Consider the following 57671-nt stretch of genomic DNA (forward strand, 5'->3'; position numbering starts at 1 on the left):
GGTCGCAGAACCAACTACCGGAGACCTCTTCAGTTGTCGATCACCGCCACGCCGGGACCTTCACCGGCCACCACGACTTATGAAACACGCCTTAGGACCGGCGCTGGTGAGCGGCGGCTCGGCGGGCGGCGGCTCCGCGGGCGGCGGCTCCGCGGGCAGCGTGGGTGTCTTGTTCGTTGCCTTTGGAGCTGATGTCGTCAACGAATCAGCGGCACCGGCGGCCACCGATGTCGTAGACGATTCAGCTCCAAAGGCAACGACCGGCACACCATCCACCAGCCCTGGGGCGGCTCCTCGCGCCGAGTCGACGTCGGATTCCGGCGGGGCATCCTGCCGAACCACGGTGACCTAGCATTGACGGGGATGAATTAAATACGAGGTGAGCGACCGGAGTCGGGGGATCATCGTGCCTGATCGTCGAAGTCGAGCAAACCGGTCGAAGGCCGCCGCGCTGGCCGCGTGCGCGCTGGCGGTGACCCTGGTCGCGGCGGGCGCGACCCCGGCGCACGCCGCCGCCGACGACACCGAACGGCCCACCGCCCCCGGCCCGATCACTGTCGCCGCCATCGACACCACCTGGGTCGAGCTGACCTGGGCTGCCTCGACCGACAACGTGGGGGTGGTCCGTTACCCGGTCTCCGCGCGGTTCGAGGACAACGGTCTGACCTGGTCGACCGACACCAACAGCATTCGGATCACCGGCCTGCGCCCGTCGCGCACGTACACCTTCTTCGTGTCGGCGCTGGACGCGGCCGGCAACGGCTCACCGTCGAACCCGAGCCTGCGGCTGACCATGCCACCGGGGGACGACCAACCGCCGGGCGCGCCGGGTCAACCGGTGGCGTCCGACGTCACCGCCACGGCGGTCCGGCTGCGCTGGGCGCACTCGGTGGAGAACGCCGCGCTCGAACGGTACGAGGTGTTCCGGGTGGACGCTGGCGGCGCTCTCACTCTGGTCCGCGACGTTTCCCAGTACCCGCCGTTAAATAGTGCCACGATCAACGGGTTGGCGCCGAACACCACGTACACCTTCGTGGTGCGGGCCCGCGACGAGGTCGGACTGCTGTCCGTGCTGTCCGCACCAGTCACCGTCACCACCCTGCCGCCGCCGCCGAGCTGCGCGGTCCGGTCGACCGTGGGGCAGTGGCCCGACGGCTTCGTGGCGCGTCTGGCGGTCACAACACCGGCCCGACGGCGATCGACGGGTGGACGATGAGGTGGCGGTTCTACGCCGGCCAGCAGCTGCGCAGCCTGTGGGGCGCGGAGGTGGTCGACCGCGACAGCAGCTACCTGCGGGTGCGCAACGGGCGCCACGACAAGCTGATCCCGCCCGGCGGCACCGTGTCGCTGGGGCTGGTCGCCACCGGCACGCAACTGCCGGAGGACATCACCCTGAACGGCGGCCTCTGCACGGTGGCAGACGAATAACGCTCGACTCCGGGGTCTGGCGTGCGCCGCGACATCTTGCGACGCTAACGCCTGTGTATGACTACGACCTGTTGGTGCTGGGCTCCGGGCCCAGCGGTCAGAAGGCCGCGATCGCCGCCGCCAAACTCGGCAGGCGGGTCGCCATCGTGGACCGCCGCGACATGATCGGTGGGGTGTGCATCAACACCGGCACCGTGCCCTCCAAGACCCTGCGCGAGGCCGTGCTCTACCTGACCGGCCTGAGTCAGCGCGACCTGTACGGCAGCAGCTACCGGGTCAAGGAGGACATCACCGTCAGCGACCTGGCGGCCCGGACCCAGCACGTCATCACCCGGCAGACCGACGTCATCCGCAACCAACTGTCCCGCAACCGGGTCGCGATGATCACCGGCACCGGGCGTTTCGCCGACGCGCACGCGATCTGGGTCGACGACGGCTCCGGCCGTGAGTCCAAGGTGACCTTCGACAAGAGCGTCATCGCCGCGGGCACCCGCCCGGCCCGCCCGGACAGCGTCGACTTCGACGACCGGACGATCGTGGACTCCGACGGCGTCATCAACCTCCAGGCCGTACCCCGCAGCATGGTCGTGGTCGGCGCCGGCGTGATCGGCATGGAGTACGCCTCGATGTTCGCCGCGCTCGGCACCAAGGTGACGGTGGTGGAACGCCGCGACCGGATGCTGGATTTCTGCGACGACGAGATCGTCGAGTCGCTCAAGTACCACCTGCGCGACCTGTCCGTGGCGTTCCGCTTCGGCGAGGAGGTCGCCGCCGTGGAGAAGCACCAGACGGCGGCGCTGTGCATCCTCAAGAGTGGCAAGAAGATCGTCGCCGACACGGTGATGTACTCGGCCGGCCGGCAGGGCCAGACCGACGACCTGGCGCTGGAGGCGGCCGGGTTGGAGGCGGACCGACGCGGCCGGATCACCGTCGACGCCAACTACCGCACCGCAGTGGAGAACATCTACGCCGTCGGCGACGTCATCGGTTTTCCCGCGCTCGCGTCCACCTCGATGGAGCAGGGTCGGTTGGCCGCGCAGCACGCCTGCGGCGAGCCGATCCGGGAGATGCACGGCCTGCAACCGATCGGCATCTACACGATTCCGGAGATCAGCTTCGTCGGGCAGACCGAGGCACAGCTCACCGAGAGCTCGACACCGTTCGAGGTGGGCATCGCCCGGTACCGCGAGTTGGCGCGGGGTCAGATCGTGGGCGACTCGTACGGCATGCTGAAGCTGCTCGTCTCCCCCGACGACGGTCGACTGCTCGGGGTGCACGTGTTCGGCACCGCCGCCACCGAGATAGTCCACATCGGTCAGGCGGTGATGGGCTGCGGGGGCACGATCAACTATCTCGTCGACGCGGTGTTCAACTACCCGACGCTGGCCGAGGCGTACAAGGTCGCCGCCCTGGACGCGTCCAACAAGATCCGCAACATCACCCGCATCGACGGCTAGCCTGCTGGTTGATCAAGAGGTTTCCGTCATCCGGTCTGGCGTGTCCTGACGGAAACCTCTTGATCACCGAGGGCAGGAGAGGGTGGGGCCGGTGCGGGGCCCTGCCCCCGCACCGGCCGGTGAGTGCGTCAGCCTGCGGAGCAGGTCGGGCTCAGGCTGCCGGCGGTGCCGTTGGCCTGGAACCCGAACTCGGTGGACTGCCCGGCGCCGACCTGACCGTTGTAGGCGACGTTGGTCCAGTTCGTCGTGCCGGTGTTACCACTGCGGTTGGCGCTCCAGGCGTTGGTGACTGTGGCACCGGACGGCAGTCCGATCGACACCGTCCACCCGTTGAGCGCCGACGAGCCCGCGGTCACCCGTACGTTCGCCACGAAGCCGCCGTTCCACTGGTTCACCGACACCGTGGCGGTGCAGCCACCCGTGCCCGGCGGCGGCGTGGTGGGCGGGTCGGTGGGCGGGTCGGTCGGCGGGTCCGTGGGCGTGGTGCCGTTGTTCAGCGCGGCGAGAACAGCGTCGTACGCGGGCTTCTTCGAGCCGTTGCTGTTGAACAGCAGCGGGGTCTGCGAAGACCGCCACGAGTCACTGTCGCGGATGCCCCACACCGTGATGCCGTTGCAGCGGGCAACGGCCAGGCAGTCCTCGACGACGCTGCGGTACGTGTTCGCCGAAGCGCCCTGGATGTCCAGCTCGGTGATCTGCACGTCCACACCGAGCGCCGCGAAGCTCGACAGGGTGGTGCGGTAGTTGCTCACGTACGGTGAGTCGTTGTTGAAGTGCGACTGGAACCCGACGCAGTCGATCGGCACGCCACGGGCCTTGAAGTCGCGCACCATGTTGTAGACGCCCTGGGTCTTGGCGTGCGTCCAGTTGTCGGTGTTGTAGTCGTTGTAGCAGAGCTTCGCGCCCGGGTCCGCGGCACGCGCCGCCCGGAACGCCGCCTCGATCCAGTCGTTGCCGGTGCGCTGGAGGTTGGAGTCGCGACGGCCTCCGGAACTGCCGTCGGCGAACGCCTCGTTCACTACGTCCCACGCCACGACCTGACCCCGGAAATGCGTGGCCACCTGCGTCACATGGTTGAGCATCGCCGACCGCAACGCAGTACCACTCATGCTCTGCATCCAGCCAGGCTGCTGCGAATGCCACGCCAGCGTGTGACCCCGCACGCTCATCCCACGGCTACGCGCGTGGTTGACGATCTGCTCCGCCGCCCCGTAACTGAACCGACCCTGCTGCGGCTCCGTCGCGTCGATCTTCATCTCGTTCTCAGGCGTCACCGAGTTGAACTCACGATTCAAAATCGTGGTGTACGCGCTGTCGGACAACCTGCTCGCGGCGACTGCCGTACCGAAGTAGCGACCCTTCTCGGCGGCGGACGCGCCGAGCGTCGTCCCGGCGGAGGCGGGTGCCGTCGCGAACAGCGCCATGCCGGCGGCGAGGGCACCCGCGCCGGCCAGCGCGACTGCGGCTCTGGAAGCCGCCTTCCATCTCGGACTTCTCATCGTGTGGCTCCTCTTGAGGTGGTGGGGTGGGAAGGGGAAATCAGGACACCGAACAGGCGGCACCGTTGAGCGCGAACGAGGTGGGCTTGCCGGTGCCGCCCTCGTGCGTGGCCTGGAAGCCGATCTCGACCGACGCGTTCGGGGCGATGGTGTTGTTGTAGGAGACGTTGCGGGCGGTCACCGCGCCGCTCACCGGGGCGTACTGGGCGTTCCAGCCGCTGGTGATGCGCTGCCCGCTGGGCAGCGTGAAGGTCAGCGCCCAGCCGTTCACGGCGGTGGCACCGGTGTTGGTGATGGTCACGCTCGCGGTGAAGCCGCTGTTCCAGGCGTTGACCGTGTAGCCGACCCGGCAGGCGCCCTCGGTCGGCGGCGGGGTGGTCGGGGGCGGAGTCGTCGGCGGCGGAGTGGTCGGGGGCGGAGTCGTCGGGGGCGGAGTCGTCGGCGGCGCGGTGCCGTCCAGCCCGAAGAAGCGGATCACCTGCGCGGCGTCGACCGGCAGATTGTGCGTGACGCCCTGCATGCTGATCGCCTCGACCGGCGCCATCGGGCCGCTGCTGCCGTAGCGGGTGCGAGTGTGACCGGACTGCGGGGCGTCGGTGTACGTCGGGGTCTGGCTCAGCCCGTGCACGTTGGTCCACTGCTTGACCTGCTCGCCGAAGTTCGGATAGCGCAGCGTCTCGTCGTTGGTGCCGTGCCAGATCTGCATCCGGGGTCGCTGGCCGGTGTAGCCGGGGTACGCCTCCCGGACCAGGTCACCCCACTGCTGCGCGGTCCGGATGAGTTGCCCGTTGGCGCACTGGCTGTTCCACTCCGAGGTGCCGCCGGTGGCGAAGCAGGCGAACGGCACCCCGGCGAACGAGGCGCCCGCCGCGAACACGTCCGGGTAGACGCCCAGCATGACGTTGGTCATCATCGCGCCGGACGAGGTGCCGGTGGCGAAGATCCGCGCGGGGTCGGCGGAGTAGCGCTGCCGCACGTAGTCCACCATCGACATGAGGCCGACCGGGTCGCTGCCGCCGCCACGGCGCAACGCCTGCGGTGAGTAGACGTCCCAGCACTTGCTGCTGCGGGTTGCCGACGGGTAGATCACGATGAACCCGTACCGGTCCGCGAGGGAGGCGTACTGGGTGCCCGAGTGGAACGCGGGGCCCGTCCCGGTGCAGTAGTGCATGGCCAGGAGGATCGCCGGTCGGGTCGCCACCCGGTCCGGGACGTACAGGTGCATCTGCAGGTTGGTGGGGTTGGTGCCGAAGTTGGTCACCTGCGTGAGCGTCGCCGCCGACGCGGGAGCGGCGAACGTCAACGCGGCGGCGGCCAGTGTCACGGCCGCCATGACGACGCCAAGCATTCTCGTCTTCAGTGTCATCGTCGCGATCCTTTGCGGAAAAAGGCGCGTGGAAGGGGACTTAAGTCGAGGACTGCCCTTCGCCCGACCTTGACCGCGGCTCGCGTGACCATGTCAGCTTCGATCGAGGACACTCGATTGTCAAGACTTCCGGAAACCTTTCGCCGCAACGGTTCTGGCGGTTACCTGCACGGCAATGGGGATCGACGGGCGTCTTCAGCGCCGACGGATGGCGATGAATTATCGGCACGTTTTCGGAACCTGCCAGGCCGCCGCCGGGCATACGGCACGACGACGGCCCGACCGGATGACCGGCCGCCCGCACCGCCGCTCAGTAGATGTCGCGCCCTCGCTCGTCCGGCATCCCGGACTTGCGGTAGAAGTACGTGTTGATCTGGTCGCGCCACTCGGTGGCGCAGCGCACCTGCTCGTCGAGGCGTTCGGCGACCCGCTCGTACACGCTCGGGTCGATCATCCCGGTCAACGTCTGCCACCTGCGTCGCATCGCCGTCGCCTCCTCGACCCCGGCGAAGTGGGTGTCGTAGATGTGCTGGATGACCGTCGAGCCGCTGTGCAGCACGTGCCCGTACGGCACGTGGTGGAAGAAGAGCAGCAGCTCGTCGGGGCAGGTCTCGGGTGACTCGTACACCTGCGCCCAGTACGGCGGGTACTGGCCGGCGAAGCCGGTGCCCGACGCTCGGCTGCGGTCCACGCCGACGCCGTCGCGGTCGGCGAAGTGGTACGTGCCCCACCGGGTGTACTCGTACCCGTCGACGCCGGGACCGTAGTGGTCGCCGGGGTTGACCATGAAACCGACACCCAGCGGGGCGGTGTAGCGCTCGTACGTACGCCACGAGTCGTCCATGATCTCGTGCAGGACCCGCCGCACCAGCTCCGCGTCGGCCGTCGCCGACGGCGGAAAGGTCAACGTGATCCACTCGTCGAGAATCGCCGTCGGGTCCCGCCGGGGGTCCCAGGCCAGCCGGCCAAACGCGTACAGGTTGGCCTGCGCCAACGGATGCCCGGTCCAGAAGACGTCGTCGCCGACGTTGGCGACGGCGACCATCCCGCCGCCCGCCGCCGACTCCCCCGTGACCACGTCGGCGATCGTCCGCCCGTCCGGCCCCCAGGGAGCGAAGCCGAGCACCTCACTCCACCACGGGCCGAGGTGGCAGACGTGCCGCTGTTGGCCCGTGTACTCCTGGGTGACCTGCAACTCCACCGCCAGCCGGGTCGCCGGCATCGCGGCGAACACCGGTGAGACCGGTTCGCGCGGCTGGAAGTCCACCGGGCCGAACTTCACCTGGACGACCACGTTGGTACGGAACCGCCCGTCGAGCGGGGCGAAGTGGTCGTACGCGGCCCGGGCCCGGTCGGTGGACCGGTCCCGCCAGTCCTGGTGGTGGTTGTAGACGAACGCCCGCCAGTGCACCACTCCCCCGTGCGGGGCGAGGGCCTCGGCCAGCAGGTTCGCCCCGTCGGCGTGGTCACGGCCGTACGCGAACGGGCCGGGTTGCCCCTCCGAGTCGGCCTTCACCAGGTAGCCGCCGAAGTCCGGGATCCGGTCGTACACCCGTCTGGTGGTGCCGGCCCACCAGACGCGTACGTTCTCGTCCAGGGGGTCGGCGGTCGGCAGGCCACCGAGGAGCACCGGTGCGGCGAAGCTGACCGACAGGTGCACCCGGATGCCGTACGGGCGCAGCGCGTCCGCGATCTCGGCCACGTCCCCGAGCCGTTCGGTGAGCAGCAGCGCCTCGGTACGGGCCACATTGACGTTGTTCACCGATATCGCGTTGATCCCACAGGAGGCCAGCAGCCGCCCGTACTCCCGCACCCGGGCCAGGTCGCCGCGCGGACGGCCGTCCTGCCAGAAGATCGAGCCGCCCGCGTACCCCCGTTCGACCTGGCCCATCACCGGGTGCACCGCCACGTTGTCCCAGTGGTTCACCATCCGACGGCGCAGCGCCGGCCGGTGCCACTCCGGGGGTCGGGCCGGGTCGAAGGCCGCCGCGCAGAGCCGGACCACGTGGAAGAGCCCGTACAGCAGGCCGGCGGGCGCGTCGGCCAGCACCGCTGTCACGTCGCCGGCGCGCGCCAACACGAAACCCTCGTCGCCGAGCGTTCCGCCGTCGCCCAGCTCGACCAGCGCCGCCTCTCCGGCGGCGCGGGCCGCCTCCACCGCCGGGTTGGGCAGCTCGGCGGCGTCGCGCAGGGCGAGCACCAGGTCGACGTCGACGTCCCAGGACGGGGAGTGCCACACCCGTCCGCCGTAACGGGCGCAGGCGCGCGAGACCTCGTTGAGGACGGTGTCGACGAGCAGCCCCTCGCCGTGCAGGAGGATACGACGCGCGCCGAGCGACCGGAACGCCTCCGGCGGCAGCCAGGCCGGGTGGACGCGCGGTTCGTCACCGTCCATCGGCTCCTCGACGAACATCAGCTGCTCCAACTCCACCGACTCTTCGGCGTTCACCGGTCCTCCTCCAGCACGACAACCCCGTACGCCGGCAGCCGCAGGACGCCGCCAGCCGCCGTACGGTCGCCGGTGAGCAGGTCGACGCCGCCGGTCCGGGCGGTCACCTCGACCGGCTCGGCGCGGTGGTTCAGCAGAAACAGCAGCCGCGACCCGTCCGCCGCGACCCGCACGGAGGATTCCAGGTCCGGCACGTCCGGGTAGGGCCCGAGCAGGTCGTGCCGGGCGAGCACCTGCCGAACCACCCAGGACACCCCGGACTGGTCCAGCCCGGCGGCCACGTACCACCCGTCGCCGGCGCCGAAGGAGTTACGGGTCACCGCGGGGGTGCCCGCGTAGAAGTCGGCCTGGTAGGTGCCGACGACCTGCGCGCCCTGCGGAATCACCAGCTCGAACAGCAGGCTCGCGTCGACGTCGACCTGATCCGCGCCGTCGCCGAGGCGGACCGTGTTGACCACCTCCGGGCCGCGGGCGTCCCACTCGTCGACCCGGACGCCCATGAGCTGACCGAGCGGGCCCGGCACGTCCATCAGGAACGCCTGGTCGTTCTCGTCCACCCGGCCCGACAGGTAGGTGGTCAGCACCGACCCACCGCGCGTCGCCACCGCCTCCAGCCGCTGCGGCAGGTCACCCTTGAGCAGGTGCAGGGCCGGGGCCACGACCACGTCGTAGCCGGACAGGTCGGCGGTCACCGCGACGACGTCCAGGTCGACACCGGCGTCCCAGAGGGCCCGGTGGTACGCGAGCACGACCTGCTGGTAGCGGACCAGCCGAGACGGGCCGTCGGAGATCTCCAACGCCCACCAGCTGTCCCAGTCGAACAGCAGAGCCACCCGGGCCGGGGTCCGCGCGCCCAGTGACGCCGGGCCGAGCCGTTCCAGTTCGGCGCCCAGTTCGGCGACCTCCCGGAACACCCGGGTGTCCGAGCGACCGGCGTGGCCGATGACGGCACCGTGGTACTTCTCGCTGGCCCCACGGGAGGCACGCAGCTGGAAGAAGAGGACCGCGTCGGCGCCGTGCGCCACGGCCTGCCAGCTCCACAGCCGCATCAGACCAGGGCGCTTCAACGGGTTGACGTCGCGGCACGCGGTGAAGCTCGGGGTCTGTTCCATCAGCCAGAACGGCTGGCCGTCCTTGAGCCCGCGCATCAGGTCGTGGGTCAGCGCCATCCGGGCCGCCGACGCGTCGTCGGGCGGGTAGTTGTCCCAGGAGACGAAGTCCAGATGAGGTGCCCAGCGGTGGTAGTCGATCGGGCGGTACATGCCCATGAAGTTCGTGGTCACCGGCAGTGCCGGGCTGGACTCCCGGATGGCCGCCTTCTCGTCGCGGAAGTTCGTCAGCATCGCATCGGAGGTGAACCGCAGGTAGTCCAGTGTGATGCCCGGGAACGCGGTGTGGTCCGGGCCGCGCCAGTGCTCGGTCAGCGCCGACGGCGGCTCGATCTCGTCCCAGTCGGTGAAGGTGTGCGACCAGAAGGTGGTGTACCAGGCCTCGTTCAGCTCGTCGAGGGTGCCGTAGCGGTGGCGCAGCCAGTTCCGGAAACCGGCCGCGCACAGGGCGCAGTAGCAGGCGCCGCCGTACTCGTTGCCGACGTGCCAGGCGAGCACCGCCGGGGTGTCGGCGTAGCGACGGGCGACCCGCCGGGCCAGCTCCGTCGAGAGCCGGCGGAAGATCGGCGAGCTGGGGCAGGAGTTGTGTCGCTGGCCGAAGCGGTGCTTGCGGCCCTCGAAGTCGGTCCGGGTCACCTCGGGGTACGCCTTCGCCAACCACGGCGGATGGGCTCCGGTGCCGGTGGCCAGGCAGATCCCGCGTCCCTCGGCACTGGCCCGCTCGACGATCCTGTCCAGCAGCGCGAAGTCGTAGGTGCCCTCGGCGGGCTGGGTGAGCGCCCAGTCGAACACCCCGAGGGTGACCAGGTCGATCCGTGCCGTGTCGAACAGGCGGTAGTCCTGCTTCCACACGTCCTCGGGCCACTGTTCCGGGTTGTAGTCGCCCCCGAAAGGCACCTTGGCGCTCAGGGGCAGGCTCATCTGGTGAACTCCTTCCGGATCAGGTGGATCATCGGGTCGCCGACGCGCAGGTACGCCAGCACCGCGATCGACGCCAGCAGCATCAGCACCGCTTCGGAGAAGGCCGCGGTGATTCCGGCCGCTGCGGCCAGCAGCAGGGCGTTGCCGACGGGAACACCCGGGGTACGCACGAGGAAGTGCACGGCCAGCCGGAGCACGTCGCGGGCGCGGAAGTCGAACAGCGAAGTGATCACCAGAGCGTTGGCCGCGCAGAGCGTCACGCCCACTCCGATCAGCACCAGCGGCACCGCCCACCAGCTCGACAGACCGACCGCGTCGCGGTAGGCGAGGTTAACGGCGAGCACGGTCAGCCACAGCAGCGTCGGCACCCAGACGCGCAGCACGCCGAGCACGTTGGCCCGGTAGCCGCGCCAGAACAGGGTCGCCGGGCGCAGGTCGGTCAGGTCGGTTCGCTGGTGGCGCAGGACGTAGAGGGCGGCGGAGATCGCCGGGCCGACCGGTACCAGCAGGAGCGCGGCCAGCGGCAGGTTGCTCGGATCGCGACCCAGCACCAGCAGCGGAAGCAGGGCGGGCACCGTGGTGAGCAGCAGGAGCAGCTCGACCACGAGCAGGATGTAGACGCGCGAGGTGATCCGCGACAGTGGCCCGTCGCCGAACTGTCGCCGGGTCTGAGTCGCGCCACTCACGCTCGCTCCCTCCGGTCGACTCAGCTGATCCGTGATCGCCGGGGTCCGGTCGGGTCGCGCCAGGGGCGACCCGGCCGGACTCCCGCCGATCAGCCGTTGTTCTTCTGGAACCGCTCGTACGCCTTGTTGACCAGGTCGATGTACTGGTCGGAGTTCTTGGCCTTCAGCTCGGCCACGTACGCGTCCCACTCGCTGAGCGGCCGCTGACCGAGGGCGAACTTCAGCGTGTTCTGGGTGACGAAGTCCTTCAGCGGCGTCTCCCAGAGCGACACCTGCTCGCGCTCCTCGTCGCTCAACGGGGCCGGCGGGGGCACCACCCTCGGCTTGCGGGCGTCCATCACCTTCTGGAACTCCAGTTCCTCCGGCGAGAAGAACCCGCGAACCAGGTCGGGAGTGCCGCCGTAGGCGAAGACGCCGTTGTGGAAGCCGAAGTCCTTCTGCAGGTGCTTGGGCGCCTTCGGGTTGAGCCCGAGGAAGTCGACCCCGGGGTTGAGTGTGCGCTTGCCGGACGCGTCCTTGGTGAAGGTCGTGCCCTCGACGCCCCAGCGGGCGAACTCCAGGCCTGCGTCCGAATACCACAACCAGTCGATGAACTGCATCATGGCCACGAAGTTCTTGCTCTCCCGAGCCTTCGTGGAGATCATGATGCCGTTCTCCAACCGGGGGAACGGGTTGATCTCGCCAGCCGGGCCGATCGGCAGCGGAATCTTGGCCATCTTGGCGTTCGGCAGGGTCTTGGCCAGGTCGGGGCGGTGGTTGTTGACCAGGGTCTGCGCGTTGCCGGTGACCACGAACGACTTGCCATTGGCGAGCTTCTGGCGGGCCTGGTCGTCGGTCTGGGTGAAGCTCTCCGGGTCGAGCAGGCCCTCGGCGACGAGCTTGTGCAGGTAGGTGACCATCTGCTTGTACTGCTCGGACGCGCCGGTGTAGCTGAACTTCTTCGCCGCCGGGTCCCAGGTCGCGTGCTGGTAGTCCCAGCCCGCCTGGGTGCCGTGGGCGGAGCCGAGGATGTTCAGCAGCGCGCCGGTCGGGTTGGGCTTGCTGAAGAGGTCGGAGTACGGGTAGACGTTCGGGTACTTGGCCTTCATCGCCTTGAGCACCGTGTACAGCTCGTCCCAGGTCTTCGGGACCGCCAGGTTGAGCTCCTGCATGATGTCGGTGCGCACCAGCACCGTGTAGTCCTGCGTGGGCTTCTCGTGAAGGCCGGGGAGCAGGTAGAACTTACCGTCGGACTGCCGCAGGTTGTCGATCTCCGGCTGGAGGTTCCACTTGGCGATCTTGTCCTTGAGGTTGGGCATCAGGTCCAGGTAGTCGCTCACCGGAAGGATCGCCCCGGAGGACACGAAGGCGTTCTCCTGCGGGTGGTACGTCTTCGGAATGATCAGCGGGGCGTCGCCGGCGCCGATCAGCAGGCTGCGCTTCTGCTCGTAGTCGCTCAGCGGCACGGCCACCGGTTCGATCTTGACGTTGGTCCGCTTGGTGAGCTCCGACCAGAACAGCCAGTCTTCCTTGAGCGGGTAGAACGTGTGGTTGTTGTAGAGGGTGGAGAACGAGAGCGCCTCGGTGGCCTTGAACTGGTCACCGATGCCGTAGTTGGCCATCGCGCCGGCCCGGTTCTCGGAGAGGTCGGTCGACTCTGCGGGGTCCTCGGAACAGGCTGTGGCAAGGGAGAGCGCAAGCAGACCCGCGGTGGCCAAGGCCAGGCGGCGCCCCGTCTTGTGGAGCATGGCTCGTCCTTTCGGTGGTGGGGTTTCGGTGGGGAAGCGGTGCGGCGCCGACGTCATCCCTTGACCGCGCCGAGCATCACGCCGCGGACGAAGTACCGCTGGACGAAGGGGTAGATCGCCAGGATCGGCAGGGTGGTGAGCACGATCGTCACGGCCTGGAGGGTGGCCGCGGCCTGGACCTTGTCGGCGTCGGCGGCGGAGGACTCGGCGCTCGTGGCGCCCGCGATGAGGTTGCGGAGGTACACGGTGACCGGCAGCAGATCCTGCCGGTCGATGTAGAGGAACGCGGTGAACCACGAGTTCCAGAAGGACACCGCGTAGAAGAGCAGCATCGTCGCGATGATCGCCTTCGACAGCGGCAGCACGATCCGCAGCAGGATGCCGTAGGTGTTCAGCCCGTCGACGGCCGCAGCCTCCTCCAACTCGCTCGGCAGACTCTCGAAGAACGCCTTCATGACCAGCAGGTTGAACACGCTGATGGCGTTGGGGATCACCACGGCCCAGATGGTGTTCTTCATGCCCAGGCTGGTGACCAGCACGTAGTTGGGAATCAGGCCACCCGAGAAGAACATGGTGAACAGCGCGACACCGATGAGAAACGGGCGACCCTTGAGCTGCGGCTTCGACAGGACGTACGCGTAACACGTGGTCAGCACTATCGAGATGAGCGTGGCGACCACCGTGTAGACCACTGTGTTGCGGTAGTTCGTCCAGAACATCGCGTCCGACGTCAGCAGCTTGTACGCGGTCAGGTCGAACCCGCGCGGGAAGAAGGTCACCTTGCCGGCGATGATGTACGCCTCTTCGCTGAGCGAGCGGGCCACGATGTTGAGGAACGGGTACAACGTCACGACCACGACGCCCAGCAGAACCACGGTGTTGACCACCCGGAAGATCCGGTAACCGCGGCTGTCCACCGGTCCGCGTGTCTTCGGGCCGTCGATCTTCGTACGGAGGGTCACCACAGGCTCGTCCCCACAGTGCGACGGGAGATGACGTTCGCCGACAGGACGAGGATCAGCCCGATCACCGCCTCGAAGAGGCCGATGGCAGCCGCGTAGCTGAAGTTGCTCGACTGGAAGCCCATCCGGAACAGGTAGGTGGAGATCACGTCGGCGGTCGGGTACGTCAACGGGTTGTAGAGCAGCAGGATCTTCTCGAACCCCACCGCCAGGAAGCTGCCGATGTTGAGGATCAGCAGGGTCACCATCGTCGGACGGATGCCGGGCATCGTGACGTGCCAGGTCTGTCGCAGCCGGCCGGCGCCGTCGATCCGGGCGGCTTCGTACAGGTCCTCGTCGATGGTGGTGAGGGCCGCGAGGTAGAGGATCGTGCCCCACCCGACGGTCTGCCAGACCTCGGACGAGACGTAGATGGTGCGGAACCACTCCGGTCTCTGCAGGAACGCCACCGGGTCGCCACCGAACAGGTTGACGATCTGGTTGGCGGTGCCCTCGATCGAGGTCAACTGCATGACCATCGCCGCCACGATCACGATCGACAGGAAGTGCGGCAGGTACGACACGGACTGGACGAACCGCTTGAAGCGGCGGGCCCGGACCTCGTTGAGCAGCAGCGCCAACACGATCGGCAGCGGGAAACAGAACAGCAGGGTCAACGTCCCGAGCACGAGGGTGTTGGTGAACACCTCCCAGAAGGTCGGGTCGGTGAGGAACATCCGGAAGTAGCGCAGCCCGACCCAGTACTCACCGAAGATGCTGCCGCCCGGCTTGAACCGACGGAACGCGATGATGTTGCCGATCATCGGCAGATACCGGAACACCAGGAAGAACAGCAGCGGCAGAATGGCGAGGGAGTAGAGCTGCCAGTCCCGGCGCAGTGCCTGCCGCCAACTGCGACGGCGTCGTGGCGAGCGCGGGGCAGGGCTCTGCGCCCGCTGCGGAGGGCTCGGCGGCGCCGGCGGCGGTGGCCGCAGGGTGGATGTCATCCGTGGCCTCCTATGCCGACTGTGCAACGGCCACGAGGGGCTCCACCCGCACCGAGGTGAGCAGTTCCCGCTCGAATCCGACCTGGCGTTCGGTGCCGACCAGTCGCAGCGGCAGGGCCGCCGCCACCTCGCCGCTGGATCGGCCGAACCGCAGCTCGACGTCGCCGGGCTCGACGATCCGTCTGCCGGTCAGCCCGGTGAACGACGCCGTGTCGGCAGGTACGCCGAACGTCACGTGCGCCACCTCGCCGGGCGCCAGCGGCAGCCGGGTGTAACCGATCAGCCGGACCACCGGACGGGTGGTCTGCGCGACCGGGTCGTGCAGGTAGAGCTGCACGACCTCGGCGCCGGCCCGCTCACCGGTGTTGGCGACGGTGATCCGCACCCGTACCTCGCCGTCGACCGGCCAGACAGTCGGATCTTCACGTGGTTCGACCACTGTGGCGTCGGACCACTCGAAGGTGGTGTAGCTCAGCCCGTGGCCGAACGGGTACGCCGGGGTCGGGTCGATCGAGGACACCTTGTTGCGCCGGCCGAGCGGTGGCGCGAGGTAGGTGCTCGGCAGCCCGCCGGCGTCGCGGGGCACGCTGACCGGCAACCGTCCGGAGGGGTTGACCGCGCCGGTGAGAACCTCGGCGAGTGCCTGCCCACCGAGCTGGCCGAGGAAGAACGCCTGCACCACGGCCGCCGCGTCGTCGAGCTCCGGGCCGAGCGCGTACGGGCGGCCGGTCATCAGGACCAGGACGACCGGGGTGCCGGTGGCGAGAACGGCGCGGACGAGGTCGGCCTGCACGCCGGGTAGCCGCAGGTCGACGGCGTCGCAGCCCTCACCGGAGGTGCCTCGGCCGAACATTCCCGCGCGGTCGCCGACGGCCAGCACGCACACGTCGGCGGCGGCGGCAGCGGCGACCGCGGCAGGGATGCCCGAGGTGTCGTCACCGGTGACGGTGCACCCCGGCTCGTGGGTGAGCATCGGAACGCGTCGGGCCAACTCGTCGCGCAGTGTGGGGATGGCCAGGCCGAGCCCGAACTCGCTGTGGTTGACGCCCACGTGGTTGGGGAACGAATAGCAGCCGAGCATGCCCATCGGGTCGTCGGCGACCGGGCCGATCAGGGCGACCCGGCTCGCCACGGCCAGCGGGAGGACGCCGGTGTTGCGCACCAGGACGACTGACTCCCGGGCCAGGCGAAGCGCGATGTCCTGGCTGGCCTCGTCGTCGAAGCGCAGGGACGCCACGTCGTCGGGAAGCTCCTGCCAGCCCTCGTCGAGCAGACCGAGCTCGATCTTCTGGATCAGCACCCGACGCAGCGCGCAGTCGATGAGCGCCTCGTCGACCTCGCCCCGGCGAGCCGCCTCGACCAACGGTTCGCCGAAGGCGTCCACCGTGGGCAGCTCGACGTCGATCCCGGCCCGCAGGGCGAGCCGGGCCGCGTCGGCGGCATCCTCGGCGACTCCGTGCAGGGTCTGCAGGAACCGTACGGCGAAGTAGTCGGCCACCACGGTGCCGGTGAAGCCCCACTCGTCCCGCAACAACCCGGTCAGCAGCCCACGGTCGGCCGCGACGGGCAGGCCGTCGATCTCGGCGTAGGAGTTCATCACCGAGCGGGCGCCGCCGAGACGCAGCGCCATCTCGAACGGCGGCAGGATGACGTCGGCCAGCTCGCGACGGCCCATCGGCACCGGCGCGAGGTTGCGTCCGCCTCGGGAGGCGGAGTAGCCGGCGAAGTGTTTCAGCGTGGCCACCACACCGGCCCGCTCCAGGCCCCGCACGTAGGCGGCACCTGTCGTCCCGACCAGGTAGGGGTCCTCGCCGATCGTCTCCTCGGTACGACCCCAGCGGTAGTCCCGGGTGACGTCCAGCACCGGGGCGAGGCCCTGGTGCACACCAGCGGCGCGCATCGACCGCCCGATCCGGTCGGCCATCGCCTCGACCAGTTCGGGATCGAAGGAGGCGCCCCAGCTCAGCGGAGTCGGGTAGACGGTGGCCCGCCACGCCGCGAACCCGGTGAGGCACTCCTCGTGCACCTGCGCCGGAATGCCGAACCGACTGGCGGCCACGATCTGCGCCTGCGAGGCCGCCAGTGACCGGGCGCCGAACACCGGGTCGACCGGGGCGGTGCCGAACGGACGGGTCAGCTGGCCCAACCCGTACTGGATGACGGTGCTCCACGGCGGCAACTCGCTGATCATGTCCGACTGGTGCGGTGCGACGCCCTCGCCGCTGGCGTCGGCGCCGACCCAGACCCCGACGAGCTGGGCGATCTTCTCTTCGAGGGACATCTTCGGCAGGAGCGCGTCGGCCCGCTCGGTCGGCGACAGCCGCTGATCACGCCACGGCGCGGCGCCGCCGTCGGAGAGCGACTGACTTGTCATGCCCTGACCCCTTAGCTCCGGCCACATCCCCGTGCCCTGGTGGAACCAGTTCCGTGGCGGACGTTTCTCACGATCCGAAACTTTCCGGAAACCTGCGTAACCTTTTCGGCAACCTAAGTGCCCCATCGATGACTGTCAAGTGTCCCAATCGGACTACCAGGGGATGTTTCCTGCACACGGTGAGCCCACGATCGGCGTTCCGTTGCCGAAGAGCCGCGCAATGCCCAGCGAATGCGCAGTCTGAGTGCGGCAACTACTGGCGTGAATGTCCCATCATGTTAAGGTCGCCCGAAACTTTCGGATGTTGTATGAGGCCGCGATGACAGAGCACCGCCCGCTCGACCCACCCGCCTCCACCACCATCGCGACCATCGCCAACGATGTCGGCGTCTCGGTCGCGACCGTGTCCAAGGTCCTCAACGGACGCGGCGATGTCGCCCCCGGCACCAGAGCCCGGGTGGAGGCGAGCCTCGACCGCCACCAGTACCAGCGCCGCGCCCGGCGACACGCGACCAGCGGCGGCCGGGTGGACCTCGTGTTCCACGAGTTCGACACGGGTTGGGCGATGGAGATCCTGCGGGGCGTCGAGGCGGTGACCTCCGCGGCCGGCATCGGGCTGTCGATCGCCCAGCTCGACGGCGCGCACCGCCCGCCGGCACGATGGCTGGAGGCGTTACTCGCCGACCGCCCCCTGGGCGTGGTGTTCGTCCTCTCCCACCTGGCCGAGGCTCAACAGCAGCACCTACGCCGGCAGGGCATTCCGTTCGTCGTCGTCGACACCGACAGCGCCACCTCGGCCTCGGTGCCGACCGTCGGGTCGAACAACTGGAACGGCGGCCTGCTCGCCGCCCGGCACCTGCTGGAACTGGGGCACCGACGGCTCGCCATCATCTCCGGACCACCCGACGTGCTGTGCAGTCGAGCCCGCGCGGCCGGCTTCCAGTCGGCCCACGACGAAGCCGGGATCGTGGTCGACCGCGAGCTGATCCGCTACGGCAGTTTCTCCGCCGGAGCGGGGCACGCCCACGGGCTGCAACTGCTCCAGCGGCCGGACCGACCCACGGCGATCTTCGCCGGATCGGACATCCAGGCCATGGGGGTGCTCCGGGCCGCCCGTCAGTGCGGCCTGCGAGTGCCCGAGGACCTCTCGGTGATCGGGTACGACAACCTGCCGGTCTCCGCCTGGACCGATCCGGCGCTCACCACGATCAACCAGCCGTTGCGCGACATGGCCGGCATCGCCACCCAGATGTTGCTCGACCTGACCAGGGGGAACGAGCCGGCGACCAGCCGGATCGACCTGGTGACCGAGTTGGTCGTCCGGGAGAGCACCGCGCCTCCCGCCCATCCGCACTGACCCCGGCCCCTGCGAGGACCCGTGCCCCACACCGCCTCCACCTTCGACGACCTCCAGCGGTACGCACCCCAGGTCGCCGAACCCGACGACTTCGACGAGTTCTGGCGGGACACGCTCACCGGGGCGGCAGCCGTACCGGTGCTCGTCGACGTCCGTCCCGAACCCACCGACCTGCGGCTGCTCGACTCCTGGGACGTCACGTTCGCCGGCTTCGGTGGTGACCCGGTCCGCGCCTGGTACACCCGTCCGGCCGGGGTCAGCGAACCGCTGCCTGCCGTGGTCGAGTACGCCGGCTACGGGCGCGGGCGCGGTCTGCCCCACGAACGCCCGACCTGGGCGGTGGCCGGGTACGCGCACCTGCTGATGGACAACCGGGGACAGGCGGGGCAGCACGGCGCCGGGGACACCCCCGACCCGCACGGCGCGCCCGGCGGGCCCTGGCCGGCCACCTGGGGGATCCTCGATCCGCGCACCTACCACTACCGCCGCCTGATAACCGACGCGGTGCGGGCGGTCGAGGCGGTCCGCGCGCTGCCGGGGGTCGAGGGTGACCGGGTCACCGTGGTCGGCAACAGCCAGGGTGGCGGCATCGCCCTGGCGGTGGCGGGTCTCGTCGAGGATCTCAGCGCGGTGCTGACCACCGCCCCGTTCCTGTGCGACATGCGCCGGGCCGTCGCGCTCACCGACCTCGCGCCGTACGGCGAGATCGCCCGGTACCTGGCGGTGCACCGGGAGGCCCAGGAGGCGGTGTGGCACACGCTGTCCTATGTCGACGGGGTGACCTTCGCGCGGCGGGCGACCGCGCCGGCGCACTTCGGCGTCGGCGGACGCGACACCGTCTGCCCACCGCGAACCGCCTTCGCCGCGTACAACCACTACGGCGCCGCGAACGGGAGGCCGGTTCCGCCCGAGCGGGAGATGCACGTCTACCCGTTCAACGGCCATGAGGGCGGCGAGGCCGTGCACGTGCGGCGTCAGCTGCGCTGGCTGGGCTCGGTCCTCCATCCAGCGCGGACCTGAGCGACTGATACATCGTCGGGTGCTGATGCGTTGCCGGTGTTAGCGATAACACGCTATGGTGCGTCAGGCGAGGTGCAGGGCACACCTCCCGCCACGGCTTCCCGGCCCGTCCCGCCAGATGCTCGACGGCCGGTGCCCGCCGTACACCGCCACGACCACCAGTGCAGACGTCCGGGTTGTTGGTCGTGCCGCGCACCCCACCTCCGCGTACCGCGTCATGACGCAGCCGTCTCCCCGGTGGCCGCTGATGTCGCGCACCCCCACCAGAGGAAGTCCCATGCGCAGTCCAACGCTCGTGCAACCCGTCCCTCTCGCACCGACCGGCAACGCACCGACGTCGAGGCCCGGACGAGCTCGTCGATGGTGGACGGCCCTGGCCGCCGTCGCCGCCATGGTCGCCGCCGTGCCGATCGCGAGCACTCCCGCCAGCGCGGAGTCCAACGGCGGCGTCCGCGTGATGCCGCTCGGCGACTCGATCACCGACGGATTCAACGTCCCCGGCGGTTACCGGATCGAGTTGTGGCAGCGGTTCACGTCCGGTGGTTACCGGATCGACTTCGTCGGCTCCCAGTTCAACGGGCCAGCCAGCCTCGGCGACCACGACCACCAGGGCCACTCCGGCTGGACGATCGCCCAGATCGACGCCAACGTGGTGAACTGGTTGCGGGCCACGAATCCGCGGACCGTGCTGCTGCACATCGGCACCAACGACATGTACGGCGACACGTCCGGGGCCCCGTCCCGGCTGGCCACTCTCGTCGACCGGATCACCAACACCTCCCCGAACGCGGACGTGTTCGTCGCGACGATCATCCCGAAGTCCGGTGCGGACAACCAGGTCCGGGGCTACAACGCCGCGATCCCCGGGATCGTGCAGAGCCGGGCCGCCGCCGGCAAACGCGTCCACCTGGTCGACATGTACCGCGCACTGACGCTCAGCGACCTGGCCGACGGTGTGCACCCGAACGCCACCGGCTACCGCAAGATGGCCGCCGCCTGGTACGACGCTCTCCGTACGGTGCCCGGCAGCATCGGGGGCGACACGCCTCCGACCACTCCCCCTCCGACCACGCCTCCGCCGACCACTCCCCCGCCGACCACGCCGCCGTCCGGTGACTGCCGCGTCTCGTACACGATCAACGCCTGGAACAGCGGTCTCACCGCGTCGGTCTCGGTGACCAACACCAGCAGCACGCCGGTGAACGGTTGGAGCCTGGCGTTCACGCTGCCCAGTGGGCAGAGCATCACCAGCGGGTGGAACGCCACCTACTCCCCGTCCAGCGGAGCGGTGACCGCCCGAAACGTCTCCTACAACGCGACGATCGCGCCGAACGCCTCGGTCGACATCGGCTTCCAGGCCACCCACACGGGTGGCACCGGTCGGCCGGCCACGTTCACCCTCAACGGCACCACCTGCACGCTTGTCTGACACCGACCGTCGCGGTGCCGGGTCACACCGGCTCGGCACCGCGCGGACGACCGCCGACGCGGGGTCGAGCGGTCACTGCTGCGCAGCGCCGTAGAGTCGGCTCACGGTCTCGGCCACGCAGACGGGCTTGCCGCCGCTGTCGCTCTCCACGGTGACCGTCACGACCAGCTGCACACCGCCGCTGACCGGCGACACGTCGGCGATGGTGGCGGCGGCCCGTACGGCGGCGCCGACCCGCAGCGGCGCGGGGAAACGCACCCGGTTCAGCCCGTAGTTGACGCCCATCGCCACCCCCTCGACCCGGTAGAGCCCGCCCGCCAACGCCGGCAACAGCGACAGGGTGAGGTACCCGTGGGCGATCGTCCCGCCGAACGGCCCCGCCGCGGCTCGGACCGGGTCGAGATGGATCCACTGGTGGTCGTCGGTGGCGTCGGCGAAGAGGTCGACGCGGCTCTGCTCGATGCGCTGCCACGGACCGGGCCCGAGGCTCTCGCCGGTCGCGGCGGCCAGCTCCTCGAACGAGGTGAACACTCTCATGCCGGATCTCCCTACAGGTGCTAGAAGGCGTTGACGCCGGTGAGCGCGCGTCCGATGAGGAGTTGCTGAATCTGGCTGGTGCCCTCGTAGAGCGTGGCCACCCGGGCGTCGCGCAGATACTTGCCGACCGGATACTCGTCGATGTAGCCGTACCCGCCGAAGACCTGGACCGCGTTGTTGGCCGCGCGGACGGCGGCCTCACTGGCGAAGAGCTTGGCCATCGAGGCCTCGGTGGCGAACGGCTGGTCACGGTCGATCAGGTCGGCCACCTGCCACACCAGCAGCCGGGCGGCGTCGGTGTCCACAGCGATGGCGGCGAGCAGTTGTTGGACGAGCTGGTGCCCGGCGATCGGCTTGCCGAACTGGGTGCGCTGCCCGGCGTAACCGACCGCCGCGTCGAGGCAGCCCTGCGCGATGCCGACGCACCCGGCGGCCACCGACATCCGGCCCTTGGCGAGGGTGGCCAGGGCCAGTCGGAATCCGGCGCCCTCCGCGCCGAGGCGGGCCGTGTCGGGCACGCGCACCTCGTCGAAGCCCAGCTCGCCGGTGGCCTGACCGCGCAGACCGAGCTTGCCGTGGATCTCCCGGCGGGTCAGCCCCGGGCTGTCGGTGGGCACCAGGAACGCGGTGATTCCTCGGTGCCCGGGGCCGCCGGTGCGGGCGAAGACCAGCGCGACGTCGGCGGTGGTGCCGTTGGTGATGAACATCTTCGTGCCGGTGAGCAACCAGTCGGTGCCGTCGCGGACCGCACGGGTGCGCAGTGCGGCCGCGTCCGAGCCGCTGTCCGGCTCGGTCAGCGCGAAGCAGCCGAGTGCGGTGCCGGCGCACAGCCCTGGTAACCACTCGGCCCGCTGCTCCGCGCTCCCGTGCGCGGCGATCGACTTCGCGACCAGGCCGAGGGAGACCGAGACGATGCCACGTACCGCCGAGTCTCCCCGGCCCAGTTCCTCCAGGACCAGGCAGTACGCGAGGTGGTCGCCGCCGGAACCGCCGTCGGCCTCGGCGATGGTCAGCCCCAGGAAGCCCAGGTCACCGAGCATGCCGACGATGGCGGGGTCGACCGATTCGCGGCGGTCCCAGGCGGCTGCGTGCGGTAGCAGCTCGCGGTCGGCGAACTCGGCGGCCAACTGGCGGACCGCCGCCTGCTCGGCGGAGAGGGTGAGGTCCATGACGCACAAACTAGCGGTGATAGTTAAACGCGTCCAGACCGGGCGTTCACCGGTCGGAGCTCAGACCGACGTGCCGTTCGGCCGTGAACGCGCGGGCCAGCTCGGTCCGCGATCGGATACCCAGCCGGTGGAACACGTTGCGCAGGTGGTGGTCGACCGTACGGGTGGAGAGGAACATCCGGGCGGCGATCTCCCGGTTGGTGGCGCCCTCGGCGACCAGTTCGGCGATCCGCAGTTGCTGGCCGGTCAGCAACCGTGCCGCGGGCAGGTCCGGCGGACCGATCGACTCCCCGGCCGCCCGCAGCTCCGTGGTGGCCTGCTCGGCCCAGCACTCCACCCCGAGCAGGCTGAACATCTCGCGGGCCTGGTGCAGGTGCGTGCGTGCGTCGCGAGGGCGTCGACTGCGGCGCAACTCCTGGCCGAAGAGCAGTTCGGTACGGGCCCGCTCGAACGTGCCGGCCTCGGTGGGGTGCAGGCGCAGCGCCGCCTCGAAGTCCCGTTCCGCGTCGGCGCCGCCCCGAGGGGCGAGCAGTGCGTGGCACCGCGCGGACAGGGCCCGGCGCAACGGGCTCGCGGTGCTGCTGGCCCACCTGTCGAACGCGGCGAGCGCGGCCGTCGCCGCCGGCCGGTGCGCCAGGTGCGCCGCCGCCTCCACCAGGTACGGGGTGGCCATCACCTGCACGAGGACCTGACCTCGGCGCGTGCCGAGCCGGGACAGCGACGCCAACCGGTCCGCCGCCTCGGCGTGCCGGCCGTCCACCAGGTCGAGCACCGCCAGGGCCCACGCGGCGAGCGCGTGCGGGCGGCTGCCCGGGGTCGGAGACTCGCCGATCTCACGGATCCGCCGCAGGCTGGTCTCCCGATCGGCCCGGATCGCGGCGAGGACGGCGAGCATGCCCAGGTGGACGTTGGCGCAGTTGACCTGCCCGGTGGCCCGGGCGACGCGCAGCCCGTCTCGGGAGGTTTCCGCCGCCGCCTCGTGTCGACCCAGCCAGTACTCAGCGACCGCCCGCAGCTCCAACGCCCGCGACAGCATGGACAACTCACCCCGTTCCCGGGACAGCTCGACCGCGCGTTCGGCGAGCCGGTGGGCCGCACCGTCCACGGCCACCAGCAGTCCGGCCGCCGCCGCGCAGCTGAGCGCGGTGGGGGTCAACGCCCAACCGGTCAGCCGGTCGCCCAGCACCACGGCGCGGCGCAGCGCGGGCCCGGCCCGCTCGTGGTCGCCCCGCAGGGTCGCCGCCACCCCGGCGATCAGACAGCCCATGACCTCCAGGGCCGGAGGGTCGCCCGGGCGTCGCAGCGCCAGCGCCCGCCGTCCGACCTCGGCGTAGCGGTACTGGTCGCCACTGAAGCAGACCGCCTCGCCGGCGCGTACCAGCCCGGTCAACGCCAGGGCACGGTCGGTGCCGGCCACCGCCGCGGTGGCGGCCAGCAGCGTGGCCGACGCACTCGAGGCGGTGCCGCAGCGCAGCTCCAACTCGCCGCGGAGCAGGTCGGCGCGGCCCCGAACGACCGGATCGACGCCCACCGCGCGGAGGCGGTCGAGCAGCAGCCGGGCCTCGTCGGGTTGTCCCCCGGCCCAGGCGTACCGGGCTGCGGCCAGCAGACGGCTCGCGGTCAGCCTCGGCTGATCGCTCAGTTCGGCGGCCCACCGCAGGGCCACCGAGGCGGCGGCCCAGCCGTCGGGTCCGCCGACCGCCGCCTGTTCCAACTCGGCGGCGAGGGCCGGATCGGCACCCGCGGTCGCGGCGGCGAGGTGCATCGCCCGGCGCAGCCGTTGCCCGTCCGCGACCAGCACCTCGGCGAGCAGTCGGTGCGCCGCGCGGCGCTCCGCGAGCGGCGCGCTGGCCGCGATCATCGTGCGCACCAGCGGCTGCGGGAAGGTGACGCCGCGTTGCTCGACGCGGACCAGGCCGGCGACCTCCGCCGGGGCGAGCGCCTCGACCTCGGCGCCCGCGGCCGCCACGGCCCGGATCAGGGTGCCCGGCTCGCCGTCCTCATCGAGCGCGGCGAGCAACAGCACCCGTCGGGTCTCCGGGGGCAGCCGGTCCAGCCGGGCACGGTACGCGCGACCCAGCGCCCCGTCCGCCGGTGGCGCGGCGGGCAGCGACTCCTCGCCCCGCCACTGCCCGGCGGTGAGGACCTCGGCGAGGTCCACCAGGGCCTGCGGGTTGCCGCCGCCGACCGTGGCCAACGCGGTCAGCACCGACGCGGCCGGCCGGTCGGGAAGCCGGTCGACGCTCTCGCGCCCGGCCAGTCGGTCGAGTCGATCAGTGAGGACGGCGCGACTCTCGTGCTCGGTCAGCGCGCGCAGTCGGTGTGCCGGTATCCCGTCGAGGTTGGCGGTGACGTCGGCGGTGAGCAGGACGGCGAGCGGCAGGTGCCGCAGTCGGCGGGCCACGAACGCCAGCACCTGCGCGGTCTGCGGGTCGCCTCGGTCGATGTCGTCCATCGTGGCGAGCAACGGCCGGTCCCGGGCGGCGGCGGTGAGCAGCCCGAGCACCGCCATCGACAGGGTCAACTGCCGGTCGGCCGGGCAGCTTTCCCCGGCCAGCGCGCGCCGCAGCAGTTGGCGCTGCTCATGAGGGAGCGCGGCGGCCCGGTCGAGCACCGGGTCGACCAGACGTTGCAGGCCGGCGTACGGCAGTGCGGCCTCCTCGGCGAGCCCGCTGCCGGCGAGCACTGTGCAGCCACCCTCGGCGTGTCGATGGGCGTAGCCGAGAAGCGCCGTCCGGCCCGATCCGGGCTCCCCGCGCAACAGCAGGGCACCGCCGGCGTTGGTCATGCCGTCGAGCAGGCTCCGGACAGCCCGGCACTCGTCGTCCCGGCCACGCAGCACGGTTAGTTGCACTCTTGATGCAGTAACCATGCCTGTCAGTGTTACCCATCGGAAACCGAATGGAAAGAGGGGGCGATATCGGGCCGGGCCGGAATCAGTCGGGCGCGACCTCGGCCAGCAGAGCGCCCACGGTCCGGGCCATCACCGCGCGGGCCTGGTCCACGCCGAGACCGAGCCCGTAGCGCAGCATCGACCAGGCCTGCCAGGTGCTCGCCGCGACCAGGGCGTTGAGCAACTGCTCCCGTCCCGCCCCGGCCTCGGCCAACTCGACGGCGAAGAGCTCCTCGACCTCGTCGCGGACCCGTTCGATGTGCTTGAGACGGTTGCGGTGCAGCTGTTCGGAGACCGGCTCACGCATCTGGGCGGCCCGCGCCGACGGCGCGATGAGCTGGAGCAGCCGAGCCCGCTGCCGGCAGTACGCGTCGACCCGCTTCGCCAACGGCAGCCCGGGTGAGATCGGCCGGTGGGCGGCGTCCTGCTGGCGGAGCACCTCCGCGCCGCTGGCCTCGAAGAGCGTCTCCATGTCCTTGAAGTTGGTCCAGAGGGTGCGCAGCGAGATGCCGGCCCGCTCGGAGATGCGCTCCCCGGTCGGGCGGAGGTCGCCCTCGGAGATGAGCGCGAGATGCGCCTCGACGATGGCGGCGCGGGTGCGCTCGGCGCGGGCGGTACGCCCGTCGACCCGACCGGCCACATCGACTGCGTCCATCCGCCCTCGCCCCCTCACCGCCACGGCGTCCCCCGACGCACCGCCGAGTCTAGACAGGCGTTGATCAGCAGCTCCGGACGCGCCGCCGACGCCGTCATCCGGCCCGGCCGGTCAGCGAGACGCCGCCGTCGCAGACGATGGTCTGCCCGGTGATCCAACTGGCGTCGTCGGAGGCCAGGAAGGCGACCGCGCCGGCCACGTCAGACGGCAGACCGAGGCGCCCGAGCGGGTACCGCGCGGCGACCTCGGCCTCCCGTCCGTCGTAGAGGGCGGCGGCGAAGCGGGTCTTCACCACGCCGGGAGCGACCGCGTTGACCCTGACCGTCGGCCCCAGCTCCACGGCGAGGCTGGCGGTGAGGTGGTTGAGCGCCGCCTTGCTGACCCCGTAGCAGGCGATGCCGGGCGACGGAGCGAGCCCGGCGATCGACGAGACGTTGACGACGCAGCCGCCGCGCTCGCTCATGCCGGCGGCGCAGACCTCCTGCACCCAGCCGAGCGCGGCGACCACGTTCACGTCGAGGATCTTGCGGGCCGCGGCCAGGTCCAGCTCGACCAGCGGGCCGTGCACCGGGTTGATGCCGGTGTTGTTGACCAGCAGATCCACCGGCCCGAACGCCGCGGTCACCGCACGCACCGCGGCGGCCCGATGCTCGGGATCGTCGGCCCGGCCCGGCACCGCGAGGCCGTGTGTCGGACCGCCGAGGGTGGCGACCGCCTCGGCCAGCCCCTCGGGGCGGCGGGCGGTCAGGCCCACCCGGGCGCCTTCGGCGACGAGGCGTTGGGCGATGGCCAGACCGATCCCGCGACTGGCGCCGGTGACGATGGCGACCCGGCCTGCAAGTCGGCCCGAATATGCATTCACGGTGCAGATAGTAGGAGCATCGATTGGTATCGGTCAACGCCTCCGACGGTCGGCCGGCAGGCCGCGCCGGCAGCACACGCACAGCCGTCCGACCGGGCATGGTCAGGCGGGACCACGCCCGGTCGGACGTCGGGGCTGCGGAGCCTCAGGAGACGGTCGGCACCCCGTTCGCCGGGGGCGCAGCCGGAGTGGCGGTGTACTCGTTGACCGCCCCGTCCGCCTCGTCCGTCTCGTACGCCGGCCCGAAGTAGCTCTGCACTCCCCCGCTCACCCGGCTCAACCGCTGGCCGCCGTACCCGGAGTGGTCAGTGGCGGAGAAGCGCAGCGGCACCAGCCCGGGGCCCTGGAAGCCGCCCTTCTGCACGGCGTCGAGGACCTTCTCCCGGGTGAGGTCCTTGCCGGCGGCGAGCAGCGTCTGCACGAAGAGGTAGCCGACCGACATCCCGTAGACGGTGTTGCCGTCGAACGGCGCGTCCCCGTTGTGCTCCTTGTTGACCTTCGTGAAGAGCTGGATCCACGGGTTGGCGGTGTCGTTCTGCATCGGCAGGTAGTTGGTGCCGACCATGCCCTCCAGCAGTGGCGCCGCCGCGCCGAGCTGCTTGGCCAGGGTCGGGTGGTCGGCGCCGACGTTGGAGACCAGCCACTGCGGCTTGAAGCCCAGCCGCGCCGCCGTGCCGACGGAGAGCGCGGTGAAGCCGGGCACTGTGGCGAGCACGACGACCTGGCAGCCGGCCGCCTTGAACGCGCCGATCTGCGGCGCCACGTTGGTGTTGCTGGTGACGTACGTCTGCTTGGCCGCCACGGCACCGGCGCCGAGCACCTTCTCCACGCCGGCCAGGCTGTCCCGGCCGAAGTCGTCGTCCTGCCCGAGGAAGCAGACCTTCTGACCGGCCAGGTTCGCCTTCGCGTAGTTGGCCAGGATCTTGCCCTCGACCGTGTAGTCCGGGTTGAACCCGAACGTGCCCGGATACTTGTCCGGTTGGTCCCAGCTGCGGCTGCCGGAGGCGACGAAGAGGTCGGGCACCCGGTTGCTCTTGAGGAAGTCGAGCACACCGGTGTGCGTCGGCGTGCCCAGACCATTGAGGATGGCGAAGACCTTGTCCTGGAGGACGAGCTGGCGGACCACCTGCTGGGTGTTTGCCGGGTTGTAGCCGTCGTCCATGATCTTGTACGTGATCTTGCGGCCGTGCACGCCACCGTTGGCGTTGACGTAGTCGAAGTACGCCTTCGTCGCCGGGGCGATCTTCGAGTAGCCGGCCGAGGCCGGCCCGGTCAACGGCATGTGGGTGCCGACGACGATCTCGGTGCCGGTGACGCCCGGCACCGACGCCCCGCCGGAGCCGGGGCCGTCGTCGCCGCTACAGCCGGCAGCGGTGATGAGCAGGGCAAGGGTGCTGGCGATCGCGAGGCCGCGATGCGCTTTACGGTGCATGGGAAACACCGACCTTTCTCGGTCCGGTTTTCTGGGGAACGGTGTGGTGGTGGGGCGCCCGGCCGAGGCCGGACCGAGGACAGCTCAGGAACGCCGGGTCGGCCGCCTGGCCAGCAACGCCCGGCCGAGACGCGACAGCAGACCCTGCACACCGCCGGGGGCGGCGATCATGACGACGATCAGGGTGAGTCCGAAGATCGCCAGGGGGAGATTGCCCTCCATCCGCTGCGCCACCGCGGGCGAGAGCGTGAGCATCCCGGTCAGCGAGTGGGTGAGATCGGGCAGGGCGACCAGCAGGACCGCCCCCCAGAGCGCGCCGGTCAGTCGACCCAGGCCACCGATCACCACGGCCATCAGCAGGAACAGCGACAGGGTCAGCGAGAACGCGCCGGGTGAGACGCTCTGCGCGAGCACCGCCAGCAGCGCGCCGCCGAGCCCGGCGGTGGCGGCGCTGACCACGAAGGCGAGAACCTGGGTGCGGGCCACGTGGATGCAGGCGAGGCGGGCCGCCACCTCGTCGTCGCGGACCGCCCGGAAGGTCCGCCCGTACCGGCTGCGGATCAGGTTCGCCAGCAGCAGCAACGCGAGCAGGGTGGCCGCGCCGGTGACCCAGAGCTGCCACCGCTCGTACGGGAAGTACGGGCCGAGCGACAGCGGCGGCGGCTCCACCGGCACCGACAGCCCCTGCTCGCCGTTGAACACGCCGTCGAAGGTGACCGCCAGCGCCGGCACCACCACGGCCACCGCGAGGGTGACCCCGGCCAGATAGGGGCCGCGCAGCCGGGCCGCTGCCACACCGACCACCGCACCGACCGCGACCGTGCTGACGATCGCCGCAGCCAACGACAGCGGCAACAGCCAGCCGCCGGTCATCCCCCGGTCGGCGAACGCGGTCTGGCACAGCGCCACCGTGTACGCCCCGGTGGCCATCAGCGCGCCGTGCCCGAGCGACAGTTGACCGTTGAGCCCGGTGAGGACGGTCAGCCCGGCGGTCGCGCACAGGTAGGCGGCCACAGTGGCGAGCTGGAAATTGCGGAACGGCTCGACGGAGTAGCTGACCGCCACCAGTAGCAACCCGGCGGCCAGCACCACCGCGAGGTGGCGCAGCAGGGTGGAGCCGCGCCGCCGGTCGACCGGCCGACCGCCCGGCTCGTCGAGCTGCTCTCTCGGCGGCACGGCCGCCTTCGTGGCGCTCACACCCGCCTCGCCGCGACCGGGGCGAACAGCCCACCGGGCCGGACCAGCAGCACCGCCAGCAGCAGGACCAGCACCGCGAGCGGGGTGAGGTCACTGCCGGCGTAGCCGCTCACATAGGAGAGCAGCAACCCCACCACCAGCCCACCGACCACCGCCCCCGGTGGACTGTCCAGCCCACCGACCACCGCCGCGGTGAACGCCGAGACGAACACCAGGTCCATCGCGTGCGGGTGCAGGCCCAGCTCGGTCGGCAGGACCAGCATCGCGGCCAGCGCGCCCACCCCGGAGGCGAGCGCCCAGCCGAGGGTCAGCATCCCACCGACGTTGACCCCGAGCAGCCGGGAGACCTCCGGAGCGAAGGCCGCCGCGCGCATCCGCAACCCCACCGGGGTACGCGCGAACATCCAGGCCAGACCACTGACCACCACGCCGATCGTGGCGAAGACGAACAGGTCGTACGGAGACAGCACGGCGACGCCGCCCACGGTGAGGGCGGACCGGCTGAACGGGGCCTCGGCGGGGCGGAACTCGCTGCCGTACACCATCCCCAGCACGGCCTGGATCAGCAGCACCAGCCCGAGCGCGACGATCACCGGGTTGAGCGGTGAGGCGTGATCGACGTGCCGCATCACCACCCGGTCCACCAGCGCGCCGAGCAGCAGGCCGGCGACGATCGCGACCACGAAGCCCAGCCAGTAGGAACCGGTGGCGGTACTGACGGTGTAGGCGACGTACGCGGCGGCGACGGCCATCGCCCCCTGGGCGAAGTTGACGACCCGCGCCGCCCGCCAGATGAGCACCAGGGCCAGCGCGAACGCGGCGTACACCGCGCCGCGGGACAGGCCGTCGACGGTGAGGAAGACGAAGCGGTCCAACAGTCCTCCCTCCGGGGGACGAGATGGTGGTCAGAAACCGAGGTAGGCGTGGCGCAGGTCGGCGTCGTCGCGGAGCCGCGCCGCCGGGGCGGCGATCACCACCCGACCGAGGGACATCACGACGCCCTGGTCGGCGACGGCGAGCGCGCTGCGCACGTTCTGCTCGACCAGCAGGACGGTCAGGCCGGTGCGGTCGCGCAGTTGGCGGAGCAGGGCCATGGTCCGGGCGACGACCCGTGGCGCCAGGCCGAGCGACGGCTCGTCCAGCAGCAGCAGGCGTGGTCGGCCGACCAGGGCCCGACCGAGCGCCAGCATCTGCCGCTCGCCGCCGGAGAGCTGGTGACCGAGGTGCCGGCGGCGTCGGGCGAGCGGCTCGAAGAGCTGGTAGACCTCGTCGAGGGCCCGCCCGGCGTCGGCCCGGTCGCGCCGCCACAGCCCGCCCAGCCGCAGGTTCTCGTCGACGGTCAGCTCGCTGATCACGCCCCGACCCTCCGGGACGTGCGCCATGCCGCGTCGGACGAGCTGCTCCACCGGCGTACCGCGAAGGTCCTCGCCGGCCAGCAGGACCTGGCCGGCGGCCGGGCGGATCATGCCGGAGAGCGCCCGCAGGAGAGTGGTCTTGCCGGCGCCGTTGGCGCCCACGACAGCGGCGATGGTGCCGGCCGGAACGGTGAGGTCGATGGCCCGCAACACGGGCGCGGCACCGTACCCGGCGACCAGCCCTCGCACGACGAGCAGGTCGGTGCCGCTCACACCGCACCGCCTTTCGTTCGCGACTGCAGGGCTCGCAAACCCGGCTCACTCCTCACGCTCACGGTGACACCTCTTCCTCGACGGTGGCACCGAGGTACGCGTCGGTGACCGCGGGGTCGTCGCGGATCTCGTCCGGGGTGCCGGCGGCGATGACCCGACCGAAGTCGAGCACCACGAGCTCGTCGCAGACGGCCATCACCAGGTCCATGTGGTGCTCGACCAGGAGCACGGCGCAGGGGTCGGTGTCCCGCCGGGGCAGTTGGCGGACCAGCTCCCCCAACTCGGCGATGTCGCCCGCCCCGAGGCCACCGGCCGGCTCGTCGAGCAGGAGCAGCCGGGGGCGGGCGGCGAGCGCGCGGGCCAGGGCGACCCGCTGGCGTACGGCGAAGGGCAGGGTGGTCGGCGCGGCCCCGGCGTGCTCGGCGATGCCCAGCTCGTCGAGGATGGCCAGGGCGTCCGCGCGCAGCCGGCGTTCGTCGCGGTCGCTGGCCGGCAGCCCGAGCAGTGCCGGGACGAAGCCGGCACGGGCGGTGTGCGAAGCGCCGGTCATCACGTTCTCCAGCACGCTTAGCCCGGCGAAGAGCCCGGTGCCCTGGAGGGTCCGGGCGATGCCGAGCCGGGTCAGCCGGTGCGGCCGTGGCCGCAGCGGCCGGCCGTCGAGGGTGAGTGAGCCCGTCTCCGGTGCGACGAAGCCGCAGATCACGTTGAACAGCGTGGTCTTGCCGGCGCCGTTGGGCCCGATGACGCCCACCACCCGGTTGGGTGGCACCCGCAGGGACACGTCGTCGAGGGCGGTGAGGCCGCCGAAACGGACGCCGATGTGGTGCAGTTCGAGGCCGCGCTCCATCACCCATCCCTCTGTCGTGGCGGGTGTTTATTTACACTCGCAGTGTACGTTTCTCGGGTTAGGCGTCAAGACCTTCAATGCCCCCTTCACGCACGTGGACGGGGCGGCCGCCAGCGGCGGCCGCCCCGTTACCGCCGTCAGGCGCTGGGACAGGTGTTGCGGTACTCCTGGATCTGCGAGCCGCTCGGGCCGGGGCAGAGGAACTGCTCGTAGCGGGTGTCGTCGTCGACGAACCGCTTCAACCAGGCCACCATCTGCCGCGCGGTCGGCGTGTTCGTGGTCTGCGGGAAGAAGTGGCTCGCCCCGTTCAGCTCCAGGTACGCCTTCTCGGCGGAGGACGGGATGCTGTTGTAGAACGGCACCGAGTGCGTCGCGACCGGCGCGACGCTGTCGCTCTCGCCGCCGATGATCAGCGTGGGCACCCGCAGCTCGGACCAGCTCTTGTCCGTGTTCCACGGCGCCAGCGGCACCGCGGCCTGCAACGACGGCCGCGACGAGGCCGCCTCCAGGCTGCCCCCGCCACCCATCGAGTGACCGGCCACCGCGAGTCGACTGCTGTCGATCCGGGTGCGCACCGAGCTGCGCTGGGTGAGGTAGTCCAGCGCGGCGAGCAGCTGACGCCCCCGACTGTCCGGCTGGTCCAGCCGGGTGTTCGTCTCGATGCCGATCACGACGAAGCCGTGCGAGGCGATGCGCGGTCCGAGCCAGCTGATGCTGGACCAGGCCGCTGTGTAGCCGGGCGAGATGGCGATGGCGCCGAAGGTGCCCTCGCTGGTGCTGGTCGGGTAGTAGATGACGCCGCCGCCGAAGCCGGTGACGCTCAGCGAGGACACGCTCTGTGACGCCGTGGCGAACGGTCCGCGACTGGCCTCCAGGATCGAGGTGGTCGGGGCGGGGCCGCGCTCGTACGGGCCGGCGGCCTGGGCGGCGCTGGACGACCCGGCCAGAGCGCCGCCGGCGGCCAGGACGGCGGCCAACGCGAGCCGGGTGGCACGGGCTGCGACGAAACGGGGACGGGTGGTGGTTGGTGAGGACACGTCGGGCACTCCCTAAAGTCGAGGGATATCGACGTGTGTCAGTTTTGGCTGCTCCGCCGATCCTGGCATCGGCGAAATCACCAGTCCCGGCGCGAAATGCCGAGATCAGTCGTGTTTCGACCCTCTGACCAGGGGTAGCAGGGCAGGCGCCGGCCCGCCCACGTGCCACGGAGAGGTTCATTCAGTGGATTCCAGCAAGCCCGCCGAGGCGGTCAAGAACGCCGTGAAGACCGCTTCAGGAAAGATCGCCGACGCCCTCAGCCCGGACATCCCCGGTGCGCCGGGTAGCGCGCCGCCGACCGTCGAGGAGCCGACGACGCCGCACGATCCGCTGCCGCCGAAGCCGGAACAGGGGGCACCGCAGACGCGCACGCCGACCGGCGCGGAGACCGGCGCGCCGACGACTGCGAACGGTCAGCAGGGGGCCCACCTCACGACCGCGAACGGGGCGCGGCTGCGCGACACCGACCACTCGCTCAAGGCCGGCCCGCGCGGCCCGGTGCTCCTCCAGGACCACCACCTACGCGAGAAGATCACGCACTTCGACCACGAGCGCATTCCGGAGCGTGTGGTGCACGCCCGCGGCGCCGGCGCGCACGGGGTGTTCACCGCGTACGGCACCGCCGAGGCGGTCACCCGTGCCGGCTTCCTCAAGAAGGGCCAGGAGACCGACGTCTTCGTCAGGTTCTCCACTGTGCTCGGTTCGCGGGGTTCGGCCGACACGGTCCGCGACACCCGTGGCTTCGCCACGAAGTTCTACACCGATGAGGGCACCTTCGACCTGGTCGGCAACAACATGCCGGTCTTCTTCATCCAGGACGCGATCAAGTTCCCGGACATCATCCACGCCGGCAAGCCGCACCCCGACCGGGAGATCCCGCAGGCGCAGAGCGCCCACGACACCTTCTGGGACTTCGTGTCGCTGCACACCGAGGCGCAGCACCACACCATCTGGAACATGTCCGACCGGGGCATTCCGCGTTCGTACCGGACGATGGAGGGCTTCGGCGTGCACACCTTCCGCCTCGTCAACGAGGCCGGGGAGACGGTGCTGGCCAAGTTCCACTGGAAGCCGAAGCTGGGCGTGCACTCGCTGACCTGGGAGGAGGCCCAGCTGCTCGGCGGCATCGACCCGGACTTCCACCGACGCGACCTCTACGACGCCATCGAGGCCGGCGCGTATCCCGAGTGGGAGCTGGGCATCCAGGTCTTCCCGGACACTCCCGAGGAGACCTTCGCCGACATCGACCTGCTCGACCCGACGAAGATCGTGCCGGAGGAACTGGCCGAGGTGCAGCCCATCGGGCGGCTGGTGCTCAACCGGACGCCGACGAACTTCTTCGCCGAGACCGAACAGGTCGCCTTCCACCTCGGTCACCTGCCCCCGGGCATCGACGTCACCAACGACCCGCTGTTGCAGGGCCGGCTCTTCTCGTACCTCGACACGCAGCTCACCCGGCTGGGCGGGCCGAACTTCACGCAGATCCCGATCAACCGTCCGCACACCGCCGTGAACGACATGCTGCGCGACGGCTTCCACCAGCACGCCGTGCACGCCGGCGTCGCACCGTACCGGCCGAACTCGCTCGACGGCGGCAACCCGTTCCCCGCCGGGGACGCCGAGCAGGCCTTCGTCGACGTGCCGGTCACCGTCGCGCAGGCACCGAAGGTGCGCGCGAATCCGGCCTCGTTCGACGACCACTACAGCCAGGTCCGCCTGTTCTGGCTGAGCATGTCGCCGGTCGAGAGGGAACACATCATCCGGGCGTACACCTTCGAGCTGGGCAAGTGCTACCACCAGGCGATCAAGGAGCGCCAGCTGCAGAGCCTCGCCAACATCGACCCGGTGCTGTGCGAGCAGGTCGCCACCGGCCTGGGCCTGCCCGCACCCCAGCCGACCGTCGCCCTCCCCGACGTCACGCCCAGCCCGGCGCTGTCGCAGGTCGGTCGGGAGTGGCCGAGTGACGGCCGGACCGTCGGGATCGTCGTCGACCCCGACGGCGACCTGGACGGCGTCGACGAGGTCCGCCGGGCGGTGTTCAGTGCCGGCATGGTGCCGCTGCTGATCGCCCCGCACGGCGGCATGGTGGGCGACCTGCCGGTGCAGCGCACCTTCGCCACCGGCCGGTCGGTCGAGTTCGACGCGGTCCTGCTGGCCGGAGCGCCGACACCCGCACCGGATGCCCTGCCCGCCCGCGACGCCAAGGCGGGCACGCCCGGCCCGGCAACCGTGGACCCCCGCGTGCTGCTGCTCGTCGAGGAGTGCTGGCGGCACGCCAAGGCGATCGGCGCCTGGGGCGCCGGCGTCACGGTGCTGGAGCAGGCCGGCGTCGCCGGCACCCCGGGCGTCGTGGCGGCAGGCTCGGGTGCCGAGGCGCTGACCGCGGTGCAGCAGTTGATGGCCGCGCACCGGGTCTGGGACCGATTCCCCGCAGCGGTCGCCTGACCCCACCACCGACGAGGGCCGTCCTCCGCACCACCGGGAGGACGGCCCTCGTCGTTTCCCACCACCGCAGGGGGCCGGCTCGTCCCCGCCGGCATCGGCGAGGCGGAATCAGCCGATGTCGGCCAACCGGGGCAGCACCTCGTCGCCGAGCCGCCGGGCGAACTCGACCGGGTCCCGATCCGGCGTCACCTGCACCTCGCTCACCCCGAGCGCCGCGTACTCGGACACCTCGGCGAGAAACGCGTCGGTGTCGTCCAGCGGCGCCTGGGAGGCGACCACCGTCTTCTCGATGGTGTCGTAGTCGCGGCCCTCGGCGGCGCAGTGCCCACGCAACACGTCCAGTTTGCGGGCGATGTCGTCGATGCCGCCGCGGCCGAACAGGTTGCAGGCGTCGGCGTACCGGGCCACCAGCAGCAGGGTCTTCTTCTCGCCGCCACCACCGATCATGATGGGCGGACGCGGACGGCTCAACGGCTGCGGCGAGTTGATGGTCTCGGCGAGCTGGTAGTGCCGCCCGTTGAACGGGCCGTCGTCGGCACTCCACATCTGAAGGCAGACACGCAGCGTCTCCTCCAACCGCTCGAACCGCTCGGCCACCGGGACGACCGGCACACCCAGCCCGAGCTGCTCCCGCTCGTACCAGGAGGCGCCGATGCCGAGGCGGGCCCGACCGCCGGAGAGTACGTCGAGGGTCGTCACGGTCTTGGCGAGCAACCCCGGGTAGCGGTACATCACGCCGGTGACCAGTACGCCCAGTGTCATCCGCTGGGTCATGGCCGCGACGTAGCCGAGCGTGGTGTACGCCTCCAGCATCGGCTCCTCGGCCGCGAACACCGCGTCCATCTGGAAGAAGTGGTCCATCACCGTGAACGACGCGACCCCGGCCTGCTCCGCGACTGTCGCCGCCTGCGCAAGGGTCGGCGCGATCGCCGCCGGGTCGGCCGGGATCGAGTAGTTCCAGTAGTGCAGTCCGAGCTTCATGGTCGGCACCTCCGCAACGAGCCTAGTGCCGTCCGACGTCCGCCGGGTGCGGCTCGGAACCGCCCACGGATCGGTCCTGCGCCGTCCATTGCCAGATCATGACAATTCGTGGATCACGTGCGGATATCCGGCTGGCAGCTTTCGGAGCGTGATCCCACAGCCCACCAGGTCCCGGCCCGCCGAACTGGAGCCCGACGCGACGCGCGTCCGGCCTCGCCACCGCCAACGGACCGGACCCGCCCCTGCCTCCGCGCCCGCCGCCGCCGGATCACACCGGGCGCAGTGGGCGGACGCGGCGAAGGGCGTCTGCATCGTCCTCGTCGTCCTGTGGCACGTCGTCGTGAAGGACTACCTCCAGATCGACTGGCACGTTGGCGTCCCCGTGCCGGGCTTCTGGGGAAGGCTGGGTGAGCAGTTCCTGCCACTGCGGATGCCGCTGTTCTTCACCATCTCGGGCGTCTTCGCGGCGAACGCCGCCCAGCGGCCGTGGCGGGTCGTCGCCCGCAGCCGGGTCGCCGGGTTCCTCTACCTGTACGCCGTCTGGCTGCTGATCCACACCGTGGTCCTCGCCGCCGCGCCGGAACTGCCGACCGACCGGGCCACCTCGGCGCTCGGCCTGCTGGAACAGCTCACCGTCACGCCGTCCAACCTCTGGTACCTGTACGCCCTGGCGCTGTACTTCACGATCGCCAAGGTGACCCGCCGGGTGCCCCGGGCGCTGGTCCTGGCCCCTGCCGCCGCGCTGTCGGCCGTCGCCGCCGCCGGCCTGCTCGACACCCCGGGCAACCGCGCCGGCCTCTACCAGAACCTGGTCTTCTTCCTCGCCGGGCTGTACCTGCGGCCGCAGATCCAGCGGTGGGCCGCCACCGCCAGCCGCCGCCGGCTGTTGCTGACCTCAGGTGGCTACGTTCTGGCGCTCGCCGCGATGGCGGTGACCGGCGCCCAGCAGTGGTTCGGCGTATGGCCGGCGGTCTCGGTGGTGGCAGTGATCTTCGGCATAACCGCAGCTGCCCGGCTGTCGCGGTGGTCGGCGCTCAGCGAACCGCTGGCTAGGCTCGGCCGCATCACCCTGCCGATCTACGTCATTCACATGCCGGTCCTGGCCCTGCTGCACCGGCTGTTGCTCGTACCGGTTTCCGGGCTGGGTGGGTCTGCTCAGGGCCTGATCGTACTCGGTTATCCGATTCTGCTGAGCGGCTTGGTGATCGGTCTGAGCCTGGCCGTTCACCGCGGGCTGCTGGCGATTCGCGCGGGCTGGCTGTTCGCGCTGCCCGGCAGGCGCACGGTGGAGGCGGCCGCATGAGCGCCCTCGCCGAAGCCCTGGTCGACCTGGACGCGATCGCCAGCAACGTGCGGACGATCGCGTCGGTCGCCGGCACCGGACTGATGGCCGTGGTGAAGGCCGACGGGTTCGGCCACGGGGCGGTGCAGGTGGCCCGGACCGCGCTGCGCGCCGGCGCCTCCTGGCTGGGCGTGACCTCGACGGCCGAGGCGCTGACCCTGCGCGAGGCGGGTGTGACAGCGCCCACGTTGAGCTGGCTGCACGGCCCGGATGACGACTTCGGTATGTTGATCAAGAGTGGCGTCGACATCGGCGTGTCCACGACCACGCACCTGCACGCCGTCGCCGACGCGGCCCGCCTGCTCGGCGCACCGGCGATGGTGCAGCTCAAGGCGGACACCGGGTTGTCCCGCAACGGGGCCGCCGGGAACGACTGGCCCGAGTTGGTCGCTTGGGCACGCAAGTACGAACGAGAGGGCGGGATCCGGGTGCGCGGGGTGTGGTCCCACCTCGCCGACGCCGACCTGCCGGGCGCCCCGGCGCTCACCCGTCAGGTGGCGATCTTCGAGGAGGCGCTGCGGACCGCACGGTCGGCCGGCCTGGACCCTGATCTCGTCCACCTGGCCAACTCGGCGGCCGCGCTCTCCGCACCGCGGGCCCGATTCGACCTCTGCCGGATCGGGATCGCCCTCTACGGCGTCGACCCGTTCGGCGTGAGCGGTCCGGGCAAGTTCGGGCTGCACCCCGCGATGACAGTGCGGACGAGCGTGGTCAACGTCAAGCAGGTGCCGGCCGGCACGGGCGTCTCCTACGGGCCCGACCACGTGACCGGCACACCGACCACGCTGGCGCTGCTGCCGCTCGGCTACGCCGACGGGCTGCCCCGGGCCGCGGGTGGCAGCGCCTCGGTATGGCTCGCCGGCCGGCGCTGCCCGATCGTCGGGCGCATCGCCATGGACCAGTGCGTGGTCGACGCCGGGGATCTTCCCGTGACGATCGGCGACCCGGTCGTGGTGTTCGGTCCGGCCGAGGGCGACCAGCACCCTCCGACGGTCGTCGAGTGGGCCCGCTGGGCCGACACCAACCCACACGAGATCTTGACCGGCATCGGGGCCCGGGTGGCCCGCGAGCACCTCCACGGAAGGGCACGGAACTCATGACAACCCGACTGGCAGTGCTGTACGGCGGGCAGAGCGGCGAGCACGACGTGTCCTGCCGTTCGGCGGCGAGCATCCTCGCCCACCTGGACCGTGAGCGGTACCAGGTCACCGAGGTGCTCATCGACCGCGACGGCGGGTGGCACGTCGGCGGTCGACCGACACCCCTGCCAGCGGCGTTGCGTGTCCTGCGCGCCCAGGACGTGGTGTTCCCGGCCCTGCACGGCCCGTACGGCGAGGACGGCACCGTGTCGTCGCTGCTGGAGTGGCTCGGCGTGCCGTACGTCGGCAACGGTGTCTTCGCCAGCGCCGCCGGCATGGACAAGGGGGTCACCAAGCGGCTCCTCGCGGCGGAGGGTCTGCGGGTCAGCCCGGGGGTGACCCTGCGTCCCGGTGAGGCCCTGTCGGCCGAGGACCAGCGTCGGCTGAAGCTGCCGGTCTTTGTCAAGCCGGCCCGTGCCGGGTCGAGCCTGGGCGTCGTCAGGGCGGACGACTGGGCGGGAGTTCCCGCCGCGCTGGAGCAGGCCCGCCAGGTCGACCCGAAGGTGCTCGTCGAGCAGGGGGCGCGGGGACGCGAGATCGACGTGGCCGTCCTCCAGCACCCGGACGGCCGGGTGCAGGCCGGTCCGCCGCTGGAGATCCGGGTGACCGGCGCCGGCTTCTTCGACTACGACGCGAAGTACGACGGCGGCGCGACCTTCCAGATTCCCGCCCCGCTCGACGCGGCGACCACCGAGGTGCTTCAGGACCGTGCGATTCGCGCCTTCCAGGCCCTCGACTGCCGTGGGCTGCTGCGGGTCGACTTCTTCCTGCCCACCGAGGGGTCACCCGAGCCCATCGTGAACGAGGTCAACACGTTCCCCGGTTTCACCGCCGCGTCCCAGTTCCCGCAGATCTGGCAGCAGGCCGGCATCGGCTTCGCCGCCCTGATCGACATCCTGATCGCCGGAGCGCTGGCCGACCAGGACCACGGCCACCACAGCGGGTTGCCCCGGCCGCAACGCGCGGTCGACCACCTGGTGTGAGTCGGCGCCCGGTCACCTGATCGGGCACGCCCGAGGCCCTCGGGCGCCGTCCGACCCGACGATGGTGACGGTGGTGTTGGTAGTCGCCGCGCTGACCTGCGCCGCGGCGGCGACCGTCGTGCAGACGATCTGGTCGACCGCCTGCTCTGACAACGCCCGCGCGGCGATGTCCGCCCGCACCCTGAGGTCACCGGTCCGACCGGTTCCCGCCGTCACCGTGACCGGGTCCAGGCCCGCCGGAACGTCGCTGGTGAAACCCTGGGTCCGTTCGTTCGCCTGGGGACCGGCCGCGAGCAGCGAGAGCGCGGCGGCGGGCGACGGGGCCGTGTTGACCGGGCGGAGGACCAGCACCAGTTCGCCCCGCGCGAGCAGGTAGAGCCAGGCACCCTGGGCGGGGCCGCTGACCGGCGGGCGACCGGTGATGACAGTGCTGGGTCGTACCCCGCAGCCCGCCGTGACCAGCGTCAGAAACAGTCCGCTGACGAGCAGCGCGCGGCCCGTCCGTCGGCCGGTCACCGGGCACCTCCGGTGTCGGCTGTTTCGCGGGGCAGGCGGAGGGTGAACACCGCGCCGCCGTGGGTGCCGTTGCCCGCGACGAGACTCCCCCGTCGCTCCCCGTGGCGGTGCAGGCGCGCGTTCTCCCAGGAGATGGCGAGACCGAGGCCGCTGCCCTCGGAGCGGGTTCGCGCGGTGTCGGCCTTGTAGAGGCGGTCGAAGACGTGTGGCAGCACCTCAGGGTCCAGTCCGGGCCCCCGGTCGGCCACTTCGATGGTGACCCAGTCCGGGTCGGCGACGAGTCGCACCGACACCGGCTCGGCGCCGTGCCGGAAGGCGTTGCCGACCAGGTTGGCGACGATGACGTCCAGTCGGCGGGGGTCGAGTCGGGCCACGATGCCCGGTGGCAACTCCGTTCGTACCCGGTCCAGCCAGCCGCGGATCCGCAGGGTCGCGCTGACCGCCGCGGCCACGTCCACGTCGTCCAGGGCGAGCCGCGCGGTGCCGGAGTCGAACCTGCTGATCTCGATGAGGTCGTTGACCAGTTGGGTGAGGTTCTGCGTCTCCTGGCTGACCAGCCGGGCGGCCCGGCCCGCGTCTCCGGGAAGGTGTTCCGCCTCCTCGTCGAGCACGTCGGTGACCGCCGTCATCGCGGCCAGCGGCGTCCGGAGTTCGTGCGAGACGTCGGCTACGAAGCGGCGGGCGTCGGATTCCAACCGCCGCAGCTCGTCGACCTGCCGCTCCAGCGTGCCGGCGGTGTCGTTGAAGGTCCGTGCCACATCCGCCAGTTCGTCGGCGCCCCGGACCGTCAACCGGGTGCTCAGGTCACCCTCACCGAGGCGGCGCGCCGCTCGGCTGAGGTCGCGGACGGGTCGCAGGACTCCGCGGGCGGACAGCAGGGCCAGCAGGACGGCGAGGACCAGTGACAACCCGCCGGTCAGCCATGCCCTGCTGGCGAGCCGGTCGATGCTCTGCTGTTCGGGCACGAGATTACGCACCGAGTAGACCTCCAGCCCGGACGGGCGGGACGTGCCGTCCGAGCGGTCGAGTGCCAACTGGGTACCGATGAGCAGTGCGGGTTCTCCGTCGAGTGAGACCCGCTGCCAGGCGATGCGACCGTCACGGACCTCCTGCCGCAGCTCGGGGGTGAGCGGGTCGGTGAGGTCGGGGCCGCCCTGCGCCCGCATGTCCCGGTAGACGACCACCGCGAAGCTCTCCCGGTCGCTGAGGCGCTGGGCCAGAAGTTCGAGGTCGTCCTGGGTCGGCGGCAGCTGGACGATCGGGTAGACCTTGGTGAGCTGGTCGGTCAGCGACATCACGGCGGCGTCCTGCGCCTGCTGCAGGACGACGGTCCGAGCCTGGAAGTAGCTGCCACCGGCCACCGCCACCGTCGTGGTCACGCCCAGCAGCGCGAACGCCAGGAGGAGCCGGACCCGTAGACCCGAGACCCACGCGCCGGCCCGGTGACACAGCGTCACAGCGGCCCGAACCGGTATCCGAAACCACGCACCGTCTGGATGAAGACCGGCGCCGACGAGTCGGCCTCGATCTTGGCGCGTACCCGCTGGACGCACGCGTCCACGAGTCGCGAGTCGCCGAGATACCCGTGCTCCCAGACGGCCTCCAGCAACTGCTGGCGGCTGAGCACCTGGCCCGGCGTGTGCGAGAGTTCGAGCAGCAGCCGCAGCTCCGTCGGCGCGAGGCTGACCGGCGTTCCGTCCTTGCTGACCACCAGCGCGGCCCGGTCGATGGTCAACTCACCGTGCTGTTCCAGGCCGGTCCGGTCGCCGCCACGCCGCGAGTCGCCACCGGTCCGTCGCAGCACCGCGCGGATGCGCGCCTCCAGCACCCGGGCCTGCACGGGCTTGACCACGTAGTCGTCGGCGCCGGCCTCCAGACCCGCGACCACGTCCATGTCGTCGTTGCGGGCCGTGAGCATGATGATCGGCAGGTCGCCGAGCTGCCGGATCCGGCGGCAGACCTCGAACCCGTCCATCCCGGGCAGCATGAGATCGAGGACCACGACATCGGACGGGGTCGTGCGCAGCCGCTCCAACCCCTGCTCACCGGTGCCCACCGCGTGCACGGTGTGGCCCTGTCGGGTGAGCGCCAACTGCAGTCCGTCGCGCACCGTCTGGTGGTCTTCGATCAACAGCACCTGGGACATGTCGGCAAGTATCCCATCATGAGATCTTTCGGGTTTCGGTCGTCGACGGTGGCTGCGGAGGGCTCCGCGGGGAGAGCGGCACCGCGAAACCCGTCGACCGCACCAGGAACACCACCGCCCCCACCAGCGCCATCGTCGACGCGGCCGCGACCACGATGGCGATCAACAAGCCGCGCTGCACCGAGGCGGCCAGACCGGGCACGACCACCAGCAGCGCCCAGACCAGCACGACCAGCCCGACCACCGCCTCGGCCAGCCTGCGCCAGAGGCTGCCACCGTCCGAACCGCCTGTCGTGTCGCGGTCGCCGGACCAGGTCGCCAACGCTGCCGAGGCCAGGCAGAACAGGGTCACCCCCAGCAGTACGCCACCGAGCACGTCGCTGAACCGGTGCCAGCCCGCGATCATCGTGGCGGCGGCGATCACCGAGACCCCGGCCGCGCCCGGCGCCGCCAGCCAGCGCCGGGCCCACCCGGGTAGAACCAGCATGAACGCCAGCAGCAGGGCGGTCGCCGCCGCGACATGGCCGCTGGGAAAGCTGTTGTGGGTGGTGGAGCTCAGGACCTCCAGATCCGGCCGGGGCAGCTCCGATTTCACCGCGCCGGCCAGCAGCACCGCGCAGACGACGATGCCCACACCGACGACACCCGCCACCAGCCGCCGGCGGAGCACACCCACCAGCAGCACCACACCGAGCAGGGCCGCGATGAGGGTCGGGCTGCCGACGGTGGCCAGCACGCTCTTGGCGGGGCCCACCAGCACGGTCTGCTGCTCGTAACCTCCGCCCCGCTCGGCGCGCGGCAGGAGAACCCCGTCCAGCCACTGCCCGGGGTACGTCCGCACGAAGACGGCGGCGGTGAGGGTCAGGGCAACCAGACCGGACAGCGCCGCCGCGAGCAGCCGAAGCCCCAGAGGCACCGCGGCGCGGGCGTGGGGAAGCGGTCGCGCCGGACCGGGCGTCGGCCGCCCGACGGAGTACAACGATCCGATGGACATGGCGACCATGCTCGCTTCGGCAGGTCCGTACCCCGTCCTCGAATTGTCTTGGTTCTGTCACAACCACCCCCACCGCTTCCGGAAAGCGGATCGTCGGCGGTGCGGCCGGGCGGACCTGGACGGCTGGATGGGATTCACATGCTTACATGCAACTATGTTTTACCCAGCCGAGATCAGCCACCACTAGGGTCAGGACGCCGATCGATGTTTCGGTCGGCGGTGCGAAAAATCCATCCGGAGTGAGTTGGGGAACCGGAAGGTGTTGGCAAATGCAGGGAACTCCAGCGGCCAGCCTGGTCATCGGCATCGCATCCTCGCCAGCCGAGCGGCGACATCTGGCCCGGCTGCTCGGCGGCAGTGACGCCTTCCTGATCGTCTCGACAGTCGACCAGGCACGAGACTTCCTCGGGGTGGTCGAGGCGCCTGCCGCCCCGGCTCCCCCCACCACCGCGGCGCTCGCCGAGGTGACGCCGAGCCCACAGCCACCGCCACCGGATCTGGCCGTCGACTCCGACCGCCGGGTGCTGCGCTGGCGCGACCAGGAGATCGACCTGACCCGGTTGGAGCACGACGTCCTGCTCTGCCTGGTGCACGCGCCCGGTCAGGTCTGGACCTACGAGCGCCTGCACCTCGAGGTCTGGGGCAACCGGCACCTCGGCCGGGGCTCCGACATCCACTCGGTGGTCCGCCGGGTGCGCGGCAAGCTCGCCAGTCTCAACGCCGCGGCGACGATCCACTCGGTACGCGGCGTCGGCTTCCGGCTCGCGCCCGTCTGATCACCCCGGGCACGGTCCGGCCCGCCTGGTCGGGGACCAGGCGGGCCGGACTTCTTCGGCTAGCGCTCAGGCGTCAGCACCTGATGGGTGCCAACCCGAAGTTCTCCACCGTCGGGGTGGCGGTGTCGATCCTGGTCTGACGGGTCTGCGGCTTCCAGCCGTCCTTGGCCACGATCATCGTGAGCGGGTTGTTGCGGCGGTCCACCCAGTAGGCGTACTTGCCCTCGGCGTCGGTGGCGAAGGTGTACGACGCCGCCCACGAGTCGACCTGCACGACCGCGCCGGTGAGCGGCGAGGTCGCACCCTGGCAGCTGGTGCCGGTGACCGTGCCCATGAGCTTGCCCCAGGTCTTCGGGGGGTTCGCGATCATGGTCACCGCGACCGGTGCCACCGAGTACGGGGTGTTCTCGGAGATCGCGACGGCGCCGGAGTAGGTGCCCGGCTGGTCCACGTTCGCCGTCAGACCGACGGTGACGGTGACCTTCGCACCCGGTGCGAGGGTGACCGCCGACTTGTCGATGGTCATCCAGCTGACGTCGGCCGCCGACTCGGAGCATCCCTCGAAGCCCGGGAGCACCTCGCTGTCCGGGGCCGCGTTGAAGCTGCCGGACGAGCCGCCGATCTTGTAGAAGCCGCACGCCGCGCCGCCGCGGTACCGCGCGGTGTTGGCGTTGGGCAGGTTGGACCACGAACCGGCGGCCGGGTCGAAGGCGAAGCCGGCGTTGCTGATGGCCCCGCCCTGCGAGCCGCCGACGACGAGGAGCTTGCCGCTGGCGACGGCGTACGAGCTGGCCCAGTTGTCGGCCGGCGCGTCGGCGACGGCGGTCCAGGTGTTGGCACCCGGGTCGAAGGCGTAGCTGGACTTCTGCGCGGCGGATCCGTCGTTGCCGCCGGTGCAGTAGAGGATGCCGTCGATCCCGCCGCAGGAGGCGAAGGCCACCGACTTCGGGTAGTTGGCCATCGTCTCCCACGTGTCACCGGTCGGGTCGTAGCGGACGACGCTGTTCGACATCGGCAGACAGGCCGCCGTCGTGCAGCCACCGACCGCGTACAGCTTGCCGTCGACGACGGCCTGACCGGCTGCGGCCCGCGGTGCCGGGTTGTCGGCCAGTTCCGTCCAGGTGTTGGCCCCCGGGTCGTACGACCAGGTGGCGGAGTCCGGGCCGGAGTCGCCCCAGCCACCGCTGGCGATGATCTTGCCGTTCACCACGCCCGCGGTCACCGCGTTACGGGCACCGGGAAGGTCGGCGATCGCCGTCCAGGTCTGGGCGGCCGGGTCGTAGGCGTAGTTCTTGGTGGTGGAGGACTCACCGTCGCCACCACCGATCGAATACACCTTGCCGTCCAGGTTCACCACCCGGTTGTCCATGATCGTGGCCGGGTAGTTGGCGATGTCGGTCCACGGCGCCGCCTGCGGGCCGGCCGCCGCGGCAGCCGCCTTGGCCTCCTTGCCGGACGCCTTGGCGGCGAACGACGTCGGTACGGTGACCCGCTGCTCCGGCGCGCCGCTGGACCCGAGCACCTGCTGCCGGGTGACCTTGGAGCCGTCCGCCCGCAGGAGTTCGAACCCGTTGTCCCGCTCACCGAACTTGACCTCGACCGGCGCGCCGCCGGTGTTCGTCACAGTGAACGACTTGCTGGTCTTGCCGTTGGGCATCTGGAGCGTCGCGCTCAACTGCATCGGCGTCACCGCCAGTCGACCGGCCGCGAGCTGGAAGTTCGCGGTGGTCGCCCAGTCGGCCTCGACGTCGACCTGCTTCGTCTGGCTGACGTAGTTGCCGGCGGTCGCCGTGAACGGGTGCTCGCCGGTGAGCGACGAGTAGATCCAGTAGAAGCCGTCAGCCAGCCCCGGGTCGTCCGGGGTCGCCACGGTGACGGCCTTCTCGGCGGGCCGGTCCTTGCTGGTGACGGTCGCGCCGTTGACGTAGCTGTCGTCGTTCTTGTCGCGGACGTTGCCGACGACCAGACCGCCGTCGACCGGCACGCAGAGGACCTGGCTGCCGATCAGGACGTTGTCGACCTCCCACCACCACTCGTACGAGGCGTCGTAGTAGTGGAACCGCACCTGCACCTGCGCCTTACCGGCCGCCTGCGGGATCGGGATCTCGGTCAGCTTCGGTCCCCGGACGTCCGTCTCCTGCCGGAGCACGTTGGTCCAGGTGGCACCGCCGTCGATGCTCAGGTCCACGTCGGCGGTGTCGTCGTTGAGCTGGTTGAAGTCCTGGTTGAACCGGATGACCGGAGCCGTGACGCTGGTCAGGTCGACCACCGGGCTGACCAGCGAGGTGTCCTGGCTGGTGCCCGCCCCGTACGCGTCGCTGTCGATCATCGCGAAGTTGCCGCTGCCGCCGGTCAGGTTGCCCCGGTCGCCGTCGTCGGTGAACTTCCAGACCTGACCGCTGCCCGCGTTGTCGACGACGGTCCAGCCGGCCGGCGTGGTCGTGGCGTCGAAGGTCTCGTACTCACCGTCGGAGCCGTTCGTGTACCCGGGGGCGGTGGTGCAGGCGTTGCTGTCCACCGGCACGGCGACGTTGGCGGTGACGTTGCCCGAGCCGACCACGACCTGCTTGGTGACGGTCTGGTAGCCCGGGTACTGCGGCTCGTACTTCAGGGTGTACGTCTGCCCGGCCGGAAGCTTGATGCTGTAGCGGCCGTTCGACGGGGTGGTGTGGTCGTAGACGCCGGACACCCCCGTGACGGTCACCTTGGCGTACAACGGCCAGCCGTGGCCGGATCCGTCGGTGACCGCTCCGGTGACGTTGACGCTCGGCACCGCCGTGAGGGCGACGTTGAGCGTCGTGGTCGCGCCCTTGGCGACCGTCGCGGTCCTGGTGGTGCTGCCGTACCCGAACGCCGCGACGGCGACCTGGTAGTCGCCGGCGGGAAGCTGGGTGGAGAACTTGCCGTCGGCACCGGTGGTCAGCTCACGCTCGGACGCGCCGGTGAGCGTCAGTGTCGCCCCGGCGATCGGGGCGCCGGAGGTCGCGTCGGTGACCGTGCCGGCCAGCGTGCCGATGTCACCGGTCGGGGCGGCGTTGAGCAGGGCGAGGGCGTCCAGTCGGCCTTCGCCGTAGACGTTGTTGTCGGCGGCGGTGCCGCCGCACTGGTCGTCGGCCTTGTCGATCGCGGCACCGTTGAGCAGCGCGCGGGTCGCGTTGACGTCGCCGACCAGCGACGGTGCCGCCGAGTACAGCAGCGCGATCGCGCCCGCGAGGTGCGGTGCGGCCATCGAGGTGCCGCTGATGGTGCCGTAGGCGCTGCCCGGGATGCTCGACCGGACGTTCACGCCCGGCGCGGAGATGTTGGGCTTGATCTCGCCGTTCTGACCGACGCCGCGGGCGGAGAAGCCGGCGACGTTGTTGTTGACGTCGTACGCGCCGGTCGAGTAGTTGCTGGCGAGGCTGCCCGGCGAGCCACTGGTCTCGCAGGCCGGCCCGCTGTTGCCGTTGGACCAGGTGCCGAAGATCCCGGAAGCGGTCCAGGCGTCCGTCACGTCCTCCATGAACGGCTCGTTGGACGGGTCCCGGGTGCCCCACGAGTTGTTGATGATGTTCGGGCGCTTGCTCGCGTCCGCGTTCTGACCGTTGAGGTCCAGCGGTTCGAGCATCCACTGACCAGAATTGATCAGAGCGGCGTCACTGGGGCAGCAACCGTTCGCCGCGATCCACTTGACCCCGGGGGCGACACCGATCTGGTTCGCGCCGTCGGAGCCGGCCATGGTGCCCATGGTGTGCGTACCGTGGCCGTCGCCGTCACAGGGGGCGGTGGCGCAGGCCCCGGTCGCGTTGGCGGCGTTGAACCAGTTGTAGTTGTGGTCGAACGTCCCGTCGCCGTTGTTGCCGCGGTAGGAGTTCACCAGCGCCGGGTGGTTGAACTGCACCCCGGTGTCGATGTTCGCGATGGTGATGCCCTCGCCCTTGACGCCGTACTGGGACCAGACGTCGTCGGCGTTGATGTTGGCGATGCCCCACTCCAGGGCGTTCACCGTCTTCTCGTCGGTGCCCTTGGTCGTCTCCGGCACCTTGTACGAGACCGGGGCGTAGAGGCCCTCGACCTCCGAGTGCCCGGCGAACTTCTGCGCCATCGCCAGCGAACCGCTGTTCACCTTGATGGCGTTGGTGGCCCAGAAGGTCTGGTACTTGGTGCCCGAGCTGTCGAGGTCGGCCCGGATCTTGCCCTGGCTCGCGGCGGCCGTCTTGCGCAGCGCGTCCGCCACCGCCGTTCCACGCTTCGACCAGTCCTTGATGGCGCTGGCCTTGCTCAGGTCGGCCCGGTCCTTGAACCGGATCCAGAAGTCCCCTTCACTCTTGGCCTGGAGCTGCTTCGCGAGCTCCGGTCGGATCTTGTCCCCGGTCTGGGCGCCCGCCCCCATCGCACCGCCCGGCGCGGCCTGCGCGCCTGAGCTGATCGTCGCCAAGCATGTCGCGGCGAGGATCGTCGCCGCGCCGGCGCTCACCAGTGATCTGGCCGCGCGCCGCCATTGTGGACGTCTGAACATCGGTGCTGCCTCCCTCAGAACGACCCAGGGTGTAATGGGCCATGGTGGACCTCCCCCATGCACCGCGCGGGTCACGCCGGTTGCCCGAGTGGACACTATGATCGAGAAGAACGGACGATCAAGAACTTGCCGTGAGCAACTTGTCGCTAAGAGTTGCCCTGGCTGGCGGCGTGCTTGCCAATCATTGTCAGAACCATGACGAGAGTTGGGCAGGGATGCCCATCGATCCCGGGCGGTGCGGTGGCCGAGGACGACGAGGCAACGGTGAACAGGGGTTATTCGGCCGACGAGCCGTTCCCACTGCTCATCGCGGTGACCCCGTCGCCGGCCGAGCGCATCCGGCTCGCGGAGCTTCTCGACGGCATCGCACCGCTGCTGCTGGTCGCCGACCTCGACGAGCTACGCCGGCTGATCGCCGCCCCGCAGCAGGCAGCCGCCCCGTCCGAACCGACCCCGGTCGCCGCCCTGGTGATCGACTCGGCCCGCTCCAGCGCCCGCTGCGGGGACCGTGAGATCGACCTCACCCGCCTGGAACACGACCTGCTGACCTGCCTGATCACCGAGCCGGCCCGGGTCTGGAGCTACGCCGAGCTGCACCGGTCGGTCTGGGGTGACGAGGGACGCGAACGCAAGGCGGACGTACAGTCGCTGGTCAAGCGGCTGCGGCGCAAGCTGCACGACCTGGGCACCAAAGCCACCATCGACGTGGTGCGCGGTGTGGGGCTGCGGCTGACCGATCACCAGCAGGCGCGGGTCGAACGGGCCTGACCAGGACGTCGGGTCAGATCAGCCCGGCCCGGGCCCACAGCAGACGCCCCGGCCCAGCGACCAGGCCAACGTCCGCCAGGTTGGCGTGCACCCGCGCCGCGGACCAGCGGAGGGTGGCACGCCAGTGCGGGTTGGCGCGGGCAGCGGCCCGACCGACCGCCGGCGGAATGCCCACCGCCGCGTACACGTCGGGATGGACCAGGCGGTTGGCGATCGTGTGGGCTGCGCGACCGACCAACAGTCGGGCGCACGCCATGCCCACCGGACCGGTGGCCGCGACCGCGGCGGCCAGTTCCTCGCGGGCGAACCGGACGTGTCGTGCCTCCTCCACCACGTGGATGCGGGACACCATCCGGATGAGCGGCTGGAGTGACTCGTCCGCCATGATCTCGCGCTGGAACGCGTCGAGGATCTCCTCCGCGATGAGGATCGCGGCGTACATCCGAGGGCCGCTGGCGGTGGCCTTGAGGAACCGCCCGAGGTGGTGGTCGACGGTGCTCGCGCGGTAGACCGGACAACCCATCGCCTCGATCAGCCGGCCGAACATGATGGAGTGTCGGCACTCGTCGGCGACCTCGGTCAACGTGTACTGGGCCTGCCGGCTGGTCGGGTCGGCGCGGTAGTACTCCCGGATCAGCATCTGCATGAGGATCGTCTCGAACCACAGCCCGGCGCTGGCCGCGCTGGCCACCTCGTGCCTGGTCAGCTCGACGCGCTGCTCGTCGCTGAGCTGGTCCCACAGCGGGGTGCCGTAGAGGCTGCTGCGCTGTGGCGGAAGCCAGTAGGCGCCGGGCGTGTGCGGGGCGTCCCAGTCGATCTCGACGGTGGGGTCGTAGCTGGTCCGCAGTGAGGACGTGAGCAGGCGCTCGGCGACTGCCGCACGCCCGGTTTCCGCCGCCTCCATGGCTCCTCCATATTGACGTGACGGCCAGTAACTGTTACGAGTAGTAGCATGCAACCGCCGCTCACCGGTGTCAATGCGTCCGACCCGCCTGCGACGCCCCCCGACGGCAGCCCGAAAGCGAAGGGCAACGGCCGCCGGGACCGCTGGGCAGACCATCGTGAGCAACGACGGCAGCAACTGGTCGGTGCCGCCGTGCAGGCGCTGCTGCGGCACGGGCCGGAGGTCGACATGGAACAGGTGGCCGCCGCCGCGGGCGTCAGCAAACCGGTCCTGTACCGCTACTTCGCCGACAAGTCGCAGCTCTGGGTCGCTGTCAGCGAGGTGGTGGCGGCCCGGGTGGTCGACGCCATCGCGCCCGCCGTCGAACAGGTCCGCGAGGAACGTGACCTGGTCGAAGCGACGATCGACGCCTACCTGGGCGTGATCGAGTCGGAGCCGAGGCTCTACCGGTTCCTCATGCACCAGTCCGGCGACCCCGGCATCCACCAGGTGATCGCCGGCACCAGCCGACAGGTGGCCGCCGGGCTCGCCCGGGTGATCGGCGACCGGCTACGCACGCTGGGCCTGGACGCCGGTCCCGCCGAGCCCTGGGCGTACGGCCTGGTGGGTTTCGTGCAGGCGGTCGGCGACTGGTGGACCACGCACGGCCAGCCGATCAGCCGAGCCGCCCTCACCGACTACCTGACCGCCCTGCTGTGGAGCGGCATCGAGGGGGTACGGGCCAGCGCCGACCTGCCGCACGAGCTGACCCGCGCCCACGAGCGGATCGTGCCGTGAGCTACCACGGCCCGGCCGGTGTCGAGGGCACCACGGTACGGGTACACCTCAGCGGGCGGTGGGAGCCGGTCGACGGCCGCTTCCACTGGGGCGGACGGATCGAGCCCGAGCCACGGGTGGCCCTTCTGCTGCGCTCCGGCCGGCGCGACGTCGAGGTGCGCATCGCCGACCGCGTCCGGGCGGCCCGACTGGCCGAGGTCGATCCGTGGGGCGGCGTACGAATCACCGGCGTGGGCGATCCGCCCTGGCCGCCGCCGGTGGCCGACCCGACAGCGCCCGAGCTCACGGAGGAGTGAATGGAGACAGACGTTGCCATCATCGGCGCCGGCTTCGGTGGCCTGGGCGCCGCCATCCGCCTCCAGCGGGCCGGTTTCACCGATTTTCTCGTCTTCGACCGGGGTGAGGACGTCGGCGGAACCTGGCGTGACAACAGCTACCCGGGCTGCGCCTGCGATGTCCCGTCGCACCTCTACTCGTTCTCCTTCGCTCCCAACCCCGGCTGGTCGAACACGTTCTCCAGCCAGCCGGAGATCTGGGACTACCTGCGCGGCTGCGTCGACCGCTTCGGCATTCGTCCGAGGTTGCGGTTGCGCCACGAGGTACTGGAGGCGAGGTGGGACGACCAACGCCAACGCTGGCTGCTGCGCACCTCGGGTGGCGACCACAGCGCCCGGGTCCTGATCTGTGCCGCCGGCCCGCTCAGCGACCCGGCCGTCCCCGACCTGCCCGGAATCGAGGAGTTCGCCGGCACCGTGTTCCACTCCGCCCGTTGGCGGCACGACCACGACCTGACCGGCCGTCGCGTCGCCGTGATCGGCACCGGCGCCTCGGCCATCCAGTTCGTGCCACAGATCCAGCCGACGGTCGAGAAGCTGACGCTCTTCCAGCGCACTCCCGCCTGGATCATGCCGAGGTTGTCGCGCCGGATCAGCGGGGTCGAGCAGGCCGCGTTCCGCACCGTGCCCGGTGCGCAGCGGGCCGCCCGGGCAGGGCTCTATCTGCTACGCGAGAGCATGGGCCTGGGCTTCCTGCACCCGGCGGTCAACCGCCTCGTCTCGCGCCGGTCCCTGCGTGAGCTGCGGCGTCAGGTTCCCGATCCGATCCTTCGGGACAAGCTCACCCCCCGCTACGCGATGGGCTGCAAGCGAGTGTTGATCTCCAACGACTACTGGCCGTCGCTCACCCGGCCGAACGTCGACGTGGTCACCGCCGGCATCGCCCGGATGGTGCCGGACGGTCTCGTCACCGACGACGACGTCCACCACTCGGCGGACACCATCATCCTCGGGACCGGCTTCCACGTCACCGACTCCCCCGTCGTACGGCGCATCCACGGCCGGGGCGGGCACAGCCTGGGCGACGCGTGGACCCCCAGCATGCACGCCTACCGGGGCACGGCCATCGCCGGCTTCCCCAACCTGTTCTTCCTGCTCGGCCCGAACACCGGCCTCGGGCACACCTCGGTGGTGCTGATGATCGAGGCGCAGCTGCGTCTGGTGCTCGCGGCCCTGCGTCACATGCGGGCCAGGGGCATCCAGGCCATCGAGCCCACCGCGCAGGCGCAACGACGCTGGACCGAGCGGGTCGACCAGAAGATGGCCGGCACCGTCTGGCAGACCGGGTGTTCGAGCTGGTACCTCGACGCCACCGGCCGCAACACCACCATCTGGCCGGGCTTCGCCACCAGTTTCCGGATGAGGCTGCGCCGGTTCCGCCCGGCCGACTACCACATCGCCTCGACCGGCAGCACCCCCAACGAACCGGAGCGGGAGCACGCCGATGCGGTATGACCTGGCAGGCAAGGTCCTGTTCATCACCGGCGCGGCGCGCGGCATCGGGGCGCGACTGGCCCGCGAGGCCGTCGGCCGTGGAGCCCGCGTCGCCCTCGTCGGTCTGGAGGGCGAGCTGCTCCAACAGCTCAGCGCCGACCTCGACGCGCACTGGTACGAGTGTGACGTCACCGATCAGGCGGCGTTGGACGCCGCGGTGGCTTCCACGGTGGATCGCTTCGGTGGCATCGACGTCGTCGTGGCCAACGCGGGCATCGCGAACCTCGGCACCGTCGCCGTCGGACCGGTGGACGCGCTGGTCCGTACCGTCGAGGTGAACCTCTGCGGCGCGATCCGCACGGTCAGCGCGGCGCTGCCGCACGTCACCGCCGCCCGTGGCCACGTCCTGATCGTCTCGTCGGCCGCCGCCTTCACCGCGATGCCCGGGATGGCCGCCTACTGCGCGTCCAAGGCGGGCGTGGAGCAGTTCGCGAACGTGCTGCGCCTGGAGACCCGCCCGCGCGGCGTCACCGTCGGCACGGCGCATCCGATCTGGATCGACACCGACCTGGTCCGCGACATCCGTGACGACCTGGCGTCGTTCCGCGCCACGCTGCGCCGGCTGCCGTGGCCGTTGTCCACCGTCGTACCCGTCGAGCAGTGCGTCGAGGCCCTGCTCCACGGCATCGAGCGCCGCAGGCGCAAGGTGTACGTGCCACGGTCGCTCGCCCTGGTGCAGGCGCTGCGGCCGGTGGTGTTGAGCGGCCTGTCGGACGCGTTGATCACCCGGTTCGGCGGTCGGACAATGGTCGACCAGATGGAAGACGAGGTGCGCCAGCTCGGGCGTTCGTTCGGCAGGACGTCGGTGGGAGAGCGGTCGTGAGCATTCACTTCCGGCGTGCGGGCAGCGGAGAGCCGCTCGTGCTCATCCACGGCATCGGTCACCGCCATCAGGCGTGGGAGCCGGTGTTCGACCGGCTCACCGCCCACCACGAGGTGATCGCGCTCGACCTGCCCGGCTTCGGGAACTCTCCGGTGCCCGACACCGGCATGCCCGCCGACATGGCCGCCACCGTGGCCGGGGTCCTGCCGGCGCTGACCGAGTGGGGGCTGGAGCGTCCGCACGTCGCCGGCTACAGCCTCGGTGGGGCGATCGCCCTGGAGCTTGCCGCCACCGGGGCCGTCGCCTCGGCCACCGCCTTCTCCCCCGCCGGCTTCTTCACCCCGGCGGAGCGCCGCCGGGCGCTGGCCATCCTCCGGATGCTGCGGGCCAACTCGTACCTGCCCACCACGATCATGCGGGTCGCACTGCGCTCGGCGTACCTTCGGGCGTTGTGCTTCGCGCCGCTGATGGCCCGCCCGACGCTGCTGGATGTCGAGCGCGCGATGGGCGACGCGCTCGCCCTGCGACGCGGGGTCGGCTTCAACGCGGTGGCCCGAGCCGCCCGCGACTATCGCCTCGACTGCCGTCGGCTGTCCGACGCGACGGTGCCGGTGACCATCGGCTGGGGCGACTGCGACCGGATATTCGGCGTCCACCAGGCCGAGCGGGCCCGCGCGGGCCTGCCGGCGGCACGGGTGGTGACGCTGCCCCGTTGCGGGCACGTGCCGATGAGCGACGACCCGGATCTGGTCGCCGCGCTCATCCTGGAGACCACCGGCGCCGCGCGACCGGACCCGTCGGTCTCTGTCTAACGCCGCAGGTCAGGAAGATCAGGGGCGGGCCGACGCCTCCGTGTCTGCGTTTTGCGGTAACGACAGGCTGTGAACTCGCTGACACGTAACGTGAGGATGCAGCCGTAGGAGGTGTGGACGATGCCCATGCTGTCGGTATTCGATCCTCGGCACACTGTCGCTCCCCCGGGATACAGCCGCTGGCTCATCCCGACCGCGGCACTGGCCGTGCACGTGTGCATCGGCCAGGTCTACGCGACAAGTGTCTACAAGAACTCCCTCATCGCGCACTTCGACGTCAACCAGACGGCGATCGGGGCGATCTTCAGCATCGCCATCGTCATGCTGGGCTCGTCGGCGGCGGTCGGTGGACGTTGGGTGGAGCGGAACGGGCCGCGCCGGGCGATGTTCGTCTCGGCGTGCTTCTGGGCCACCGGGTTCCTGGTCGGCGCGCTCGGCATCGCGACGCAGCAGCTGTGGCTGCTCTATCTCGGGTACGGCGTCATCGGCGGTATCGGGCTCGGCATCGGTTACATCTCGCCCGTCTCCACGCTGATCAAGTGGTTCCCGGACCGCCCCGGCCTCGCCACCGGGCTGGCCATCATGGGGTTCGGCGGCGGCGCCCTGGTCGCCGGCCCGCTCGCGCGCCAACTGCTGTCCCTCTACGACTCCGGCTACAACCCCAACAACCCGGCCGCCGTGGCGTCTGGCCACGCCCTCGTGGCACTCTTCGTCACGTTCGGCATCGGCTATTTCGTGATCATGATGTTCGGCCCGTTCAACGTCCGGGTTCCGGCACCGGACTGGCGGCCCGCCGGGTTCGACCCCGCGAGCGTCGCCGCCCGGCCCCTGGTGACCACGGCGAGCGTGTCCGTGTCGAACGCCGTGCGTACCCGGTCGTTCTGGTTGCTGTGGATCGTGCTGTTCTGCAACGTCACCGCGGGCATCGGCATCCTGGAGCAGGCAAGCCCGATGATCCAGGACTTCTTCCGGGACAACGGGACCGCGACCACCGTCTCGGTGACGGCGGCGGCCGGTTTCGTGGGGGTGCTGTCGCTGTTCAACATGGCGGGGCGGTTCGTCTGGTCGACAACGTCCGACCTCATCGGCCGCAAGCCCATCTACATGGTCTACCTCGGCGTCGGCATGGTGCTGTACCTGCTGCTCGCCGTCGCGGGCCACTCCGCGACCGCGGTCTTCGTGCTGATCGCCGCCGCGATCATCTCCTTCTACGGCGGTGGCTTCGCCACCATGCCCGCCTACCTGCGTGACCTGTTCGGCACCTTCCAGGTCGGGGCCATCCATGGCCGGATCCTCACCGCCTGGTCGGCAGCGGGGGTCGCCGGCCCGCTGATCGTCAACGGGATCCTCGACACGCAGGGCAAGCCCGGCACGCTCACCGCGGCGGCGTACCGGCCCGCGCTGTTCACCATGGTCGGCATCCTCGCCATCGGATTCATCGCAAACCTGCTGGTGCGGTCGGTGCCCGAACGGTTCCACGAACCGGACCGAGGACCGACCTCGCCCGTGGCGAAGGCCACCGTCACCGAGCCGGTCGCGCTCGGGCGGGACAGCCAACCGCCCGCGCCGCCGCGCGTCGGTAACCAGACCGGGCGGCTCTGGTTGTCGTGGCTGCTGGTCGCGGTGCTCCTCGGGTACGGCATCATCCAGACCGCGATCACCGCCGCGAAGCTGTTCACCGGCTGACGCGGGCGGCCCGTCGTGGGCCGGACCTCCTGCAATCGCTACGGAAAGGCGCCCCGTTCAAGGGACGCCTTTTCCGTTGCGCCGATCCGCTCAGGGCCGGGTCGCCGACCGCTTCTCGGCGAGCCGCTCCCGTTGCGGCACGACCGTGTACTTCGGATCGCGGGCCGACGCCCGTCCCGCCTCGAAGACGCCGAACCGGGTGGCGACCGAAGATGCCACGAGGGCGGCGCCGGAGACCGCCGCCAGCACCCGGCTGCGTCGGCTGAACAGCGCGGCGACGGTGCCCACGCCGAGCAGCACGTCACCCGCACGGACCAGTCGACCGCTGCGACCCTGCCGGTAGGGCTCACCGGTCAGGCCCAACCGCTCCATCCGGCGACCGCCGAGGTACTTGATGGTCGCCGCGACGACGGCGAGTCGCCGCAGCGGAGCGGTCTGGGCGGCGGGCGCCGCGATGAGGCCGACCCCGGTGGCGGCGGCGAGCGCGCTGCCACCGAAGACGAACGGCAGATAGGGGTACGCCTCGTGCCAGGCAGGTACGGCGGTGTCGGCGAGCAGCACCCCGGTGTACGTGGCCAGCGCCGGGGCGGCGGCAGCCGCGGCCAGCCCGGCGATGTCGCCGACGGGTGGCGCCAGCCGGCGGGCGAGGCCGAGAACACCGTGCTCGGGGAGCCGCGGCGCCAGCTCGGCGACCGCGGCCACACCGGCGGCCGGGCCGAACGCGGCGAGGATCCAGGTGCCGACCGACATCGGCGAGGTCACCTTGACCACCCGGAGCATGTGATGGAACCGGGTCGGCTGGCCGAGGTCGTGGACCAGCAGGTACGTACTGGTGGCGATACCGCCGAGGGCCGTCCAACGGCCCACAGTGCGCAGCCCCGGTCGTCCGGTCAGTTGGGCGGCCCCGCCGATGAGTGCGCCTCCGGCGGCGAGACCTCCGGTGAACAGGTAGCCGGCGATGTCGTACTTCCACACCGGCGGCTTCAACACCGGCCGGCCGTAGTAGGAGGCGAAGGTGGCCGGCGGCACCGTGAGCTGCTCACCGCCGCGGGTCATGACCGCCTGCCCAGGAACGCGACAACAGTGGCGGCGGTCATCGCGAGGGCGGCCAGGCCGGCGTGCTTCCACATGGCCGGCAGGTCGCGGGTGGTCACGATCGGGTCGGGTGGCAGCCCGTACACCTCAGGCTCGTCCAACAGGAGGAAGAACGCCCCGTCACCACCG

47 protein-coding genes (1 of these 47 running past the window's edge) are annotated in these 57671 nt (G+C 70.8%); 18 read left to right on the top strand and 29 right to left on the bottom strand.

Features of this window, described 5'->3' with window-relative positions; all coding sequences use genetic code 11:
- The first annotated feature begins 406 nt into the window (after positions 1–406).
- Genes ACIBEF_RS27290 through sthA form a run of 3 tightly spaced genes read left to right on the top strand, consistent with a single transcriptional unit; the run spans position 407 to position 2885 of the window.
- Entirely contained in the window at positions 407–1216 is an 810-nt protein-coding gene (locus ACIBEF_RS27290) for a fibronectin type III domain-containing protein (RefSeq protein WP_396796023.1), read from the top strand.
- A complete protein-coding gene (locus ACIBEF_RS27295; RefSeq protein WP_396796024.1) occupies positions 1213–1428 on the top strand; it encodes a cellulose binding domain-containing protein in 216 nt (71 codons plus the stop codon). The genes ACIBEF_RS27290 and ACIBEF_RS27295 overlap by 4 nt, the downstream gene beginning before the upstream one ends.
- 53 nt (positions 1429–1481) lie before the next feature.
- Entirely contained in the window at positions 1482–2885 is a 1404-nt protein-coding gene (gene sthA, locus ACIBEF_RS27300; RefSeq protein WP_396796025.1) for a Si-specific NAD(P)(+) transhydrogenase, read from the top strand.
- A 128-nt stretch (positions 2886–3013) separates the two neighbouring features.
- Here the strand turns inward: sthA and ACIBEF_RS27305 are convergent, their stop codons facing one another.
- From ACIBEF_RS27305 to ACIBEF_RS27345, 9 genes are all read right to left on the bottom strand, one after another.
- On the bottom strand, positions 3014–4384 hold the full coding sequence (locus ACIBEF_RS27305) for an endo-1,4-beta-xylanase (RefSeq protein WP_396796026.1): 1371 nt from the start codon (positions 4382–4384) through the stop codon (positions 3014–3016).
- Between the two features lie 40 nt (positions 4385–4424).
- Entirely contained in the window at positions 4425–5750 is a 1326-nt protein-coding gene (locus tag ACIBEF_RS27310) for a PHB depolymerase family esterase (protein WP_396796028.1), read from the bottom strand.
- A gap of 310 nt (positions 5751–6060) precedes the next feature.
- The gene (locus ACIBEF_RS27315; protein ID WP_396796030.1) at positions 6061–8199 is read right to left on the bottom strand and encodes an alpha-glucuronidase; all 2139 of its coding nucleotides are present in this window, start codon (positions 8197–8199) and stop codon (positions 6061–6063) included.
- Positions 8196–10229, bottom strand: coding sequence for a beta-galactosidase (locus tag ACIBEF_RS27320; RefSeq protein ID WP_396796031.1), 2034 nt, complete (start codon positions 10227–10229; stop codon positions 8196–8198). The genes ACIBEF_RS27315 and ACIBEF_RS27320 overlap by 4 nt, the downstream gene beginning before the upstream one ends.
- Positions 10226–10915 (bottom strand): DUF624 domain-containing protein, encoded by a 690-nt coding sequence (locus ACIBEF_RS27325; protein WP_396796032.1) that lies wholly within the window; start codon positions 10913–10915, stop codon positions 10226–10228. The genes ACIBEF_RS27320 and ACIBEF_RS27325 overlap by 4 nt, the downstream gene beginning before the upstream one ends.
- Before the next feature lie 89 nt (positions 10916–11004).
- Positions 11005–12642, bottom strand: coding sequence for an extracellular solute-binding protein (locus ACIBEF_RS27330; protein ID WP_396796033.1), 1638 nt, complete (start codon positions 12640–12642; stop codon positions 11005–11007).
- Positions 12643–12695: 53 nt separating this feature from the next.
- Positions 12696–13604 (bottom strand): carbohydrate ABC transporter permease, encoded by a 909-nt coding sequence (locus ACIBEF_RS27335; RefSeq protein WP_396796034.1) that lies wholly within the window; start codon positions 13602–13604, stop codon positions 12696–12698.
- On the bottom strand, positions 13601–14590 hold the full coding sequence (locus tag ACIBEF_RS27340; RefSeq protein WP_396796036.1) for an ABC transporter permease: 990 nt from the start codon (positions 14588–14590) through the stop codon (positions 13601–13603). The genes ACIBEF_RS27335 and ACIBEF_RS27340 overlap by 4 nt, the downstream gene beginning before the upstream one ends.
- 10 nt (positions 14591–14600) lie before the next feature.
- Positions 14601–16964, bottom strand: coding sequence for a glycoside hydrolase family 3 N-terminal domain-containing protein (locus ACIBEF_RS27345; RefSeq protein ID WP_396796037.1), 2364 nt, complete (start codon positions 16962–16964; stop codon positions 14601–14603).
- A 319-nt stretch (positions 16965–17283) separates the two neighbouring features.
- Here ACIBEF_RS27345 and ACIBEF_RS27350 point away from each other — a divergent pair, with 319 nt between their 5' ends.
- From ACIBEF_RS27350 to ACIBEF_RS27360, 3 genes are all read left to right on the top strand, one after another.
- The gene (locus ACIBEF_RS27350; protein ID WP_396796039.1) at positions 17284–18321 is read left to right on the top strand and encodes a LacI family DNA-binding transcriptional regulator; all 1038 of its coding nucleotides are present in this window, start codon (positions 17284–17286) and stop codon (positions 18319–18321) included.
- A gap of 21 nt (positions 18322–18342) precedes the next feature.
- A complete protein-coding gene (locus ACIBEF_RS27355) occupies positions 18343–19341 on the top strand; it encodes an acetylxylan esterase (RefSeq protein WP_396796040.1) in 999 nt (332 codons plus the stop codon).
- 277 nt (positions 19342–19618) lie between these two features.
- Positions 19619–20770, top strand: a complete 1152-nt coding sequence (locus ACIBEF_RS27360) for a cellulose binding domain-containing protein (protein ID WP_396796042.1) — start codon at positions 19619–19621, stop codon at positions 20768–20770.
- A 72-nt stretch (positions 20771–20842) separates the two neighbouring features.
- Here the strand turns inward: ACIBEF_RS27360 and ACIBEF_RS27365 are convergent, their stop codons facing one another.
- The 11 genes from ACIBEF_RS27365 to ACIBEF_RS27415 all read right to left on the bottom strand — a co-directional run bounded on the left by ACIBEF_RS27365 (position 20843) and on the right by ACIBEF_RS27415 (position 33027).
- Positions 20843–21307, bottom strand: coding sequence for a MaoC family dehydratase (locus tag ACIBEF_RS27365; protein ID WP_396796043.1), 465 nt, complete (start codon positions 21305–21307; stop codon positions 20843–20845).
- A gap of 20 nt (positions 21308–21327) precedes the next feature.
- Positions 21328–22476: an acyl-CoA dehydrogenase family protein gene (locus tag ACIBEF_RS27370; protein ID WP_396796044.1), complete on the bottom strand. Its 1149-nt coding sequence runs from the start codon at positions 22474–22476 to the stop codon at positions 21328–21330.
- 46 nt (positions 22477–22522) lie between these two features.
- Complete coding sequence (locus ACIBEF_RS27375) at positions 22523–25348, bottom strand: AAA family ATPase (protein WP_396796045.1); 2826 nt, start codon at positions 25346–25348, stop codon at positions 22523–22525.
- 64 nt (positions 25349–25412) lie between these two features.
- The gene (locus ACIBEF_RS27380) at positions 25413–26024 is read right to left on the bottom strand and encodes a TetR/AcrR family transcriptional regulator (protein ID WP_366606351.1); all 612 of its coding nucleotides are present in this window, start codon (positions 26022–26024) and stop codon (positions 25413–25415) included.
- Between the two features lie 94 nt (positions 26025–26118).
- Positions 26119–26886, bottom strand: coding sequence for an SDR family oxidoreductase (locus ACIBEF_RS27385; RefSeq protein ID WP_396796047.1), 768 nt, complete (start codon positions 26884–26886; stop codon positions 26119–26121).
- 145 nt (positions 26887–27031) lie between these two features.
- Positions 27032–28318, bottom strand: a complete 1287-nt coding sequence (locus ACIBEF_RS27390) for an ABC transporter substrate-binding protein (protein WP_396796048.1) — start codon at positions 28316–28318, stop codon at positions 27032–27034.
- Positions 28319–28402: 84 nt separating this feature from the next.
- The gene (locus ACIBEF_RS27395; RefSeq protein WP_396796049.1) at positions 28403–29515 is read right to left on the bottom strand and encodes a branched-chain amino acid ABC transporter permease; all 1113 of its coding nucleotides are present in this window, start codon (positions 29513–29515) and stop codon (positions 28403–28405) included.
- Positions 29512–30390, bottom strand: coding sequence for a branched-chain amino acid ABC transporter permease (locus ACIBEF_RS27400; RefSeq protein WP_091399163.1), 879 nt, complete (start codon positions 30388–30390; stop codon positions 29512–29514). Before ACIBEF_RS27400 ends, ACIBEF_RS27395 begins: the two co-directional genes overlap by 4 nt.
- Positions 30391–30420: 30 nt before the next feature.
- On the bottom strand, positions 30421–31143 hold the full coding sequence (locus ACIBEF_RS27405) for an ABC transporter ATP-binding protein (RefSeq protein ID WP_396796050.1): 723 nt from the start codon (positions 31141–31143) through the stop codon (positions 30421–30423).
- A 58-nt stretch (positions 31144–31201) separates the two neighbouring features.
- Positions 31202–31990, bottom strand: a complete 789-nt coding sequence (locus ACIBEF_RS27410) for an ABC transporter ATP-binding protein (RefSeq protein ID WP_396796052.1) — start codon at positions 31988–31990, stop codon at positions 31202–31204.
- A 137-nt stretch (positions 31991–32127) separates the two neighbouring features.
- Positions 32128–33027, bottom strand: a complete 900-nt coding sequence (locus ACIBEF_RS27415) for an alpha/beta hydrolase family protein (RefSeq protein ID WP_396796053.1) — start codon at positions 33025–33027, stop codon at positions 32128–32130.
- 184 nt (positions 33028–33211) lie between these two features.
- Here ACIBEF_RS27415 and ACIBEF_RS27420 point away from each other — a divergent pair, with 184 nt between their 5' ends.
- A complete protein-coding gene (locus ACIBEF_RS27420) occupies positions 33212–35473 on the top strand; it encodes a catalase (protein ID WP_396796055.1) in 2262 nt (753 codons plus the stop codon).
- A gap of 108 nt (positions 35474–35581) precedes the next feature.
- Here the strand turns inward: ACIBEF_RS27420 and ACIBEF_RS27425 are convergent, their stop codons facing one another.
- Complete coding sequence (locus ACIBEF_RS27425; protein ID WP_396796057.1) at positions 35582–36454, bottom strand: LLM class F420-dependent oxidoreductase; 873 nt, start codon at positions 36452–36454, stop codon at positions 35582–35584.
- A 148-nt stretch (positions 36455–36602) separates the two neighbouring features.
- Between ACIBEF_RS27425 and ACIBEF_RS27430 the strand changes: the two genes are divergently transcribed.
- The 3 genes from ACIBEF_RS27430 to ACIBEF_RS27440 are packed head-to-tail and all read left to right on the top strand — an operon-like array spanning position 36603 to position 39918.
- Positions 36603–37757 (top strand): acyltransferase family protein, encoded by a 1155-nt coding sequence (locus ACIBEF_RS27430; protein WP_396796059.1) that lies wholly within the window; start codon positions 36603–36605, stop codon positions 37755–37757.
- Positions 37754–38896, top strand: a complete 1143-nt coding sequence (gene alr, locus ACIBEF_RS27435; RefSeq protein WP_396796061.1) for an alanine racemase — start codon at positions 37754–37756, stop codon at positions 38894–38896. The genes ACIBEF_RS27430 and alr overlap by 4 nt, the downstream gene beginning before the upstream one ends.
- Positions 38893–39918 carry a D-alanine--D-alanine ligase family protein gene (locus tag ACIBEF_RS27440; protein ID WP_396796062.1) on the top strand — a complete coding sequence of 342 codons (1026 nt, stop codon included), beginning with the start codon at positions 38893–38895 and terminating at the stop codon, positions 39916–39918. Before alr ends, ACIBEF_RS27440 begins: the two co-directional genes overlap by 4 nt.
- Before the next feature lie 12 nt (positions 39919–39930).
- Here ACIBEF_RS27440 and ACIBEF_RS27445 read toward each other — a convergent pair whose 3' ends face one another.
- From ACIBEF_RS27445 to ACIBEF_RS27460, 4 genes are all read right to left on the bottom strand, one after another.
- Entirely contained in the window at positions 39931–40434 is a 504-nt protein-coding gene (locus ACIBEF_RS27445) for a hypothetical protein (RefSeq protein WP_396796064.1), read from the bottom strand.
- Entirely contained in the window at positions 40431–41813 is a 1383-nt protein-coding gene (locus tag ACIBEF_RS27450; RefSeq protein WP_396796066.1) for an ATP-binding protein, read from the bottom strand. Before ACIBEF_RS27450 ends, ACIBEF_RS27445 begins: the two co-directional genes overlap by 4 nt.
- A 74-nt stretch (positions 41814–41887) precedes the next feature.
- Positions 41888–42580: a response regulator gene (locus tag ACIBEF_RS27455; RefSeq protein ID WP_396796067.1), complete on the bottom strand. Its 693-nt coding sequence runs from the start codon at positions 42578–42580 to the stop codon at positions 41888–41890.
- 16 nt (positions 42581–42596) lie between these two features.
- Positions 42597–43574, bottom strand: coding sequence for a phosphatase PAP2 family protein (locus ACIBEF_RS27460; protein ID WP_396796068.1), 978 nt, complete (start codon positions 43572–43574; stop codon positions 42597–42599).
- 269 nt (positions 43575–43843) lie between these two features.
- Here ACIBEF_RS27460 and ACIBEF_RS27465 point away from each other — a divergent pair, with 269 nt between their 5' ends.
- Positions 43844–44350 carry a winged helix-turn-helix domain-containing protein gene (locus ACIBEF_RS27465; RefSeq protein ID WP_355006572.1) on the top strand — a complete coding sequence of 169 codons (507 nt, stop codon included), beginning with the start codon at positions 43844–43846 and terminating at the stop codon, positions 44348–44350.
- Positions 44351–44423: 73 nt separating this feature from the next.
- On the opposite strand, the gene ACIBEF_RS27470 is transcribed toward ACIBEF_RS27465, so the two are convergent.
- Positions 44424–48848, bottom strand: coding sequence for a S8 family serine peptidase (locus tag ACIBEF_RS27470; protein ID WP_396796069.1), 4425 nt, complete (start codon positions 48846–48848; stop codon positions 44424–44426).
- A gap of 195 nt (positions 48849–49043) precedes the next feature.
- On the opposite strand from ACIBEF_RS27470, the gene ACIBEF_RS27475 reads away from it, so the two are divergent.
- A complete protein-coding gene (locus ACIBEF_RS27475) occupies positions 49044–49616 on the top strand; it encodes a winged helix-turn-helix domain-containing protein (RefSeq protein ID WP_396796071.1) in 573 nt (190 codons plus the stop codon).
- 13 nt (positions 49617–49629) lie between these two features.
- On the opposite strand, the gene ACIBEF_RS27480 is transcribed toward ACIBEF_RS27475, so the two are convergent.
- Positions 49630–50520 (bottom strand): diiron oxygenase, encoded by an 891-nt coding sequence (locus tag ACIBEF_RS27480; protein WP_396796072.1) that lies wholly within the window; start codon positions 50518–50520, stop codon positions 49630–49632.
- A 48-nt stretch (positions 50521–50568) separates the two neighbouring features.
- Here ACIBEF_RS27480 and ACIBEF_RS27485 point away from each other — a divergent pair, with 48 nt between their 5' ends.
- The 6 genes from ACIBEF_RS27485 to ACIBEF_RS27510 all read left to right on the top strand — a co-directional run bounded on the left by ACIBEF_RS27485 (position 50569) and on the right by ACIBEF_RS27510 (position 56447).
- Positions 50569–51297: a TetR/AcrR family transcriptional regulator gene (locus ACIBEF_RS27485; RefSeq protein WP_357232452.1), complete on the top strand. Its 729-nt coding sequence runs from the start codon at positions 50569–50571 to the stop codon at positions 51295–51297.
- Complete coding sequence (locus ACIBEF_RS27490; RefSeq protein ID WP_396796074.1) at positions 51294–51593, top strand: DUF4873 domain-containing protein; 300 nt, start codon at positions 51294–51296, stop codon at positions 51591–51593. The genes ACIBEF_RS27485 and ACIBEF_RS27490 overlap by 4 nt, the downstream gene beginning before the upstream one ends.
- The gene (locus tag ACIBEF_RS27495) at positions 51594–53087 is read left to right on the top strand and encodes a flavin-containing monooxygenase (RefSeq protein WP_396796075.1); all 1494 of its coding nucleotides are present in this window, start codon (positions 51594–51596) and stop codon (positions 53085–53087) included.
- On the top strand, positions 53077–53949 hold the full coding sequence (locus ACIBEF_RS27500; protein ID WP_396796077.1) for an SDR family oxidoreductase: 873 nt from the start codon (positions 53077–53079) through the stop codon (positions 53947–53949). Before ACIBEF_RS27495 ends, ACIBEF_RS27500 begins: the two co-directional genes overlap by 11 nt.
- Positions 53946–54761, top strand: a complete 816-nt coding sequence (locus tag ACIBEF_RS27505; RefSeq protein ID WP_396796079.1) for an alpha/beta fold hydrolase — start codon at positions 53946–53948, stop codon at positions 54759–54761. Before ACIBEF_RS27500 ends, ACIBEF_RS27505 begins: the two co-directional genes overlap by 4 nt.
- Before the next feature lie 126 nt (positions 54762–54887).
- Complete coding sequence (locus tag ACIBEF_RS27510; protein ID WP_396796085.1) at positions 54888–56447, top strand: OFA family MFS transporter; 1560 nt, start codon at positions 54888–54890, stop codon at positions 56445–56447.
- Positions 56448–56537: 90 nt separating this feature from the next.
- Here the strand turns inward: ACIBEF_RS27510 and nrfD are convergent, their stop codons facing one another.
- Both nrfD and ACIBEF_RS27520 read right to left on the bottom strand, forming a co-directional pair.
- Positions 56538–57503: an NrfD/PsrC family molybdoenzyme membrane anchor subunit gene (gene nrfD, locus ACIBEF_RS27515; RefSeq protein WP_396796081.1), complete on the bottom strand. Its 966-nt coding sequence runs from the start codon at positions 57501–57503 to the stop codon at positions 56538–56540.
- On the bottom strand, positions 57500–57671 hold the 3' portion of the coding sequence (locus ACIBEF_RS27520; protein ID WP_396796083.1) for a 4Fe-4S dicluster domain-containing protein. The gene runs 872 nt beyond the window's last position; only the last 172 of its 1044 coding nucleotides appear in the window; the start codon falls outside the window, past its right edge; it ends in the stop codon at positions 57500–57502. The genes nrfD and ACIBEF_RS27520 overlap by 4 nt, the downstream gene beginning before the upstream one ends.

This window comes from Micromonospora sp. NPDC050795 (genome assembly GCF_044456785.1).
Taxonomy (GTDB): Bacteria; Actinomycetota; Actinomycetes; order Mycobacteriales; family Micromonosporaceae; genus Micromonospora.

Excerpts from the sequence above, each read along its gene's own strand:
- ACIBEF_RS27485 (WP_357232452.1), top strand. The coding sequence starts at position 50,569 with ATGCAACCGCCGCTCACCGGTGTCAATGCGTCCGACCCGCCTGCGACG.
- ACIBEF_RS27305 (WP_396796026.1), bottom strand. The coding sequence starts at position 4,384 with ATGAGAAGTCCGAGATGGAAGGCGGCTTCCAGAGCCGCAGTCGCGCTG.
- ACIBEF_RS27295 (WP_396796024.1), top strand. The coding sequence starts at position 1,213 with ATGAGGTGGCGGTTCTACGCCGGCCAGCAGCTGCGCAGCCTGTGGGGC.
- ACIBEF_RS27310 (WP_396796028.1), bottom strand. The coding sequence starts at position 5,750 with ATGACACTGAAGACGAGAATGCTTGGCGTCGTCATGGCGGCCGTGACA.
- ACIBEF_RS27470 (WP_396796069.1), bottom strand. The coding sequence starts at position 48,848 with ATGTTCAGACGTCCACAATGGCGGCGCGCGGCCAGATCACTGGTGAGC.
- ACIBEF_RS27460 (WP_396796068.1), bottom strand. The coding sequence starts at position 43,574 with ATGTCCATCGGATCGTTGTACTCCGTCGGGCGGCCGACGCCCGGTCCG.
- ACIBEF_RS27350 (WP_396796039.1), top strand. The coding sequence starts at position 17,284 with ATGACAGAGCACCGCCCGCTCGACCCACCCGCCTCCACCACCATCGCG.
- ACIBEF_RS27370 (WP_396796044.1), bottom strand. The coding sequence starts at position 22,476 with ATGGACCTCACCCTCTCCGCCGAGCAGGCGGCGGTCCGCCAGTTGGCC.
- ACIBEF_RS27500 (WP_396796077.1), top strand. The coding sequence starts at position 53,077 with ATGCGGTATGACCTGGCAGGCAAGGTCCTGTTCATCACCGGCGCGGCG.
- ACIBEF_RS27410 (WP_396796052.1), bottom strand. The coding sequence starts at position 31,990 with ATGGAGCGCGGCCTCGAACTGCACCACATCGGCGTCCGTTTCGGCGGC.
- ACIBEF_RS27480 (WP_396796072.1), bottom strand. The coding sequence starts at position 50,520 with ATGGAGGCGGCGGAAACCGGGCGTGCGGCAGTCGCCGAGCGCCTGCTC.
- alr (WP_396796061.1), top strand. The coding sequence starts at position 37,754 with ATGAGCGCCCTCGCCGAAGCCCTGGTCGACCTGGACGCGATCGCCAGC.
- ACIBEF_RS27510 (WP_396796085.1), top strand. The coding sequence starts at position 54,888 with ATGCTGTCGGTATTCGATCCTCGGCACACTGTCGCTCCCCCGGGATAC.
- ACIBEF_RS27320 (WP_396796031.1), bottom strand. The coding sequence starts at position 10,229 with ATGAGCCTGCCCCTGAGCGCCAAGGTGCCTTTCGGGGGCGACTACAAC.
- ACIBEF_RS27380 (WP_366606351.1), bottom strand. The coding sequence starts at position 26,024 with ATGGACGCAGTCGATGTGGCCGGTCGGGTCGACGGGCGTACCGCCCGC.
- ACIBEF_RS27365 (WP_396796043.1), bottom strand. The coding sequence starts at position 21,307 with ATGAGAGTGTTCACCTCGTTCGAGGAGCTGGCCGCCGCGACCGGCGAG.
- ACIBEF_RS27375 (WP_396796045.1), bottom strand. The coding sequence starts at position 25,348 with ATGGTTACTGCATCAAGAGTGCAACTAACCGTGCTGCGTGGCCGGGAC.
- ACIBEF_RS27425 (WP_396796057.1), bottom strand. The coding sequence starts at position 36,454 with ATGAAGCTCGGACTGCACTACTGGAACTACTCGATCCCGGCCGACCCG.
- nrfD (WP_396796081.1), bottom strand. The coding sequence starts at position 57,503 with ATGACCCGCGGCGGTGAGCAGCTCACGGTGCCGCCGGCCACCTTCGCC.
- ACIBEF_RS27330 (WP_396796033.1), bottom strand. The coding sequence starts at position 12,642 with ATGCTCCACAAGACGGGGCGCCGCCTGGCCTTGGCCACCGCGGGTCTG.
- ACIBEF_RS27440 (WP_396796062.1), top strand. The coding sequence starts at position 38,893 with ATGACAACCCGACTGGCAGTGCTGTACGGCGGGCAGAGCGGCGAGCAC.
- ACIBEF_RS27360 (WP_396796042.1), top strand. The coding sequence starts at position 19,619 with ATGCGCAGTCCAACGCTCGTGCAACCCGTCCCTCTCGCACCGACCGGC.
- ACIBEF_RS27495 (WP_396796075.1), top strand. The coding sequence starts at position 51,594 with ATGGAGACAGACGTTGCCATCATCGGCGCCGGCTTCGGTGGCCTGGGC.
- ACIBEF_RS27465 (WP_355006572.1), top strand. The coding sequence starts at position 43,844 with ATGCAGGGAACTCCAGCGGCCAGCCTGGTCATCGGCATCGCATCCTCG.
- ACIBEF_RS27475 (WP_396796071.1), top strand. The coding sequence starts at position 49,044 with ATGACGAGAGTTGGGCAGGGATGCCCATCGATCCCGGGCGGTGCGGTG.
- ACIBEF_RS27340 (WP_396796036.1), bottom strand. The coding sequence starts at position 14,590 with ATGACATCCACCCTGCGGCCACCGCCGCCGGCGCCGCCGAGCCCTCCG.
- ACIBEF_RS27455 (WP_396796067.1), bottom strand. The coding sequence starts at position 42,580 with ATGTCCCAGGTGCTGTTGATCGAAGACCACCAGACGGTGCGCGACGGA.
- ACIBEF_RS27390 (WP_396796048.1), bottom strand. The coding sequence starts at position 28,318 with ATGCACCGTAAAGCGCATCGCGGCCTCGCGATCGCCAGCACCCTTGCC.
- ACIBEF_RS27345 (WP_396796037.1), bottom strand. The coding sequence starts at position 16,964 with ATGACAAGTCAGTCGCTCTCCGACGGCGGCGCCGCGCCGTGGCGTGAT.